Here is a 47,937-nt window from a genome sequence, read left to right as displayed (position 1 = left end):
CGCCGGCGCAGCCGCGCCGCGCCACCCGACACGGGCCCGCACCACGAGCGTCACGACGACGGCCGCAGCCGCCGCCACCACCGCCGCGACGGCGGTCGGCGTCGACACCAGCGGCCCGTCGAGCCGCGCCACCGCGACCCACGCCAGCCCCCACGCGAGCGACGCCGTCGGAGCCAGGCGCCCGCGACCCCACACGGCGAGGAGCACCCCGACCAGCCCGGCCACGAGTGCGACCACCACGCCCCACACGTCCTGCGACAGCCCGAAGCCCCGGAAGCCCGCGGCGGTCAGCACCGCGGCCGTGTTCGCCGCCGTGGCGACGCACACCCACCCGAGGTAGAGCCCGAACGTGCCGTCGGTGACGATCGCCTCGACGATGCCGGACGGCCGCGAGCGACGCAGCAGCACGAACGTCCAGACGAGCACGGCGAGCAGCGCGACGATGATCGGTTCGCTCAGCCACAGGAACCCGAACTGCACCGACAGGATCCACGCGGCGTTGAGCAGCAGTGACAGCACCGCCGGCACGGTCAGGCGGGCGTGACGCTCGTCGTCGGCGGTGCGGAAGCACTGCCGGACGGCGTAGGCGAGCAGCCCGACGTAGATGACGCTCCAGATCGAGAACGCCGGCCCGTCCGGCGCGATCGCCGTCGACGAGGCCGACAGTGCTCCGCCGGCAGCGTCCTGGATCGGCGTCCCGCCAGCGGCTCCCGAGCCGACGAACGCGCCGACCACCGCGACGACCGCGCTCACCGCGACCGCGATCCGCTTCCAGATCCTCTTCATGACAGTCCCTTTCGTCAGCATGCTGATGACCTGCACCGTAGGCGCGTGGCCGCGACCGGCGCGCAGCGCACGTCCAGCCGGCGGGGGACGGACCGGACTGGAGGCGCGGTGCGGGCCCGACCCGCGCCTCCAGGCCCGCACGTCGGTCGCGTCCGACCGCCGCACGCGCACCCTGCGTACGGTGGTGTCGTGTCTGTCGAGCTGAACACCGTCTACGTCGACCGGATCGCCCCGATCGCGAGTCCGTCGCTCGACGACACCTTCCGGATGCTCGAGGACCAGGGCGCCAGCGCGTGCATCGTGCTGCACCAGCCCGACGCCCAGGAGCTCGGCGACGTCGCCGTGGCCCTCGGCCTGCACGAACTCGCGGTCGAGGACTCCGCCGAGGGGCACCAACGGCCGAAGCTCGAGCGCTACGGCTCGACGCTGTTCGTCGTCCTGAAGCCCGCCCTGTACAACGACCAGCAGGAGGAGGTCGCGTTCGGCGAGGTGCACGCCTTCGTCGGCGAGGAGTTCTTCCTGGTGGTCGTGAAGGCCGATCCGCGCGGCAGGCAGACCGTCCCGCGGGCACTGCAGCGGATGAGTGGCAAGCCGGGCCTCGTGACCGTGGGGCCGCAGGCGCAGCTCTGGGCGCTGATGGACTCGATCGTCGACGGCTACCTGCCGGTGATCGACGGCCTCGAGGAGGACATCAACCAGATCGAGGACCAGCTGTTCGCGGGCGAGGCGGGGGTCTCGCGCCGCATCTACGAGCTGTTCGGCGAGGTGGTGGACTTCCAGCGCGCGGCCCGGCCGCTCATCCACATCATCGAGAACCTGCACCGCGGGGCCGAGAAGTACCACCTGCCGGTGGAGATGCAGCGCCGGTTCCGCGACGTCCTCGACCACGCCATCCGCACGGTCGAGCGGCTGGACACCTTCCGGCAGCTGCTGCAGAACGCGTTGACGGTCGACTCGACCCTCGCGGCGCAGAAGCAGAACGACGACACGAAGAAGATCTCGGGCTGGGCGGCGATCCTGTTCGCCCCGACGCTCATCGCGGCGATCTACGGCATGAACTTCACGCACATGCCCGAGCTGCAGTGGCGGTGGGGGTACCCGCTGGCGATCGTGGCGATGGTCGTGTTCGCGGCGGCCCTCTACGTCGCGTTCAAGGTGAAGCGCTGGTTCTGACGCGCCTCCGTGCGCGATCCCTGATCCAGTTCGTGTGCGACCCCGGGGCATCTGCGCGCGTCGTGTTGCTGGGAGCGCTCCCAGAGCGCGAGACTGCTGGAGCCGTCACCGTCGCCGACTGGAGCCCACATGCCGAACGACCTCGTCCACCTCTCTGCCGGGGGCGTCTCGCTCATCCTCGACTGCCGTGATCACGCGCTGCCGGCCGTCGTGCACTGGGGTGCCGCGCTCGGGCCGCTCGACGCCACCGAGCTCGCGGCCCTCGCGGACGCCGACGTCCTGCCGCTCGCGGGCAGCGAGCCGGACCACCCCGTCCGCGTGGCCGTCCTGCCGGAGCCGCACCGCGGCTGGACGGGCCGGCCCGGCCTCACCGGGCACCGGGACGGCCGGGACTGGTCACCGGCGTTCACCGTCACCGCGCTCGAGGTGACGGACACGACGTCGGACCCGGCCGGCCCCGCCGCCCGGGACACGACCGGCGCGTCGGACCCGGCCCGCCCCGCGGCCCGGGTCGGCGCGGACGCCGGGGCCCCGGCCGGCCCCGCCGCCAGCGTCGTCGCCGACGCCGAGGACACCACCGCCGGGCTCCGCCTGCGCCTGACGATCGAGCTGCTCGCATCCGGACTCGTCCGCACGCGTGCCGCCGTCACGAACACCGCGGACGGCGTGTACACGCTCGACGACCTCACCGTCGCGCTGCCGGTCCCGTCCCGTGCCCGCGAGGTCCTCGACTTCGCCGGACGCTGGGGCAAGGAGCGCACCCCGCAGCGCCGCGAACTCGTCGTGGGCACGCACGAGCGCGAGAGCCGCAAGGGGCGCACCGGCCACGACGCCGCGACCGTCCTGAGCGTCGGCGTCCCCGGGTTCGGCTTCGCCCGCGGCGAGGTCTGGGGCGTCCACACGGCCTGGAGCGGCAACCACCGGCACGCGGCCGAGCGCCTGGCCACCGGACGGCAGGTCCTCGGCGGCGGTGAGCTGCTGCTGCCCGGCGAGGTCCGGCTCGGGCGCGACGAGACGTACGAGGGCCCCTGGGTCTACGCCGCGTACGGGGACGGACTCGACGACCAGGCCGCCCGCTTCCACCGCTGGCTCCGGAGCCGTCCGCAGCACCCGACGACCCCGCGCCCGACGACCCTCAACGTCTGGGAGGCCGTCTACTTCGACCACGACCTCGCCCGCCTGACCGACCTCGCGGAACGTGCCGCCCGGATCGGGGTGGAGCGGTACGTGCTCGACGACGGCTGGTTCCGGGGCCGCCGTGACGACCACGCCGGCCTCGGCGACTGGTACGTCGACGACGCGGTGTGGCCGGACGGGCTCGGCCCGATCGTCGACCGCGTGCGGGCGCTCGGCATGCAGTTCGGCCTCTGGTTCGAACCCGAGATGGTCAACGAGGACAGCGACCTCGCCCGGGCGCACCCGGAGTGGATCCTGCAGGCCGACGGGCGGCTGCCCGTGCGTGCCCGCGACCAGCAGGTCCTCGACCTCGCGGTCCCCGAGGCCTTCGCGTACGTGCTCGAACGGATGACCGCGATCATCGGCGAGTACGGCATCGAGTACGTCAAGTGGGACCACAACCGGGACCTCGTCGAGGCCGGGCACGCGGGCGGGGGCGCGGCCGTGCACGAGCAGACGCTGGCCGCCTACCGGCTTATGGCGACGCTCAAGGAACGGTTCCCGACGCTCGAGATCGAGTCCTGCGCGTCGGGCGGCGGGCGCGTGGATCTCGGCGTGATCGAGCACACCGACCGGGTGTGGGTGTCCGACGACATCGACCCGCTCGAACGACAGCAGATGCACCGGTGGACCCAGCAGCTCCTGCCGCCGGAACTGCTCGGCGCGCACGTCGCCAGCGGGCGGAACCACTCCACCGGCCGCGTGCACGACCTGGCGTTCCGCGCCGGCACCGCGATCACGGGCCACTTCGGCATCGAGTGGGACCTCGTCGAGGCCACCCCGGAGGAGGAGTCGGCGCTCGCCGAGTGGATCGCCCTCCACCGCGAGTGGCGTCCGCTGCTGCACGGCGGGGACCTCGTGCGGATGGACGAGGTCGACGACTCCCGCCTCGTGTACGGCACCGTCGCCCCGGACCGGCAGCGCGCGGTCTTCTTCCTCGCGAGCGTCGGCCGGTCCGAGGTGTCCGGCTCCGGGCGCCTGACGTTCCGCGGGCTCGACCCGGACACCTCGTACCGGGTCGACCCGGTCGTGGTCGGCGCGGGGTTCGGCGTCGTCGCACCGCCGTGGTGGTCGGGGGACCGGGTCTTCCGCGGCCGCACGCTCGAGACGGTGGGCGTGCAGCCACCGCTGGTCCCGGCGGACTGCGTGGTGCCGTTCCGACTCACGGCCGTCTGAGCAGCGGCCAGGAGGCGCGGCGCGGCCGGGCTGTGCGGGTCGCCTCGGCCGCGTGGCGCGCCCGGTAGGCTTCCGGTCATGCCGCACCCCGGACACGCGACACGTGCCACGCCGGTCTGGGCCCTGAAGCTCGCGGTCGTCACGGGACTCGTCGGGGTGGCCGGCGGGATCGCCGGCGTCTCGGTGTGGCTCGCGCTGCAGCTCATCCAGTTCGTCGCGTTCGGCTACCCGTTCGGCGGCCACCTCGAGGCGGCGGACGCCCCGAGCGCGCTGAACCGCTTCCTGGCGCTCCTCGCCGCCGGCGTCCTGACCGGTGTCGCCTGGTGGGCACTCCGACGCTGGGGCCGTCCGGTGGTCTCGGTGCCCGCTGCCGTCGGCGGGAAGCGGATGCCCGCCCTCGCGACGGTGGCGAACGCGGGCGTCCAGATCCTCGCCGTGGGGCTCGGAGCGTCGATCGGAAAAGAGGTGGCGCCGCGCGAGATCGGGGCGTGGCTGTCCCAGCTCGTCACCGCGCGGGCCGGGCTGACCGCCCGCGAGACCAAGATCCTCGTCGCGTGCGGCGCCGCTGCCGGCCTGGCGGCGGTGTACGACGTCCCGCTCGGCGGTGCCCTGTTCGCGGTCGAGGTGCTGCTCGGCGAGCTCACGTTCGCGACCGCCCTGCCGGCCTTCGCGACGAGCGCGATCGCGGCCTTCGTGGCGCGCCTCGTGATCCCGGACGAGGTGCTCTACCACGTGCCCTCCATGCACCTCTCGTCGTCCCTGCTCGTCTGGGCCGTGCTCGTCGGACCGGTGCTCGGGTTCGCCGGCGTCGGCTTCGTGAAGCTCACGAACCGGTTGCAGGGGATCGCGCCGAAGGGGTGGCGGCTGCTCGTGGTGCTGCCGGTCGTGTTCGCGATGGTCGGCCTCATCGCCGTCCCCTTCCCGGAGATCCTCGGCAACGGCCGGGCGCTCGGCGTCCTCGCGATGAACACCTCGCTCGACGACGGATCGGTCGCGGGGCTGTCCCCGATCCTGTTCCTGCTCGCGCTCGGTGTCGTCCGGACCATCACGACCTCGGCGACCATCGGGGCGGGTGCGGTCGGCGGCACGCTCACCCCGTCCATCGCGATCGGTTCGGCCGTCGGCGGTGGCCTCGGCGGCCTGTGGCTCCTGCTCTGGCCGACCGACGGACCGAGCCTCACCGCGTTCGCGTTCATCGGTGCGGCGGCGTTCCTCGCAACCACCATGCGGGCGCCCTTCACCGCGCTCGTGCTCGTCGTCGAGTTCACCCAGCAGGGCACCGACATCCTCATCCCGTCGCTCCTGGCCGTCTCGGGCTCGGTCGCGGTCGGCTACGTGCTCGCCCGTCGTCGCAGCGCGCAGATGGTCTGAACAGTTCGTCACGATCCGGTGCGCGGCTCGCCCGGCGCGCCTACGATCGGCCGCACGACGGGGCGTCCGGTTCCGTCCCCGAGACGAGGAGTGACCGATGGCGGGGTTCGACGACATCACCAAGAAGGCCCAGGAGTTCCTGAAGGACGGCAAGGTCCAGGACGCCCTGAAGAGCGAGAAGGCCGAGGGGATCAGCGACAAGGTGCTCGACGGTGTCGCCGACGCCGTGAAGAAGGCGACCGGCGGCAAGTTCGACGACAAGATCGACGGCGCCCGCGATGCCGCGGACAAGCAGGTCGGCAACGAGTGACGCGCTTCCCGCGCGACGAGTGACGCGCTTCCCGCGCACCGTGCGAACGGCCCCGGACCACGTGTCCGGGGCCGTTCGCCGTCAGCGGTGTCCGTCCGACTGGACTCCTGGCCGCGGGCAGACCACGATTGACGGGTGACTGTCGTGGCGCCGAACCAACCGCTCACCGAGTCCGAGGTCGAGGCGATCAAACAGGACTTCCCGATCCTCCAGCAGGAGGTCAACGGGTTCCCGCTCGCCTACCTCGACTCCGGGGCCACCGCCGAACGACCCCGGCAGGTCCTCGACGCCGAACGCCGGTTCCTCGAGCACGACAACGCCGCCGTCCACCGCGGTGCGCACACCCTCGCCGCCCTGAGCACCGACGCGTACGAGGACGCCCGTGCCACGGTCGCCGGGTTCATCGGTGCCGCGACGCCGTCCGAGGTCGTCTGGACCGCGAACGCCACCGACGCCCTGAACCTGGTCGCCTACGGCATGGCGAACGCCAGCCGTGGTCGCGGCGGCGTCGACGCCGAGCGGTTCCGGCTGGCAGCCGGTGACGAGATCCTCGTCACCGAGGCCGAGCACCACGCGAACCTCGTGCCGTGGCAGGAACTCGCCGCGCTGACCGGCGCGACCCTGCGCTGGGTCCCGGTCGCCGACGACGGCACCTGGACGGCCGAGGCCGCAGCCGCACTGGTCTCCGACCGGACGAAGGTCGTCGCCTTCGCCCACGTGTCGAACGTGACGGGCATGATCGCCCCGGTGTCGGCGGTCGTCGCCGCCGCTCACGCACACGGTGCGCTCGTCGTGCTCGACGCGTGCCAGTCGGCCCCGCACCGACCGCTCGACGTGCAGGAGCTCGGCGTCGACTTCGCGGCGTTCTCCGGCCACAAGATGCTCGGGCCGAACGGCATCGGCGTGCTCTGGGGCCGCCACGAGCTGCTCGACGCCCTGCCGCCGTTCCGCACCGGTGGTTCGATGATCACCACGGTGACGATGGAGGGCTCCGAGTACATGCCGGCGCCCGAGCGGTTCGAGGCCGGCACGCAGCCCGTCTCGCAGGCCGTCGCCCTCGCCGAGGCCGTGCGGTACCTGCAGGGCATCGGCACGGAGCGGATCCGCGCGCACGAGGAACACCTCGCGGAACGCATGCTGACCGGACTCGCCGCCGTGCCGGGGATCCGCGTCGTCGGTCCGCCGGCCGGTGTGCCGCGCTCGGGACTCGTGTCGTTCGACGTCGACGGCGTGCACGCCCACGACGTCTCCCAGTACCTCGACGCCCAGGGAATCGCCGTGCGCTCCGGCCACCACTGCGCCCAGCCGCTGCACCGCCGCCTCGGCCTCGTCGCCACGAGCCGCGCGAGCACGTACGTCTACACGACCGAGCAGGACGTCGACCGGTTCCTCGCCGCCGTCGGCGAGGTCCGCCACTACTTCGGAGCCACCGCGTGAACGCCCTCGACTCGCTCTACCAGCAGGTCATCCTCGACCACGCGAAGGCCCGGCACGGCGACGGCGAGCTGCCCGACGCCGACGCCGAGCACTTCGAGCGCAACCCCACCTGCGGCGACGAGATCACCGTGCGCGTCCGGCTCGAGCCGGGGACCGAGCGCATCGCCGCACTCGCGTGGCAGGGGGACGGCTGCTCGATCTCGATGGCCTCGGCGTCGGTCCTCACGGACATGGCGGTCGGCCGCACGGTGCCCGAGCTCCTCGCCCTCACCGAGGAGTTCCGCGCGATGATGCGGTCCCGGGGTGCCGGCGAGCCGGACGAGGACGTGCTCGAGGACCTCATCGCCTTCCACGGCGTCTCGAAGTTCGTCATGCGGGTCAAGTGCGGGATGCTCGCGTGGGTGGCGGCCGAGGCCGCCGCGCGCGAGGCGACCACGCGCTCCTGACGCGACCGGTCTGCGGTCCGGGAGGCGCGGGTCGGGCCCGCACCGTCCCTCCTGGACCGCAGTCCGCACGTCACGGTTCGTCACCATGCGTGACGCACGGGGGAACGAGCCGTAGCGTCACGGCCGTGAGCACGAACAGCGAGCACCGCCAGATCCGGTTCAACGCCTTCGACATGAACTGCGTGGCGCACCAGTCCTCCGGGCTCTGGCGCCACCCGCGCGACCGGTCCCGTCACTACAACGACCTGTCCTACTGGACCGGCCTCGCGCAGCTCCTCGAACGCGGGAACTTCGACGGCATCTTCATCGCCGACGTCCTCGGCACCTACGACGTGTACGGCGACTCGAACGAGGCCGCGCTCCGCACCGGGTCGCAGGTCCCCGTGAACGACCCGATCCTGCTCGTCTCCGCGATGGCGTCGGTGACCGAGCACCTCGGCTTCGGGATCACCGCCGGGACCGCCTACGAACACCCGTACCCGTTCGCCCGGCGCATGTCGACGCTCGACCACCTCACGAAGGGCCGTGTCGGCTGGAACGTGGTGACGGGCTACCTGCCGAGCGCCGCGCGGAACATGGGCCAGACCGACCAGCTCTCGCACGACGACCGCTACGACGTCGCCGACGAGTACCTCGAGGTCCTCTACAAGCTGTGGGAGGGCTCGTGGGAGGACGACGCCGTGGTCGAGGACCGCGAGACCGGCGTCTTCACCGACCCCGCCAAGGTGCACCCGATCGAGCACCACGGCACGCACTTCGACGTCCCCGGGATCCACCTCTCCGAACCGTCCGTGCAGCGCTCGCCCGTGATCTACCAGGCCGGGGCCTCGCCGCGCGGCATCCGCTTCGCGGCCGAGAACGCCGAGGCGGTGTTCGTCGGCGCGCCGACCGTCGAGCAGCTCGCCGTGACGGTCGGGAAGGTCCGCGACGCCCTGGAGGCCGCCGGCCGCGACCGGTACGCCGCCCGCGTCTACACGCTGCTGACCGTGATCACCGACGCCACCGACGAGCTCGCCCAGGCGAAGTACGAGGACTACCTGTCGTACGCGTCGGAGCTCGGCGCGCTCGTGCTGAACTCCGGCTGGATGGGTGTCGACCTGTCGCAGTGGGACCTCGACGAGCCCCTCGGGGACGTCGAGTCGAACGCGATCCAGTCGGCGGCGGCCAACATCGCGGCGGCCACCGGGTCCGACGGGTCGAAGTGGACGATCCGGGACCTCGCCCGGCACACCGCGATCGGCGGCCTCGGCCCCGTCGCGGTCGGTGGCGGTGCGACCATCGCCGACCGGCTCGTCGAGATCCAGGAGCAGACCGACGTGGACGGCTTCAACCTCGCCTACGCGGTGACACCCGGCACGTGGGAGGACGTCATCGAGTTCGTCGTGCCGGAGCTCCGCGCCCGCGGCGTCTACCCCGACGGGTACGAGCCCGGCTCCCTGCGGCACAAGCTGCACGGCCGCGGCGACCGGCTGCCGGCGGAGCACCGCGGGGCGTCGTTCCGGGTCGGGGAGCAGGCGGTCGTACGCTGAACGGGTGACCGGGTCGTCGTTCGTCGTGCGGGCCGCCGCCCGGGACGAGGCCGCGGCCTGCATCGAGCTGTGGACGGCGGCGGTCGCGGCGCGGGACGGTGTGCCCCGGTCGGCGGCGGTCCGGGACCGTGCGCGGTCGAAGTTCGCGGCTGCCCGTGTCGCACTCGTCGTGGCGTCCTCGCCGTCGTCGGCCGCGCTCGCCGGCTCCGTGCCCGCGGGGTCTGCGCCCGCCGGCTCCGCGCCCGCCAGCCCCGCGCCCGCCGGCTCTGTGTCGGCGGCCTCCGCACTCGCCGGCTTCGCGCTCGTCACCGAGCCGGGGACGGGACTGCCGGGCGACCCGGACGATGCGGCGTACCTCTCGCTGCTCGCCGTCGATCCGCGCGCGCAGGGCCACGGACTCGGTCGGTCCCTGCTGCAGCGCGCCGTCGCCGAGGCCGGTGCCGCCGGGTACGCCCGGACCCTGCTGCACGCCCTCGACGACAACGCGCCGGCGCTCCGGCTGTACCGCGGCGCGGGGTTCGAACCCGTCGGCGAGCCCTTCCCGCACGCGCTGAGCGGCCGGCCCACCCGTGCGTGGGTCGCGGACGGCGCCCGGACGGCTCCGGCTACGCGGGTTCGGGCAGGGGCGACTGCAGCGCGTCCACCGCACTCGGCCACGGGGCCCACTTCGCCCGGGGCGCCACGAGCAGGTACGGCTGGGGCGTCGGGTAGCTGACGAGTTCGAGCGTCGATCCCCACGGGGTCCTCGTGTAGACGAACCGGTTCCCCTCGCCGGCCTCGAGCCCGCGCAGGTCTCGCGGGTCCGAGTTGCGGGTGCCCCCGGCGGCCTCGATGCGGGCGAGCGTGTCGTCGAGGTCGTCGGTGTGGATCGCGAGGTGCTGCCAACCGATGTCCGCGGGGTGCACCGCGCCGCGCTGGTCCGGTCCGAGGTACTCGAAGAGCTCCAGCCCCGGCCCCTCCGGGAGCGCGAGCATGCGCATCGCGCCCTGCGCCATCGTCGACGGGATCCCGAGGTAGCGGTGCGCCTCGGGGGTGCCGTTCGGCTCCTCCGAGCGGCACCGCATGTCGTACAGGACGACGGCGTCGAACGCCGCCTCGAAGAACGCCGTGGCTGCGTCGATGTCCGGCACCGTGACGCCCACGTGGTCGATCCTGATTCCCCTGCTCATACGACGATCGTGACAGCTCGGCGACCGGACGTTCCGGCCGGTGGCCGAGGGTGCGGTCCCGATGCGGCTTCCCGCACTCCGCACGAGGTGAGGTGAGGCTGTCCTCACCAGAAAACCCCTGATCAGGGTAGCCTCACCATGCTGGCGCCGCTCGCGACGGCGTGGCATCCTGACGTCCATGTCGACCGCAACCGACCTCGTCCTCCCCACCACCGACCACGACGCCGCCAGCGCCGCCAAGCTGAACTGGCTGCGCGCCGGCCTCCTCGGCGCCAACGACGGTATCGTCTCGGTCGCGGCGGTCCTCGTCGGGGTCGCCGGTGCCGGGGCCGGGACCGGACCGGTCGTCGCCGCCGGGACCGCTGCGCTCGTCGGCGGGGCCGTGTCGATGGCCCTCGGCGAGTACGTGTCGGTCAGCGGTGCCCGCGACGCGCAGCGCACCGGCCAGGCCGCGCAGCAGGCGCAGCTCGAGGCGGAGTCGGAGGACGCCGGCACGATCGCCGCGCACTACCGCGCGCTCGGGGTCGACCCCTCGGTGGCGAGCGCCGTCGCCGACGAGCTCGTGCGCCCCGAGGTCCGCAGCCGACGCGCCGCCGCAGCGCTCCGCGACGCCGAGGACGAGGTCGTCAGCCCGTGGCGTGCCGCCTGGGTGTCGGCGGCGACCTTCACGACCGGCGCCGCCCTGCCCTTCCTCGCGATGCTCCTCAGCCCGGAGTCCGCGCGCGTCGCCGTGACGGTGGTCGCGGTGCTCGTGGCGCTGGCCGCCACCGGGACAACCGGCGCGGCGCTCGGCGGTGCCCCGCGCACGCGGGCGACGATCCGCGTCGTCACCGGGGGCGCACTGGCACTCGCCGCGACGTACGCCGCCGGGGCGATCCTCGGGGCGCACGCGCTCTGAGGCGTCGACGGGCTCCGCCCCGCTACGGTGCGGCCGGACCCCCGGCCGCGAGCTCGGCCGCCAGCGAGGCGTTGCGGTCCCGGATGAGCCGCGGCAGGTAGCGGGCGAGTGCGAGGCGTTCCGCGGCGAGTCCGAGCACACCGAGCGGTGCGCGGAACGCGATCTCGTCGACCATGCGCGTCCCGTCGGCCGTCGCCTCGAACCGGTGCTCGTGCCGGAACCGGGCGAACGGTCCACGCACCTGTTCGTCGACGAACCGGTGCGGCGCCTCCAGTGCCGTGATCCGACTCGTCATCCGCCACACGATCCCGAAGTGCCGGGCGCGCCACGTGACGGACTCACCGAGCCCGATCGTCCCGGTGGTGGTGCCGTCGACCGCCCGCTCGCCGCTCGCGGCCATGGAGCGCTCGTGCGCGCCGATGTCGAGCGACAGCCGGAACACGCGCTCCGGCGGGGCGGAGAGGTCGGTGACGACCCGGAACGCGACGGTCACGGGACCGGCCAGGCGGTGCGGACCGACCGGTCGTCGTCACGCAGGACGGCGGCGAGCAGCTGGTCGTGCCGCACGCCGTGCTGCAGCACCGCGGACCGCTGTCGGCCCTCGTACCGCAGCCCCAGGCGCTGGGCGACCGCGATCGAGCCGCGGTTCTCCGCCATCGCGCGCCACTGGACGCGGACCAGTCCGAGCCCCTCGGGCGCCGGCGCGAACGCCCACCGGAGCACCCGGTCCGCCGCCTCGGTCACGAAGCCCTGCCCGCGGGCGTCGGGGTGGGTGGCGTACCCGATCTCGGCACCGCCGGCGGCGAAGCCGAACAGCCCGACCGTCCCGAGCAGCCGGGGGTCGTCGGACCGTCGGATGGCGAACTCGTAGCGGACGTCCGAGTCCCAGCCCTCCTGCACCACGGCCGTGAGCCAGTGGTGGGCCTCGGCGTGGCCGTACGGTTCCGGCATCGGGATGAACGCCACGACGTCGGGATCGGTCGCGTACGCGACGACGTCGTCGGCATCGGAGAGCTCGGGGACCGAGAGGACCAGCCGCTCGGTCCGGAGCGTGACGGGGTCCATGGGGCGAGCCTAGCGAGCGGCCGGGCCGCGGTAGCGTCGAGGGCATGACGTTCGACGCGCTCCCGTTCCCGGTCATCGACGGACACAACGACCTGCCGTGGGAACGGCGGGAGACCCACGACTCCGGCGTCGAGGGCATCGACTCCGAGCAGGGATCGCTGCACACCGACCTGCCGAAGCTCCGGGCCGGAGGCGTCGTCGGCCAGTTCTGGTCGGTCTTCGTCCCGACGGACGTCCCCGACCCCGTCCGGGCGACGCTGCAGCAGGTCGACCTCGCGCACCGGATCATCGAGCGCTGGCCGGACGCCCTCGCCCTCGCCCGCACCGCCGCCGAGGTCCGCGCCGCGATCGACTCCGGCCGCACCGCGTCGCTGCTCGGTGCCGAGGGCGGTCACTCGATCGGCGACGACCTGGCGGTGCTCCGCGACCTCGCCCGCCTCGGGGTGCGGTACATGACCCTCACGCACAACGACGACACGCCCTGGGCCGACTCGGCCACCGGCTCCCACCCGCACGGCGGCCTGACCGACCGTGGGCGCGAGGTGGTGGCCGAGATGGAGCGGATCGGGATGCTCGTCGACCTGTCGCACACGTCGCCGGAGACGATGCGCGACGCCCTCGACGTCGCCACGCAGCCCGTCGTGTTCAGCCACTCGTCGACGATCGCCGTGAACGACCACCCCCGGAACGTGCCGGACGACGTCCTCGCCCGCCTCGGGGACAACGGCGGCGTCGTGATGATCACCTTCGTGCCGAAGTTCGTGTCCCGCGCGTGGGCCGACTGGGAGGACGCCGGATCGGTCGGGGAGCCCCCGCTCGTGACGGTGTCGGACGTGGCGGACCACGTCGAGCACGCGCGGGACGTCGCCGGCGCGGCGCACATCGGGCTCGGTGGCGACTACGACGGCACGCCCGTGCTCCCGCCGGACCTCCGCGACGTGTCGCGCTACCCGGTGCTGGCGGCGGAACTGCAGCGGCGTGGGTGGGGTGCCGACGACCTCCGGGCGCTCGCCGGTGGCAACGTGATGCGGGTGCTCGAGGCGACGGACGAGCGGTTCGCGCGGACGGCGCACGTGCGCTGACGACGGGGGCGCGGGCGCGGTGCGCCGTGCGCGGGTCCAGCACGCAGGGTTTCGCGCGCAGCGACACATTTCGCGATCGGGGACGCGAGAAGTGTCGGTGAGCGCGAACGGTTGCGGGCGGACCAGGCCGTTGGACGGGAGGCGCGGTGCGCGCCGGGCGCGCAGCGCGCGTCACACAGGCAGCACCACCCGGGGTCCGATCGCTAGGATCGCAGCGCACGCCGTGCCTCCAGGGCGGAGGCACGCGACCTGACCCGATGAGGACGGTACCGATGAGCGGCACGATCCACGATGACATCTCGCAGGCGTTCGGGAACACGCCGCTGGTGCGGCTGAACCGCCTCCCGAAGGAGGGCGGCGCCGAGATCCTGGCGAAGCTCGAGTTCTACAACCCGGGTGCGAGCGTGAAGGACCGGCTCGGTGTCGCGATCGTCGACGCGGCGGAGGCGTCCGGCGAGCTGCAGGCGGGTGGGACCATCGTCGAGGGGTCGTCCGGCAACACCGGCATCGCGCTCGCCCTGGTCGGCGCCGCCCGCGGGTACCGGGTCGTCATCACGATGCCCGAGACCATGAGCGTCGAGCGCCGCGCGCTCATCCGCGCCTACGGTGCCGAGATCGTCCTCACCCCGGGGTCCGAGGGCATGAAGGGCGCCGTCTCGAAGGCGGAGCAGATCGTCGCCGAGACACCCGGTGCGATCCTCGCCCACCAGTTCGAGACGCCCGCGAACGCGGCGATCCACCGGAAGACCACGGCGGAGGAGATCCTCCGCGACACCGAGGGGCACGTCGACGTGTTCGTGGCGGGCGTCGGGACCGGTGGCACGATCACCGGCGTCGGACAGGTCCTCAAGGAGCGGGTTCCCGGCGTGCAGATCGTCGCGGTCGAGCCGAAGGACTCGCCGCTGCTGACCGAGGGCAAGGCCGGCCCGCACAAGATCCAGGGCATCGGCGCGAACTTCATCCCCGAGGTCCTCGACCAGAGCGTCATCGACGAGGTCTTCGACGTCGAGCTCGACGACGCGCTCCGGGTCGCCCGCGCCCTCGGCACCGAGGAGGGGATCCTCTCCGGCATCTCCTCCGGCGCGATCATCCACGCCGCCATCGAGATCGCCGCGCGTCCCGAGAACGTCGGCAAGCGCGTCGTCGCGATCGTCTGCGACACCGGTGAGCGCTACCTGTCGACGGTGCTCTTCGAGGGGCTCACTGCGTGACGTCAGCCCGACGTCGTGGCGTGCTGCGGACCGTCCGTGAGGACCTGGCCGCAGCACGCCGCGGTGATCCCGCAGCGCGCGGGGACCTCGAGAACGCCGTGGTGTACTCCGGCCTGCACGCGATCTGGACCTACCGGATCACGCACCGGCTCTGGCTCGCGACGGGCCTGCCGGGATCACGCTTCGCGGCCCGGGTCATCGCGCAGATCGCCCGGTCGGCGACGGGCATCGAGATCCATCCCGGTGCGCGCATCGGGCGACGGTTCTTCATCGACCACGGCATGGGTGTCGTCGTCGGGGAGACCGCGGTGATCGGCGACGACGTCGTGCTCTTCCACGGGGTGACCCTCGGCGGCCGCGGAGGCGAGCACGGACCGGGCGCCCGTCGGCACCCGGCGGTGGGGGACCGCGTGGTCCTCGGTGCCGGGTCGTCCCTGATCGGGGCGATCACGGTCGGTGCCGACTCCGTCGTCGGGGCCAACACCGTGGTGACGAAGGACGTCCCGCCGGGGTCGGTGGTCACCGGGGTCGCCGGGACCGCCCGCCCACGCTCCGGACACGAGGGCGTCCCGCCCCTCTGACCCGCGCCGCGCCCGCGCCCGCGCCGCGCCGGCGCGGGCCCGCGCCGAGCGCGAGACTCGCCGTGGCGGGCCCATTAGCGGGCCGGGGGCCGCCGAAGTGTGCGCGGGGCCGGGGGGGGGCGGCGGGGGGGGGGGCGGGGGGGGCGGCGGGGGCCGGCCGGGGGGGCGGGCGGGGGGGGGGGGGGGGCCCGGCGGCCCCCCGCCCCCCCGGCCCGCCCTCGTCCGCGTCAGCGGATGATCGAGATGTTGTCCGCCTGCGGGCCCCGTTTGCCTGGGCCGACGTCGTACTGCACGTGGTCGTTCTCCTCGAGCGACCGGTACCCGGTCGTCACGACGATGCTCGAGAAGTGCGCGAACAGGTCCTCGGACCCGTCGTCGGGCTGGATGAAGCCGTAGCCCTTGCTGTGGTCGAACCACTTCACGGTGCCGGTGGGCATCTGCGTCAACACGGCGTCAGTGGATGCGCAGCTGCGCGACCATGGGGCACGCGAACGGGTCGCGGGCGGCGAGCCCGACCCGGTTCAGGTACCGGACGACGATGCCGTAGGAGCGCAGCAGCGTGGTCTCGGTGTACGGCACGTCGAGCGTGTCGCAGTGGTCGCGGACGAGCAGGCGGGCCTGCTTCAGCGCCGGACGCGGCATCGACGGGAAGAGGTGGTGCTCGACCTGGTAGTTCAGGCCGCCCATGAGGAACGAGACCCACCAGCCGCCGCGGATGTTGCGGGAGGTGCGGACCTGGCGCGAGAAGAAGTCGACCTTGGCGTCGTGCGCGATGGTCGGCATGCCCTTGTGGTTCGGCGCGAACGAGGCGCCCATCATCACGCCGAAGACGGCGAGCTGGACCCCGAGGAACGCGCAGGCCATGCCGAACGGCAGGAACCAGAACACGATCGTCAGGTAGATGCCGAAGCGGGCGACGAGCAGCACGGCCTCGAGCCAGCGGTGCTTCACGTCGGCCTTGGTGCCGTTGCCGGTGACGATGCTCATCACGGCGTAGCGGTGCAGGTTCAGGCCCTCGAGCGTGAGCAGGGGGAAGAACAGCCAGCCCTGGAAGCGCATGAACGTCGTCATGAGCGGGCCCTTCACCGACGCTGCGTCCTCCGGCAGGAACCGGATGCCGTCCGGCGCGATGTCCGGGTCCTTTCCGACGGTGTTCGGGTTGCCGTGGTGGCGGGTGTGCTTGTTCATCCACCACGAGTAGCTGAGGCCGACCATGAACGTGCCGAGCCAGCGGCCAGCGTGGTCGTTCCACTTCTGCGAGGCGAAGACCTGGCGGTGCGCGGCCTCGTGGGAGAGGAACGCGAACTGCGTGAAGAGGACGCCGAGGGCTCCGGCGACGATGAGCTGGAACCACGAGTCGCCGAGGAACGCGAACGCGACCCAGGCGAGGGCCATGGTGCCGACGAGACTGCCGAACAGCGACCAGTAGAAACCGGTGCGGCGGCGGAGGAGGCCGTTGTCCTTCACCTGCGCCAGCAGCGCGGAGTAGGTCGAGGTGCCCTTGCGGGGACCAGTGGCGGGACGAGTGCGGGTGTAACCCGGCGCGAGCGGAGTGGTGGTCATGAGGACCGACCTTCCGTTACGGATCGGTCCTTCAACCAATGCGAGTGAGTTCACGCGTTTGCGCTTGGCGCGACACTAAGGGCAGAACATGCGTGTTCGCCTGGGAGTCCGGATTGCGTGGACGGACGGTCCCCGGCCCGGGCGCGGCGCGGGCTGAGCCAGCTCTCACGGTCCACGCCGGACGCCGGACTGGCCGCGTCGTAGCGTTCAGCGCACACGACCAGGAGGCACCGATGCCCGATCCGTTCCCTCGCCGAGGCCGCACCACCGCGTGGCTGGTCGCGAGCCTCGTCCTCGCCGTCGCGGGCGGCGCGCTCGCGGCTCCGGCATCCGCGGACGCGGCCGTCGACCCCGCCGGGCTGCAGATCGACGACGTCGTCACCACGCAAGTGGCGTTCCACGACACCGCGTCGTGGGCGTTCACCGTGCAGGACGTCGGAACCGCGGCCACAGCCGGCCCGGTCCACCTCGGATTCGCGTACGACACCGGTACCAACCCGGCGGACGCAGCATCGCTCCGTGCCTTCGACCACGTCACCGTCGCGAGCACCTCCGGGCGCTGCTCGCTCGACACGACCAGACGGAAGGCGTCCTGCACGCTGCCCGCGCTCCGACCCGGCGCCTCGGTCACGATGACGACGACGGCGCGGCAGGTCTCGGACATCAGGGACACCCGCTTGACGGGCTGGGAGTTCCAGGCCGTGGACGGCTCGTCCGATCCGGAGGTGCCGTACGACAGTCGGATCAGCGGCACCACGATCGTCCCGACCCACGGCGCGTTCGACGGTGCTGCCGCCACCGCCGGCGGAATCGCGGTGTCGGGGTGGGCCGTCGACGTCGAGCGCGCTGCTGACCCGATGGACGTGGCCGTGGACATCGACGGCACCCAGGCGGCGCTCCTCACCACCACGAGGCCGCGCGCCGACGTCGACCGGGCGCTGCACGTGTCCGGGGCGCACGGCTTCCGAGGGGTGGTCCGGGCAGGGTCGGGGGTGCACCGCGTGTGCATCACCGCGGCCGACCCGTACTGGGGCACGAGCGGCATCGACCTCGGGTGCCGGAGCGTGCGGGTCCCCTGACCCGCCCGGACGGACGAGGACGCGTTCGTCTGCCACGATCGACACATGCCTCTCGACGGACGTCCCCTCGAACGCCTCGGCTTCCTGACCATCGGGTCGTTCGACCCGGCACGCCCCGGACTCGGTCACGAGGAGACGCTCCGGGTCATCGAGCGCGCCGAGGCCCTCGGCTTCGACAGCGCGTGGCTGCGACACCGGCACGTGCAGCACGGCATCTCCTCCCCCGTCGCGGTCATGGCGGCGGCGTCGCAGCGGACCTCCCGGATCGCGCTCGGGACGGCCGTCACCCCGATCGGCGCGGAGAACCCGTTCCGTCTCGCCGAGGACCTGGCGACGGTCGACGTGCTGCTCGGCGGTCGCCTCAACCCCGGCTTCTCGTCGGGCACGCCCATGAACTACGACCTCTACCGGGAGGCGCTCTACCCGGACACCGCCGAGCACGAGGACTTCAGCGAGACCCGACTCCTGCGCTTCCGCGACCTGGTGCGGGGTGTTCCGATCGTCGACGTGGCCGAGCGTCGCGGCATCGAGGAGTTCGCCACGACCGTCCAGCCGCAGAGCCCCGGCCTCGCCGACCGGCTCTGGTACGGCACGGGCAGCACGCGGTCGGCGGTGTGGGCCGCGCAGAACGGCTTCCACCTGCTGACCTCGAGCGTCACTCGGAGCGAGAGCGGCACGGACTTCGCCACGAACCAGCGCGCCCAGGTCGAGGCCTACCTCGAGGCGCACCCGTCCCCGAGCACCGCCCGCGTCTCGCAGGGCCTCGTCGTGATCCCCACCGACACGGCGACGCCCGAGCAGGAGGCCCGCTACCGGGCCTACGTCGAGGGTCGGTCGGGCCGCGTCGGCGTGCCGATGGGACCCGGGAAGCTGCTGTTCGCGGCCGACCTGGTCGGGACGTCGGCCGAGATCGCGGACCGGCTCCGTGCGGACGCCGGCTACCAGGTGGCGACGGAGGTCGCGTTCGCACTGCCGTTCTCGTTCGAGGCGGAGGACTACGCGCAGATCGTCACGGACATGGCGGAGCGGCTCGGGCCGGCGCTCGGGTGGGAGCCGGAGCGCTCGGCGACCACCGGTCGCTGACGTGGTCGCCCGGAGGGATCGCGCGGGTCGCACCGTTCCGGGATGCATGCGGCGCCGGGAACGCAGAAGCCCCGACGGAACGGTGGTTCCGTCGGGGCTTGTCGGTCGGGCTGACAGGATTTGAACCTGCGACCCCTTGACCCCCAGTCAAGTGCGCTACCAAGCTGCGCCACAGCCCGCGAGCCCCGAGGGACCCACGTCGCCCGCGTCCGACCGGAGCGCGGAGCAACCCGACCAGCATAGCGGACGACGGACCCCTCCGACGCCACGCACTGTCGTCCCGCGCGCGTCGCCCCGCGGTTCGTCCCGGGACGTCGTCGAGCGCGCACGACACCCGTCGGATTCCCAGGGTCCCCGCCATCCGGCTCGTAGGGTGGCCCGATGCGTTCCGGCCCCACCTCCCGTGTCCTCCTCGCACTCGCAGCGACAGGTCTGCTGCTCGGAGCCGCCGGGTGCACCGGGGCCCAGTCCGGGCCGACCCGGGCGACCCTGGCGAAGGCGACGGCACAGACCGTGTCGGTCGCGGTAGCGTCCGACGCCGTCGACCGATCGGTCCGGACGAGCCGCGCGTTGTTCGCGTCCGCTCCCGGAGCCGTCGTCGCGCCGGCCGGTGACGCCGACGCCGTGCGGTCCGCGGCGAGCGCCGCCGAGGCGGCCCACGTCCCGGTCCTCCTCACCGACGGGGACGAGTCGGCCGCACCGGGCGAGTCCCAGGGGAAGGATGGATCGCCCGCCGCGCGCGAGCTGGCGCGCCTCGGCGCCCGGTGGTACCAGGCCGAGGGCGACGTCGCGATCGACACGGACGTCCCGGAGCGGGATGCGCCGGACGGCGGGGACGCGCCGGAGCCGAGCCGCGCCTCCAGGCAGGCCACCGTCGTCGTGGCGGACGCGACCGCTGACGCCGCAGCCGTGGCGACCGCGAAGGCGGCGGGTGCCCGCGTCGTGGCGATGCCGGACGGTGTGACGGACCCCGCGGCCGCGCCGGACGTCGTGACGGCGCTGCACGAGCGACGGGAGCATCCGACGGTGCTGGTGGGGGCCGCGTTCGCCGACCTGCCGGACCCGCAGTGGACCGTCCGCGCCGCCGAGAACGGGTGGCAGCTGCCCGACGGCGGGCAGCGGCCGTTCGACGGGCACCGCTACGTGGCGCTCTACGGCGCGCCGGGAGCCCCCGCGCTCGGTGTCCTCGGCGAGCAGGACCCGACGGCGACGGTGCGGCGCGCGAAGTCCGTCGCGGCGTCATACAAGGGGCTCGGCGACGTGCCGATCACGCCCGCGATGGAGGTCATCGCGACCGTCGCCGCCGGGGACGCCGGAGCGGACGGGGACTACTCCACCGAGCTGCCGGTGTCGACGCTCGAGCCCTACGTCGATGCCGCGCACGACGCCGGGATGCCCGTGATCCTCGACCTGCAGCCCGGGCGCGCGGACTTCCTGTCGCAGGCGAAGCGGTACGAGTCGCTGCTGTCGAAGCCGGGCGTGTGGCTGGCGCTCGACCCGGAGTGGCGGCTCGGGCACGACCAGGTCCCGCTCGAGCAGATCGGGAGCGTGAAGGCGTCCGAGGTGAACGAGGTGTCCTCGTGGCTCGCGGACCTGGTGAAGGAGAAGGGGCTCCCGCCGAAGGCGTTCGTGCTGCACCAGTTCCGACTGTCGATGATCCAGGACCGCGACACGCTCGAGCAGCACCCGGAGCTCGACGTGCTCGTGCACGTCGACGGGCAGGGGTCGCAGCCCGACAAGCAGGCGACGTGGAAGGCGCTGCACGTCGGAGCGCCCGAGGGCATCCACTGGGGCTGGAAGAACTTCTACGACGAGGACACACCGATGCTGACGCCGCAGCAGACGATGGCGGACGTGACGCCGACACCGTCGTTGATCACGTACCAGTAGCGGGTTGCGTGGGTGAGTTGTCCACAGCCGGGAGGCGCGACCCACGTTTCGTCGGTCCCTGCTGACAGCATGGGGTCATGTCTGTTGCTCCGCCGCCCGTCCAGCCGTCCGCCGCGATCGCTGCGGAGGCGCAGGAGGCGCTGCACGCCCTGACCGGGCGGCCGGACGCGGTGTTCCACCCCGGTCAGCTCGAGGCGATCTCGGCGCTCGTCGAGCACCGGCAGCGGGCCCTCGTGGTACAGCGCACCGGGTGGGGGAAGTCCGCCGTGTACTTCCTCGCGACCCTGCTGCTCCGGCGCCGCGGGGGCGGGCCGACGGTGCTCGTGTCGCCGCTGCTGGCGCTCATGCGCGACCAGGTCGCCGCGGCTGCCCGCGCCGGGGTGCGCGCGGTTTCGATCAACTCGGCGAACGCGCACGAGTGGGGTGAGACGCAGGCGGCGCTCGCCCGTGACGAGGTGGACGTCCTGCTCGTCTCCCCCGAACGGCTCAACAACCCGCGGTTCCGCGACGAACAGCTGCCGACGCTGATCGCCCGCATGGGCATGCTCGTCGTCGACGAGGCGCATTGCATCTCCGACTGGGGGCACGACTTCCGACCGGACTACCGGCGACTGGCCGAGCTCATCCGGTCGCTCCCCCACGGCGTGCCCGTGCTCGCCACCACCGCGACGGCGAACGAGCGCGTGGTCGAGGACGTCGCCGAGCAGCTCACCGCCGGCCCCGACGCCCCGGTCTTCACCATCCGCGGGTCCCTCGCACGGGCCTCGCTGCGGCTCGGCGTGCTGTCGCTCCCCGACGCCCGGCAGCGGCTCGGCTGGCTGCTGGCGCACCTCGGTGACCTGCCGGGCAGCGGGATCATCTACACGCTCACCGTCTCTGCAGCCGAGGACATCGCCCGGCTCCTGCGCGACAACGGGTACGCCGTCCGTGCGTACACCGGCCGGACCGACACCGACGAGCGCGAGCAGCTCGAGCAGCAGCTCAAGGGCAACGAACTCAAGGCCCTCGTGGCGACGAGTGCGCTCGGCATGGGGTTCGACAAGCCCGACCTGGGGTTCGTCGTCCACGTCGGCGCCCCGTCCTCGCCTGTCGCCTACTACCAGCAGATCGGCCGCGCCGGACGCGCCACCGACAACGCGGACGTCCTGCTGCTGCCCGGGCGCGAGGACCAGGAGATCTGGCAGTACTTCGCGAGCGCGTCCATGCCGACCGAGGCCCGCGCGTCCGCGGTGCTGGACGCGCTGTCCCGTGACGCCGCGATGTCCACCGTCGCGCTCGAGGGGCTGGTCGACATCAAGCGCTCCACCCTCGAGCTCCTGCTCAAGGTGCTCGACGTCGACGGCGCCGTGCAGCGGGTCGCCGGAGGGTGGGTCGCGACCGGGCAGCCGTGGGAGTACGACGCGCCCCGCTACGAGCGTGTCGCCGCGGCCCGCGCTGCCGAGGCCGCGTCGATGCTCACCTACGAGTCCACCTCGGCGTGCCGCATGCAGCTCCTGCAGCAGGACCTCGACGACCCGTCCGCCGAACCGTGCGGCCGGTGCGACAACTGCGCCGGGGCCTGGTACCCGTCGGACGTCTCGTCGTCCGACGCCTCCGGTGCCGCGGCGGCGCTCGACAAGGTCGGCGTGGAGATCGCCCCGCGCGCCCAGTGGCCATCGGGCATGTCGTCGCTCGGCGTCTCGGTGCGGGGCAAGATCGGCGCCGACGAGCTCGTGCAGCCCGGACGCGCCGTCGCCCGACTCACCGACCTCGGGTGGGGCGGACCGCTGCGCGCGCTGTTCTCGCCGTCCACCGCCGACGCCCCGATCTCCCGCGAACTCGTCGACGGGTGTGTCCGTGCGCTCAAGGACTGGCCGTGGGAGACCCGGCCGACCGGGGTCGTCGCGATGTCCTCGCGGTCGCGGCCCGAGCTCGTGGGCTCGCTCGCGCAGGCGCTGTCCTCGATCGGGCGGCTGCAGTTCCTCGGGACGCTCGGGCGGAACGGTGGGACGCCGCGCGGGGACGGTGCGACGAACAGCGCCTACCGGTTGTCCGGGGTGTGGGACACGTTCGTCGTCGACCCGGCGCTCGGGGCCGCGCTGCAGTCGCACGAGGGGCCGGTGCTGCTCGTCGACGACCTGGTGGACAGCCGGTGGACGATGACCGTCGCCGGGCGGGAACTGCGGCGGGCCGGGGCATCGGCGGTGCTGCCCTTCGCGTTGGCGACGGTGGCCTGAGGTCGCAGCGTCGCTGTCAGGCGGCGCCGAGCGCCTCCAGCTCGGCCACGGCGTCCGCGGGCAGGTCGAACCCCGCCGAGGCGATGTTCTCGTGCAGGTGCCCGACCGACGACGTCCCCGGGATGAGCAGGATGTTCGGCGACCGCTTCAGCAGCCACGAGAGCGCGACCGTCGTCCGTGACACGTGCAGCCGCTCGGCGACACGGTCGAGGGTGGCGTAGTCGATCGGCGAGAAGCCCCCGAGCGGGAAGTACGGCACGTAGGCGATGCCCTGTTCCGCCGTCGACTCCACCAGGGCCTCGTCCTCGCGGCGCGCCACGTTGAACATGTTCTGCACGCACACCACCGGCGCGATGCCCTGCGCCTCGGCGAGCTGCTCGGCCGTCACCGTCGAGACGCCGAGGTGCCGGATGAGCCCCTGCTGCCGGAGCGCCGCGAGCGCCTCGAACTGCGGCGCCAGGCTGCCCGGCTCCGGAGCGTCGAACCCGCCCACCCGGAGGTTGACCACTTCGAGCTGCTCGAGCCCGAGCGTCCGCAGGTTGTCGTGCACCTGCTCGACGAGCTGCTCCGGCTGCCGAGCCTGCGGCCACCGCCCCTTCTCGTCGCGGCGGGTGCCGACCTTCGTCACGATGTGGAGATCGTCCGGGTACGGGTGCAGCGCTTCGCGGATGAGCGCGTTCGTGACGTGCGGGCCGTAGAAGTCCGCGGTGTCGATGTGCGTGATGCCCGCCTCCACCACCGCGCGGAGGACCCGGACGGCCTCGTCGTGGTCCTTCGGCGGGCCGAACACGTTCGGTCCGGCGAGCTGCATGGCGCCGTACCCGAACCGCGTCAGTTCGAGGTCGTCGGCGAGGCGGTACGTCCCGCCGGGGAGCGTGGGGGTGGCGTCGTCGGTCATGGTCCGAGGATGCGCCGTGCTCCCGCGGGTCAGCCGTGGCCGGTGTCCCCCGCCGCGTCCGCTGACGACGCGCGGCGACACTTCCGGGCACCGGCGGGTCCGGGGGGGGGTGACCGGACCACGAGTCGGGGGGGGGGGGGGGGGGGGGGGGGGGGGCCCCCCCCCCGGGGGCCGGCCGGGGGGGGGGGGGCGGCCCCCCCCCCCGCCTCCTGGCCCGTACGCCCTCGCGTCGTCAGGCCGCGCCGATGCCGTCCAGCTCCGCCACCGCGTCCGCCGGCAGGGCGAAGCCCGCCGACGCGACGTTGTCGCGCAGGTGCGCGACCGACGAGGTCCCGGGGATGAGGAGCATGTTCGGCGAGCGCTGCAGCAGCCAGGACAGCGCGACGGTGAGGCGGGTGACCCCGAGTCGGTCGGCGACGGCGTCGAGCGCCCCGGACTGGATCGGCGAGAAGCCGCCGAGCGGGAAGTACGGCACGTAGGCGATGCCCTGTGCGGCGGTGGCGTCCACGAGCGCGTCGTCCTCGCGGCGGGCCACGTTGTACATGTTCTGGACGCAGACCACGGGCGCGATCGTCTGCGCCTCGGCGAGCTGCTCCGCGTCCACCGTGGAGAGCCCGAGGTGCCGGATGAGCCCCTGCTGCTGCAGCTCGGCGAGCGCCTCGAACTGCGGCGCGATGCTGCCCGGCTCAGGCGCGTCGAAGCCGCCCATCCGGAGGTTCACGACGTCGAGCTGCTCGAGGCCGAGGGTGCGGAGGTTGTCGTGCACCTGCTCGACGAGTTCGTGGGGCTCGCGCGCGTGCGGCCACCCACCCTGGTCGTCACGTCGGGCGCCGACCTTCGTCACGAGGTGGAGCCCCTCGGGGTAGGGGTGGAGCGCCTCGCGGATGATCTCGTTCGTGACGTGCGGACCGTAGAAGTCGGACGTGTCGATGTGCGTGATGCCGAGCTCGACGACCGTGCGGAGCACCCGGATCGCCTCGTCGCGGTCGGTCGGGGGGCCGAAGATCCCGGGTCCGGCGAGCTGCATCGCGCCGTACCCGACGCGGGTGAGCTCGAGGTCGTCGGCGAGGCGGTAGGTGCCGCCGGGGAGGTTCGTGTTCGTCATGTCCACCACGATGCGCCGGCAGGCGTCCCCACGGCAGGTCCCCGTGGACCCTGGGAGTGCGGGGACCAGGATCGGTGACCGCAGCCGTCGTAGCATCGGGCCCGTGGACGACAACACGCTCGGCGAGTACCTCCGCGCTCGGCGGGCGCTGGTGCGGCCGGAGGACGCCGGCATCCGGGTGACCGGGGTGCGCCGGACCCCGGGTCTCCGCCGCGAGGAGGTCGCGACCCTCGCGGGCATCAGCGCCGACTACTACCTGCGGCTCGAGCAGGGTCGGGACCGCAACCCCTCTGGGCAGGTCCTCGACGCGGTCGCACGGGTGTTCGGCCTGGACCAGGTGGCCCGCGACTACCTGCACGGGCTCGCCGGCGCCTCCCCCGCGCCGCGTCGGCGGACACCGCGGACCGAGCGGGTGCCGTCGGGCACGCTGCAACTCGTCGACGTGATCGGGCTGCCCGCGTTCGTCGAGGACCGGTCGTTCGACGTCCTCGCCGCGAACGCCCTCGCCACCGAGCTCGCGCCCGGTCTCCGCGCAGGCGAGAACCGCCTCCGGACGATGTTCCTCGACGACGCGGAGAGCGCCCGCTACCCGGACTGGCAGGACCAGATGGCCGGGATGGTCGCCGCGTTCCGGGCGTCGATCGGCACCGACGTGCAGGACCCGGCCGTCACGGCACTCGTGGGCGAGCTGTCCCTCGGCAGCGAGGACTTCCGGCGGCTGTGGGCGCGGCACGACGTCCGGCCGCTCGCGGGCGCGGCGGTCCGGATGTGGCACCCGGAGGTGGGCGACCTCGAGCTGCGGCGGGAGAAGCTCGGCGTCGGCGGCACGGACGGGCAGCTGCTCGTCGTGCACCACGCGGAGCCCGGTTCGGCGTCGGCGGAGCGGCTGGCCGTGCTCGCCTCGCTCGCGGCGTCGCGGGTGGCGGACCGGGTGGCGGACCGACCGGCCGGGACCACCGCCGACTGACGGCGGGGCGGGCTACCGCCGAGCGGGCTTCGGGAAGGTCGTCCGCATGTGGTCCGAGGTGAGGACGTCGCCGATCCCGATCATCAGCAGCGAGAACACGATCTGCTCGATCACCATCCAGAACGGGTAGAGGCCCGGGATCGCCGCGACGACGAGCGTCACGATCGGGAAGATCCGGCTGAACAACCGGAGCCGCTGGTACGCCCAGTAGTACCCGAGCTGCGCACGCCACGCGAAGACGTAGAGCGTCAGCGTGATGAGCAGCACGACGGTCGCCCGGAACCACACCGCCCACGGCACGGTCTCGCCCGCGCGGGTCAGCACCACGGCGACGACGATCGCGGTGAGGCCGACGATGGTCTCCGCGACGAGCAGCCAGCGGATCCACCGGAACGACCGCACGGTGTCGGGGTGTCCGAGCATGTCCTCGCGGATGACGTAGTCGGCCTGCCGTCCGCCCGCGAGGCGGTCCAGCCGCAGCCGGCACCACAGTCGGTCGGCGACGGCGCCGAGGTCGTTGCTGCGGAGGCTCACCAGACAATGGTGCCGCATCCGGCGGGCCGGTCGTGCACCGCGCCCGGCCTGCGGGTGGGTCAGACCGGCAGGAGCACCGCCGACGCGACGACCCGACCGCCCGGACCGCGGAGTTCGAGCGCGTGGACGGGGTCGGGGAGCCGCTCGGCCGAGGTCGCCCCCAGCACGAACGCGACGCCGCGCATGTCCGGGGTGACCGCACCGAGGTCCTCCTCGCGGCCGTCGGGGGACGTGAGGACGGCACGCGTCGCCCCGGCGGGGAGCGCGGGGTCGCCGGCGACCGTGATCGTGAGGGTGTCCCCGTCGGTCCCGAGGATCGTCACGGTGCCGATCGCCCGACCGTCCGCCGCCGTCAGTGTGCCGGCGACGGGCGGGACGCGGCGCCACCAGGCCGTGGTCGACGGGTCGCCGGGGCCGTCCGCCTGCCGGGCCGACGGTTCGGGTGCCACGACGGGTGCGCCGAGGGCGTTGGACGGCGTGAGCGGTCGCTCCGACCCGGCGGCGTCCACCGAGCCGGGCACCGGGGTGGACGTGCCGTCGACCGACCGTGCACCGCCGTCGCCGCGCTGCACGACCACGGCCGTGACGGCTCCGACGACGAGCAGCACGGCGACGCCCCCGGTGAGGAGCACCCGCCGTCCGCTCGCCATCGCACGCCTCAGCGCTTGCGGCGCTCGCGGACCCGCATGTTGACGTTGATCGGCGTCCCGGAGAAGCCCCAGACCTCGCGCAGACGACGCGTGATGAACCGTCGGTACTGCGGGTCGAGGAAGCCCGTGGTGAAGAGCACGAACGTCGGCGGCTGGCTCGAGGCCTGCGTGCCGAACAGGATGCGCGGCTGCTTGCCACCACGGACCGGGTGCGGGTGCTCCTGCACGAGTTCGGCGATGAAGGCGTTGACCTTGCCCGTCGGGATGCGGGTGTCCCACGACTCGAGGGCGGTCTCCAGCGCGGGGACGAGCTTCTCGAGGTGGCGTCCGGTGCGTGCGGAGATGTTCACCCGCGGCGCCCACGACACGTGCGCGAGGTCCTGTTCGATCTCGCGCTCGAGGTAGCGGCGTCGGTCGTCGTCGAGCAGGTCCCACTTGTTGTAGGCCAGCACCAGCGCGCGGCCGGACTCGAGGACGAGGTCGATGATGCGCAGGTCCTGCACGGAGATCGGCTCGGTGACGTCGAGGACGACGACGGCGACCTCGGCCTTCTCGAGCGCTGCGGTGGTGCGGAGCGAGGCGTAGAAGTCGGCGCCCTGCTGCAGGTGGACACGCTTGCGGATGCCGGCGGTGTCGACGAAGCGCCAGACGCGCCCGCCGAGCTCGATCTGCTCGTCCACCGGGTCGCGGGTCGTCCCCGAGAGCTCGTTGACGACGACGCGCTCCTCGCCGGCGGCCTTGTTGAGGAGCGAGCTCTTGCCGACGTTCGGTCGGCCGAGGATCGCGACACGGCGGGGCCCGCCGACCTCCTGCTTGGCGACGGCCGACGTGTCGGGGAGCGTCGCGATGATGAGGTCGAGGAGGTCCGCGACGCCCCGGCCGTGCAGGGCCGACACCGGGTGCGGCTCCCCCAGGCCGAGGTTCCAGAGCTCGTACGCGTCGAGGTCGCGGCGGTCGTCGTCCGACTTGTTCGCGACGACGATCACCGGGCGGTCCGTCCCGCGCAGCATCTTCACGACGTGCTCGTCGGTGGCGGTGATGCCGACCGTGACGTCCACGACGAAGAGGACGGCGTCGGCCAGGTCGATCGCGACCTCGGCCTGCGCCGCGACCGAGGCGTTGATGCCCTTGGCGTCGGGCTCCCACCCACCGGTGTCGACGAGCGTGAACCGCTTGTCGTTCCACTCCGCCTTGTACGAGACGCGGTCGCGCGTGACACCGGGGGTGTCCTGCACGACGGCCTCACGACGGCCGAGGATGCGGTTCACGAGCTGCGACTTGCCGACGTTCGGGCGGCCGACGATCGCGAGCACCGGGTAGGCCGGCAGGTACGTGATGCCGTCCTCGCCGAGCTGCCCGGCGTCGAGGAGGGCGACGTCCTCCTCGTCGAGCTCGTAGTCCTCGAGCCCGGCGCGGAGCGCGTTCGCCCGCTGCTCGGCCTCGGCGTCGTCGAGTCCGGCGAGCCGCTCGCCGAGGGCGTCGTCGTACTCGGGGAAGTCGTCGTGTTCGGGGGTGTCCAGCTGCGCCATGTGGGTGTCCTTGCCGGCGACCCTTCGGCCGCGTGTTGTCAGTGCGTGGCCGCGCGAGGCCCTGGTGGTCAGTGCCCGGCCGCGCGGGCCAGGTCGACGACCGCTTGCACGGTCTGGTCGAAGTCGAGGTCGGTGGAGTCGAGCGTCGTGACGCCGTCGGCGGCGTTCATGAAGTCGACGACCTTCGCGTCCGCCGCGTCGCGACGAGCGAGTGCGGCGGAGGTCTCGGCGGCCGACTGGGTCGTGACCTCAGCCGAACGCCGGGCCATTCTAACGGACTCGTCGGCGGTCAGCAGGATCCGGACCTCGGCGTCGGGGGCGACGACCGTGGTGATGTCCCGACCCTCGGTGATGATGCCCCGCCCCTCGGCCTTCCGCATCACGTTCCGGAAGAGCTGCACGAGCCGCTGGCGGACCTCGGGCAGCTTCGCGATGTGGGCCACCGCGCCCGTGACCTCGGGGGTGCGGATCGCGTCGGTCACGTCGGTGCCGTTCACCCGGACGAAGTAGTCGTCCGGGTCCGTCCCGATCTCGTAGTCGAACGAGTCCCAGCTGCCGAGGACCGCGGACGCGTCGTCGAGGTCGACCTGCTCGGCCAGCGCGTGCCAGGCGAGCGCGCGGTACGCGGCACCGGTGTCCTGGTAGCCGAAGCCGAGCGCCCGCGCCGCCGCACGGGACACGCTGGACTTGCCGCTGCCGGCGGGACCGTCCACCGCGATCACGAACTTGGCCACGAACGCACCGTCGGGCAGCCCGGCCGGGAGCGGGTCGCGCATCGAACCGGGTTCGCCGCCGCCCTGCCCGTCGAGCCCGCCGCCGGCCCCACCGGCGCCGCCGATCGGCCCGGGCTGGTCGCCGGGCGTGGGGAGCCCGGTGTCGGGTCCGTCGGGTCCACCGGTCACGCCGGAGTCGTCGTTGTTCACGCCCATGCTGCTGCGATCCTCCATCCGCGACCCTCGAGTTCGTCGACGAGTCGCTGTTCCTGCTCGGGCAGGACCGACACCTCGACGATGCCGATCTGCGCGCCCGGTGAGTGCTCGAGGCGCATGTCCTCGAGGTTGATGCCGATCTCCCCGATGAACGTGAGGAGCGCGGCGATCTGCCCGGGGGTGTCGTCGACGAGGACGACGACCTGGGCGAAGCGCTTGGTGGTGCCGTGCTTGCCCGGCAGCCGTTCGACACCGCGGTTGCCGGCGGCGATGGTCTCGGCGAGGGCGCGCGGCGAGCCCGGGGCCGCCGGGTCGTCGAGGGCCGCGAGCACCCGGTCGAGGTCGTCGCGGAGGTCGGCGAGCACCGGGCGGATCCGCTCGGCGTTCGCGCCGATGATCTGCACCCACAGCCCCGGGTCGCTCGCGGCGATGCGGGTGACGTCACGGACCCCGCCACCGGCGAGCCCGAGCGAGCCGTCCGGGGCGTCGCGCAGCCGCGAGGCCATCAGCGTCGACACGAGCTGCGGGGCGTGCGAGACGTAGGCGACCGCGAGGTCGTGCGACTCGGGTTCCATCGGGACGACGGTCGCGCCGAGGTCGAGCGCCAGGTCCTCCACCACGGCGGCGCGCCGGTAGGTGATGTCGTCGTGCCCGGCGATCACCCACGGCTGCCCGAGGAACAGGTCGGCGCGGGCGGCGGTCGGCCCGCTGCGCTCGCGTCCGGCCATCGGGTGCGAGCCGATGTAGCGGCTGACGTCGGCGCCGGCGGCCCGCAGGCTCGTCAGCGGCCCCGACTTCACGCTCGCGACGTCGGTCACCACGGCGTCCGGGAAGGCGCGGAGCTCACGCTCGACCACGGTCGCGACGACGTCCGGCGGCACGGCCACCACGACGAGTTCCGGGGCGTCGCCGGCGGCGGGGCGTCGCCCGGCACCGTAGTCCACGGCGAGCGCGAGGGCTGCGGGCGAGACGTCGTCGAGGACGACCTCGACGCCCTTCTCCCGCAGGGCGAGCCCGATCGAGGCCCCGAGGAGCCCGGCGCCGACGATCCGCACGGGTCCCCGCAGGCGCCGGTCGATCTCCGGTGCGTCGTGCTGGGCGGTGGCGTCGGTCACCGGGCAAGCCTACCGATCGCCGACGGCAGCGCCCCGCACGGGTTCCGTGCGGGGCGCAGCCGTCGAGGGGCGCGGATCGGTCAGCCGACCGGCCAGCGCGTGGTGAAGCGCAGCTCGACGGGGGCGTTCACCGTGTCGGTGACGCGCACGTGGCTGGCGCCCTCGCGGAGCGGCAGGGTCTGCTGCCACGCCCCGTAGGCGTCCACCTGGAACCCGCGCACCGTGCCGTCCCGGAGGTCCACGATGCCGCCGTACGCGCCGGGCGCCGCCGTCCCGCTGAACCGCACGCCCGGGTTCGTGAAGTCGGGGTCGGCGTCGACGGTGCTGCCCTCGGTCGGCGAGGTGATGCGGAGCTGGGAGCCGGTGTCGGACGCCACGGTGAAGGACACGTCGACGTCTCCGTACAGTCCGACGATCCGCGCGGTGTGCTGCCCCTGCGGGAACAGCACGTCCGGGATGGTCCAGGTGCCGTCGGCGCGGACGACCGTGCTGGCGACGCGGTCGCCGCCGGGAACGCGCACGGCGAGCTGGTCGCCGGGCGAGGCGGTCCCGCTGAACGTGACGTACCCGTGGTCGGGCGAGATCGTCGCCCCGGCTTCCGGCGAGGTCACGGTGATCGGGCGCAGGTCGCTCTCGAGCCGGACGCGTTCGGTGTGCTCGTCGGCGGAACCGGGTCGCTGCACGACCGCCGCGTCGTAGCGCTGCCCGACGGTCAGTCGCAGGTCGGCGCCCGCGATGCGCCAGGTGCCGTCGGGGCGCACGGTGGTGTCCGTGTGTCCGGTGTCGTCGCCGGCGGTGGGCTGGAAGCGGACGACGGCACCGGGGGTGCCGGTACCGGTGATCGCCGGCTTGCTGCGTTCGGTGAAGCGCAGGGCGTCCGGGATCGTCAGCGCGAAGGGACGGTCGCCGGCGTCGCCGAACCGTGCGCTCCACTCGCCGTCCGCGTCCACGATGGTGTGCACGGTCTTCCCGCCGAGCTCGAGCGCGACCTCGGCACCGGGCTCCCCGGTGCCGACGACCTCGGACCCCGGCGTGAGGGTCCCACCCGTCGACGGCGAGAGGATCCGCACGGGCGCGCCGTAGTCCGCCGTCACGTCGTCCTGCGCGACGACCTCGCCGTCCGAACGCTCGACGACCCGGAGGTCCTTCCGCCCGCTGGCGTCCGGCGCGCCGACCTCGACCTCGAAGTGACCGCGGGCGTCGGTCGTCGCCGTCCCGACGGCCGCACCGTCCGTCGCGCGGACCTCGATCGTCGATCCGGGCTCGGCGTCGCCCTCGACGTAGGCGGACTCGGCCGCGTCGGCCGGGAACACGACGTCGGCGTCGAGCGATGCGGCCCGGACGGCGACGGGCACGACGGTGCGCTGTCCGCCGACGCCGGCCATCTCGAGGACGACCGACGACGTCGCTGCCCGCTTCGCCCGGTCCACCGTGACGTCGATCGTCCACGTCCCGTCGCGCCCGACCACGACCGGGTCGGCCCGGCCACCCGTCACGACCCGGACTGCGGCACCGGGGTCGCCCGTCCCCGTGATGGCGGTGGTCCCGTCGACCCCGATCGGTGTGGTGTCCGACGCGGCGCTGATGCCGGCGCCGTAGGAGACGGTCCCCCAGCTCCGCTCGCGGACGGTCTGCCCGGTGGACACCGTCACGAGGACGTCGAGCTCGGTGACGCCCCGGGGCGGGGAGTCGATGTGCGCTTCCCACGCACCCGTGGCGTCGGTGAACACGGTGCCCCGGACCAGGCTGGCGCCCCTGCGGTCGGTGACGAGGACGGTGCTCGACGGCGCGGTCCGGCCCCGGAGGACCGCACGGTCGTTCGGGTCGTTCGTCGTCGGGGACGTCACGTCGAACGTCGTCGGCGGGACGGCGTCCGCGAAGCCGGTCTCGATGCCGAAGTCCGCGCCGGTGGCCGAGGCGGTCGCGGCGAGTCCGGCCGTGCCGTCGACACGGGCGGTCTCGTTGCCGAGGGCGTACCCGTACGGCGAGGTGATCCGGCCGTCGGTGACCGTCCAGTTCGACGCGGCGACACCGCAGCGGTCCTTGCTGATGCTGGCGCCGACCGTGCCGGCAGTGGTCTGGCCGAGGTACAGGCAGTACCCGAACGACGCACCACCCGCGACGATCTTGGCGAAGCCGTTGTCGTCCGGGATGAGGGAGAACGGCGTGAGTCCCGCGTCGGCTGCGGCGGCGGGACTGGCGTACTCCCGCAGCTCGGAGCGGTCGGGCGCGCCGGTCCAGGCGAGGGTGGTGCCGTCGTCACTCGGGACGGCGAGCGTGAACTCGGTCGGCAGGGGCTGGCGGGGGACGTCCGTCTGCGCGGCAGCGGCCGGCGAGGACGTGAAGGCGATCCCCGTCGCAGCAGCGGCGAGCGCGAAGGCTCCCGCTGCCGCGACGGATCGTCGGGTGAGCGTGTTCATGTGCACTTTCTGGAGTCGGACGAGGCGGCACGACTCTAGATTGTGAATATGAAATACTTCCGACTGTGATGTGCTCCTAGTCGGTGGAGTCCTCCGCGCCGTCGGCCGGCACGCCCTTGGCGTCGCGAGCGATGCGGAGGAGCTTCCCGAGCTCGACCGTCGACAGCTCCCGGGTCTTGCCGATGGGCAGCGATCCGAGGTGCAGCGGTCCGAACGAGCGCCGGACGAGCTCGAGCACCGGGTGGTCGACCTCGTCGAGCATGCGGCGCACGATCCGGTTCCGACCCGAGTGCAGCGTGATCTCGACGAGCGACTCCCCGCGGGAGGACTCCAGCAGCCGCACCTTGTCGGCCGCGATGGGCCCGTCCTCGAGGTCGACCCCGTCGAGCAGACGCTGCACGGTGCCCGGGTTCACGTTGCCCCGGACCTTCGCGATGTACGTCTTCATCACGCCGAACGAGGGGTGCGCGAGCACGTGCGCGAGGTCGCCGTCGTTCGTCAGGACGAGCAGCCCGGACGTCTCGGTGTCGAGTCGCCCGACGTTGAAGAGCCGTTCCTCGTAGCGGTCCACGAACTCCGAGAGGTCGCGTCGACCGCGCTCGTCCTGCAGGCTCGACACGATGCCGGTCGGCTTGTTGAGGACGACGTAGCGGCGCGACGTGTCGATCTGCACGGGGACGCCGTCCACCGCGATCTCGTCGGTCTCCGGGTCGACGCGGCGGCCGAGCGCGTCGACGACCTCGCCGTTCACGGTCACGCGGCCCTCGACGATCAGGTTCTCCGCGACGCGTCGGGACGCCACGCCCGCAGCGGCGATCACCTTCTGCAGGCGCTCACCCTCTGCCTGGAGGGACGGTGCGGCCCCGCCACCCGCCGTCGCGTCCGCCGCGTCCCAGTCCGGGATGATCGGGCGCTCGGGCGTGCCCTCGAGCGGCTGGCCCTGCTGGTCACGCGTGCCCTCGGGGCGCGGTGTGGTGCGCCGGTCGGTGCCGCGCGGCCCGCCGCCCCGGGGACGGTCGCCGTTGCGCGCCGTCGTGGTGCCGCCGACGTACCGGCGGCCGTTGTGCCAGACGGTGCTCGGGCGGCCGTCGGGTGCCCGACGGTCCTCGCGGGCGGGGTCGCGGCGGCGGTCGTCGTCGCGACGGGGGGCATCGCGACGGTCGTCACGGCCGCGGTACCCACCGCGGTCGTCGCCCGTCCGGCCGGAACCCGCACGGTCGTCACGGCCGCGGTACCCACCACGGTCGTCGTCACGGCGCGGCGCATCACGACGATCGTCACGGCCCCGGTAGCCGCCACGGTCGTCGTCCCGGCGCGGAGCATCACGACGGTCGTCGCGGCCGCGGTACCCACCACGGTCGTCGTCACGGCGCGGCGCATCACGACGGTCATCACGGCCCCGGTACCCACCACGGTCGTCGTCACGGCGGACGAAGCCCCCGCGGTCACCGCCGCGGCGGTCGTCCTCGCGGCCGACGAACCGACCGCGTTCGGCTCCGCGGTCGTCGCGGCGCGGAGCATCACGACGGTCGTCCCGGCCGCGGTACCCACCACGGTCGTCGTCGCGGCGGCCCGATCCTGCACGGTCGTCGCGACCCCGGTACCCACCGGACGCCGGACGCTCGTCACGATCCCGGTAGCCCCCACCGGACGCCGGACGGTCATCGCGGCCCCGGTACCCGCCGCCGGACGCCGGACGCTCGACACGACCCCGGTACCCGCCGCCGGACGCCGGACGCTCGTCACGACCCCGGTAGCCCCCACCGGACGCCGGACGCTCGTCACGACCCCGGTACCCGCCGCCGGCACCCCGGTCGTCACGCCCACGGGAGCCGCCACGGTCGTCGTCCCGTCGGCCGGAGGCCGGGCGCTCGTCGCGCCCGCGGTACCCACCGCGCTCGTCGCGACCCGCGCCCTCGGACCGGCCACCCGCACGGCCGGAGCCGGCGATGCGGTCGCGTGACGCGCCTCCAGGCCGACCCGAACCGGCGCGGCCACCCGCACCGCCCCGTGGGCCGCCTCGTCGTTCTTCCTCATACGCGGCCATCGGGGATCCCTTCGTTCTGCTCGAAGCCGTCGGCACCGTCGTCCAGGAGGGGCGAGATGAGCGGCAGCTCGTCGAGCGAGTTGATGCCGAGCTGCTGCAGGAGCAGGTCGGACGTGACGTAGTTGATGGCGCCGGTCTCGGCGTCGGTGAACGACTCCTCGATGAGCCCGCGCGCGACGAGCGTGCGGACGACGCCGTCGACGTTGACGGCGCGGATCGCGGCGATCTGCGACCGGGTGATCGGCTGCTTGTACGCGACGACCGCGAGGGTCTCGAGCGCGGCCTGCGACAGGCGGGAGGGGCGCTCGGCCTCGACGAACTGCTCGACGACGTCGTCGAGGTCCTGCCGGACGTAGAAGCGCCAGCCGCCGCCGACCTCGCGGAGTTCGAACCCGCGACGGATCGTGCCGTCGACGCCGTCGAAGTCCGCCACGAGGCGCTCGATGGCCTGTCGGACGGCGGGGACGGGCGCACCGACGGCGGCGCCGAGGGACACGAGCGACTGGGGTTCGTCGGCGATCATGAGGATCGCCTCGAGCTGTCGGTCGACGGGGATCTCCGGCCGGGCGGCACGCTCGTGCGCCTCGTGGATCTCGCGCTCGATCGCTCGGGCGTCGGCCATCTCGTCGGCGCCGCCGGGTTCGGCACTGGAGCCGTCGTGCACGTCATCCGTCATAGTCGGCTCCCAGGTCGGCGAGGCTCTCGTCGGACCAGTCGTCGGCGGTCCACCGCAGCGTCAGCTCCCCGAGCGGTTCGAGCTGTTCGAACGAGATGGACGCGTTCCGGTACAGCTCCAGGATCGCGAGGAAGCGAGCCACCACGATACCCGTCTCCGCGACGCCGGCGACCAGCTCGCGGAACGAGACGTCCTCGTCGGCACGCGTGCGGAGGATCGAGACGACGATCGCCGCCTGCTCGCGGATGCTCACGAGCGGGGCGTGCAGGTGGTCGAGCCCGACCGTCGGGAGCTCGCGCGGCGCGAACGCCAGGGTGGCGAGTGCGGCGAAGTCCTGCACCGACAGGGTCCAGACGAGCTCGGGCGTCCGGGCGCGGAACCGTTCCTCGAGCCGGACGCTCCGGACGTGGCGTCGGGACTCGGTCAACCACCGCGACCCGAACCAGTCGGCGGCCTGCTTGAACGCCCGGTACTGCAGCAGTCGGGCGAAGAGCAGGTCGCGGGCCTCGAGCAGGGCCACGTCCTCGGCGTCGACGAGCTCGCCCTGCGGCAGCAGCCCCGCGATCTTCAGGTCGAGCAGGGTCGCGGCGACGACGAGGAACTCGCTCGCCTCGTCGAGTTCGTCCTGGGACTCGGCCTGTCGCACGTACGCGATGAACTCCCCCGTCACCGCGCCGAGCGACACCTCGGTGATGTCGAGTTCGTGCTTCGTGATGAGCGAGAGGAGCAGGTCGAACGGGCCGTCGAACCCGGCGAGTCGGACCCGGAAGCCGGGCGCGGTCTGCGTGCCGGCCGGAGCGGACTGCGTGTCGGCGACGCGGTCCGGCCGCGCCGCCGATTCGGCAGGGTCGGCGACGCGGTCCGGCCGCGCCGACGCCTCGGCAGGGTCGGCGTCAGGCGACGGCGCCACGCTCGACGAGCTCCCTGGCGAGCTGGCGGTACGCGTGCGCGGCCTGGTGGTCCGGCGCGGTCTGCGTGATCGGCCGTGCCGAGACGGTGGCGTCGGGGAACTTCACGGTGCGACCGATGACGGTGTCGAGCACGCGGTCGTCGAAGGTGTCGACGACGCGCTCCATGACCTCGCGCGAGTGCAGCGTGCGCGAGTCGTACATCGTGGCGAGGATCCCGTCGAGCTGCAGCGCCGGGTTGAGGCGGTCGCGCACCTTGTCGATCGTCTCGATGAGCAGCGCCACACCACGCAGCGCGAAGAACTCGCACTCGAGCGGGATGAGGACCCCGTGCGCCGCGGTGAGGGCGTTCACGGTCAGCAGACCGAGCGACGGCTGGCAGTCGACGAGGATCACGTCGTAGTCGTTCTGGACCTTGCGCAGCACGCTCGCGAGGATCTGCTCGCGGGCGACCTCGTTCACCAGGTGGACCTCGGCCGCGGACAGGTCGATGTTCGCCGGGATGACGTCGAGGTACGGGGTGTTCGTCGGCTGGATGACCTGGTTCGGGTCCTTGATCGAGCCCATCAGCAGGTCGTAGACGGTGGGGATGTCGTGGGTCCGCACGCCGAGACCCGCCGACAGCGCGCCCTGCGGGTCGAAGTCCACCGCGAGGACCTTGCGGCCGTACTCGGCCAGCGCCGCGCCGAGGTTGATCGACGTCGTCGTCTTGCCGACGCCGCCCTTCTGGTTGCACAGCGCGATGATGCGAGCGGGACCGTGGCCGTCGAGCTCCTCGGGCACCGCGAACTGCCGGACGGGCCGTCCGGTCGGACCGTAGGTGGTCTCGCCGGTTCCGGGGCTGGTCGTCGGGTTCGTGCTCACCCCGTCATCGTACCGGCGACCGGCCGCCGGGCCTGGCCGCACCGCCGCAGGACGGGGCCAGGAGGCGCGACTCACGCTGGGCGCAGCGCCACCCGCATGCTGTCCACGCGGTCCGCGATGACGGCGTCCGCCGTCCAGCGCTGCTGCAGGCGTCCGACGAGCTCCTGCACCTGGGACTGGTCGAGACCCGGGTGCAGCGCCAGGCCCACCGTCAGCTCCGCACCGGCGAAGCGTCCGAGCGGGTCCCCCGGGGCGAGCTCGACCCGCGCCACGGCACGCTCCCCCGCGACGGAGTCGGCGAAGGCCTGGGCGACCTCTGGGTCCTCGAAGCAGGGCGTCCACGGCAGGTCCTGCCCGATCGCCCACACGGCGGGACGGCGGAGCACGAACTCGGTCGGTGCCGTCGGGTCGAGGACCACGAGCTGGGTCTCCTCGCTCGCGGCGGCCATCGCGACCCGACGCGAATCGGCGGGGACCGGCCGGGCGTCGGCGTCCCAGGTCCGCATCGTCTCGACCGAGGTGAACGCGGGCATCACGCTCCGGCCGTCCGGGCCGGCGACCGTGACGATCGAGAGCTCCTGCGTCTTGTCGACCAGCTTGCCGGTGTCGGTGTGGCCGACGTCGCCGGCCTCGGCGATGAGCGGGATGAGCAGCCGCGCGGTGCGGAGCGCGTCGACCACCGCCCGCTGGGAGCCGCCGTCGGGCAGCGCCCTGATCGCGTCGACGACCGCCGGGTCGGCGAGTCCGTCGTCGTCGTCGAAGGTCGTGTCGTGCTGGTCGAACGTACGCCCGGCCCACGCGGTGCCGGCCGAGTCGGCGGCGCCGCCGGGGGTGTGGGCGTCGTCCGGGTGCCCGGTGCCGTCCGGGACCTCGGGACCGGCCCCGCGACCGTTCGAGATGCCCGACACGCCGCTACTCCGACGCGACGTCGAGGGCGGCGGGGAGCGTGAACGCCCCCGAGTAGAGCGCCTTGCCGATGATCGCGCCCTCGAGACCGTGCGGCACGAGCGCGCGCAGGGCACGCAGGTCGTCGAGCGTCGAGATCCCGCCGGACGCCACCACGGGCTGGTCGGTGCGGTCGCAGACGGCCCGGAGCAGGTCGACGTTCGGCCCCTGCAGCGTGCCGTCCTTGGTGACGTCGGTGACGACGTAGCGGGCGCAGCCGGCGTCCTCGAGGCGGTCCAGGACCTCCCACAGGTCGCCGGCGTCCTCGGTCCACCCGCGGCTGGCGAGGGTCGTCCCGCGCACGTCGAGTCCGACGGCGATCTGCTCGCCGTACTGCCGGATGACGCGCGCCGCCCACTCCGGGTCCTCGAGCGCCGCGGTACCGAGGTTCACGCGTGCCGCGCCGGTCGCGAGGGCCGCCTCGAGCGACGCGTCGTCGCGGATGCCGCCGGACAGCTCGACCGCCACGCCCTCGACCTCGCGGACGGCGTGCGCGATCACCCTGCGGTTGTCGCCGCGGCCGAACGCCGCGTCGAGGTCGACGAGGTGGATCCACTCCGCGCCCTGGTCGCGCCATGTCCGGGCCGCCGTCACCGGGTCGCCGTAGGAGGTCTCGCTGCCGGCCTCGCCCTGCGTGAGACGCACCGCCTGGCCGTCGACGACGTCCACGGCGGGCAGCAGGACGAGGGGCGTGGTGGAGGAGAGCTCGGTCATGGTCCTGTCTTCGTTGCGGGAGCGGGCGCGGTGCGCTGGTCGGGAGGAGCGGTGCGGGTCCGTCACGCACCGCGCCGCCGGACCCGTGGCCGGGTTCAGAGCGACTGCACCCAGTTGCGGAGCAGTCGGATGCCCGGCTCGCCGGACTTCTCGGGGTGGAACTGGGTGGCGGTGAGCGGGCCGTTCTCGACGGCGGCGACGAACCGCTGCCCGTGCTCGGCCCAGGTCAACCGGGGCGCGCGGAACGGGCCGTACGCCTCGAGCGGGAAGTCGGTCACGCCGTAGGAGTGCACGAAGTAGAAGCGCTCGTCGTGCAGGCCGTCGAACAGCACCGAGTCGGCGGGCGCGTCCACGGTGTTCCAGCCCATGTGGGGCAGGACGTCCGCCTGGATCTGCTCGACCGTGCCCGGCCACTGGCCGAGTCCCTCGACGTCGGCACCGCGCTCGATGCCGCGGGAGAACAGCACCTGCATGCCGACGCAGATGCCGAGGACCGGACGTCCGCCGGCCAGGCGGTGGTCGACGATCTCGCCGCCCTGCACGCTCTCGAGCTGCTCCACGACGGCACCGAACGCCCCGACGCCCGGGACGAGCAGGCCGTCGGCGCGGAGCGCGGCCTGCTTGTCGGCGGTCAGGGTGACGTCGGCGCCGGCGCGCTCGAGCGCCTTGGCGGCCGAGTGGACGTTGCCGGACCCGTAGTCGAGGACGACGACGTTCGGCTTCGCGCCCGCCGTCACAGCGAGCCCTTGGTGGACGGGATGCCGTCCACGCGGGGGTCGAGCTCCACCGCGGTGCGCATCGCCCGCGCGAACGCCTTGAACTCGGCTTCGGCGATGTGGTGCGGGTCGCGGCCCGCGAGCACGCGGACGTGCACCGTGATGCCGGCGTTGAACGTGATCGCTTCGAACACGTGGCGGACCATCGAGCCGGTGAAGTGCCCGCCGATGCGGTGGAACTCGAAGCCGGCGGGCTCGCCGGAGTGCACGAGGAACGGACGGCCGGACACGTCGACGACCGCCTGCGCGAGGGCTTCGTCGAGCGGCACCAGCGCGTCGCCGTAGCGACCGATGCCGGCACGGTTGCCCAGGGCCTGCCTGAGCGCCTGGCCGAGCACGATGCCGGTGTCCTCGACGGTGTGGTGCACGTCGATGTGGGTGTCGCCCGTCGACCGCACGCGGAGGTCGATGAGCGAGTGCTTGCTGAACGCGGTCAGCATGTGGTCGAAGAACGGCACGCTCGTCGAGATGTCGGACGTGCCGGTGCCGTCGAGGTCGAGTTCGAGTTCGATGCTCGACTCGCTCGTGCTCCGGCTGATCGTGGCGGTGCGCGCGGTCATGCTGCAACCCTAACCGGCGGCTGATCGGCGGCGACGCGGCGCATGGCGTCGAGGAACACCGTGGTCTCCTCCTCGGTGCCGGCGCTCACGCGCAGGTGGTTCGGGATGCCGAGGTCACGGACGATGACGTCCTGCTCGAGGAGCGCCTCGAACGCGGCGTGCGGGTCTGCAACGCCCCCGAACAGGACGAAGTTCGACCAGGTCTCGTAGGTGCGGTACCCCATCGCGTCGAGCTCGGTCACCATGCGGTCGCGCTGCCGGGTGATGTCGTCCACCATCGCCAGCATCGCGGGCGCGTGCCGGAGCGCTGCGACCGCGGCCGCCTGCGTCAGGGCGGACAGGTGGTAGGGCAGCCGGACGAGCCGGATCGCGTCGATGACGGCCGGGTGAGCGGCCATGTAGCCCACGCGGGCACCGGCGAACGCGAAGGCCTTGCTCATGGTGCGCGACACGACGAGGCGCTCGCGGCCGGGCAGCAGCGTCAGCGCGCTCGGGGCGTCGGCCGGCATGAACTCGGCGTAGGCCTCGTCCACCATCACGATGCCGTCGGTCGCGGCGTACGCGGCCTCGATCGTCTCGATCGGGAGCGGGGTCCCGGTCGGGTTGTTCGGCCCGCAGAGGAACACGATGTCCGGCTGGTGCTCGCGGATGGCCGCCACGACCGTCTCGGGTGAGATCCGGAACTCGTCGTCGCGCTGGGCGGGGATCCACGTCGTGCCGGTGCCCGAGGCCAGGATCGAGTGCATCGAGTAGGTCGGAGGGAACCCGAGCACACTGCGCCCCGGCCCGCCGAACGCCTGCAGGAGCTGCTGGAGGACCTCGTTCGAGCCGTTGGCCGCCCAGATCTGCTCCGGGCCGAGCGACTGCCCCGGCGCGGTGTCGCGCTGCAGGTAGTCCGCAAGGGACTGGCGCAGCTCGGAGAACTCGCGGTCCGGGTAGCGGTTCACGGTGGTCAGCGCCTGCCGGATCGACGACACGATGTCCTCGGCGACGTCAGCCGGCACCGGATGCGTGTTCTCGTTGACGTTGAGCTGCACGCGCACGTGCTTCTGCGGTGCGCCGTACGGGCTCTGCCCGCGCAGGTCGTCTCGGATCGGGAGGTCTTCGAGCGTGAATGCCACCGATCCATCGTAGGCCGCATGGGCGGTCGGACGACCGGCCGTCCGGACGGTGGGCCGTCGCGACACTTCTGCGGCGCTCCGTGGCGGCCGGCGTCGCGTCAGTGCGCGGCGGTGTACTGCGCCGGGATCGCGATCTCCTGCCCGGCCTGCAGACCGGAGCCGTCGAGGGCGTTGAGGCTCACGACGTCCTGCACGAAGTCACGCGGGTCGGCGTTCGGCGCGGTCTCTTCGGCGAGCTGCCAGAGCGTCTCGCCCGGCTGGATCGTCACGGTCTCGAAGTGGGCGTGCGACTCGGTGTTGCCGGCGGACGCCTGCCCGCCGTTCAGTACGGCGAGTGCCACACCGATCAGCAGCGGGATCGCGGCGAGCGTCGTCAGGACGACCCGACCGCGACGCGTGAGGCGCAGGCGCGTACGCACGGCGGGCGCGGTGCGCTGGATGTCAGCGATGGCGATGGTGCTCATGTCGTTCTTGCCTTCCCGTTCGGGTGAACCGAAGTCCTGTACCGAACATAGTTTCGAATGACGAGCCGCACAAGTCCTGTGCGGAGATTTCTGGTGGGTTTTCTGCCGACACGCTCGAACAGGTGTTTGTCCGGCGGTGACCGGTCGGATACTGTTTCGATCGACTGGGACAAGTCAAGCGGGGACCACCGACATTCCCGCGGGCAGGGCCCGGCACCGACGAAGGGCGAGACGACGTGGCGGACGAACTGCGGGGCCAGAAGCCGCTGACGGCGAAGCAGCAGGCGATCCTCGACGCGATCCGTGCGTCGATCGCGAGCCGGGGCTACCCGCCGAGCATGCGCGAGATCGGGGACGCCGCCGGCCTCTCCTCACTGTCGAGCGTCTCCCACCAGCTCGGGCAGCTCGAGCTCGGTGGGTGGATCCGTCGTGACCCGAACCGTCCGCGGGCGCTCGAGGTGCTCGTGGACGAACCGACGCCCGACACCGAGGGCCCCGACGTCGACGCGACGACCCTCGTCCCGCTGGTCGGTCGCATCGCCGCGGGTGTGCCGATCACCGCCGAGCAGCACGTCGACGAGATCGTCCCGCTCCCCCGACAGCTCGTCGGCACGGGCGATCTGTTCATGCTCAAGGTCGTGGGCGAGTCGATGATCGACGCCGCCATCTGCGACGGGGACTGGGTGGTCGTGCGGTCGCAGCAGACGGCCGAGAACGGTGACATCGTCGCCGCCATGCTCGACGAGGAAGCCACCGTCAAGGTCTTCCGGCAGCGGGACGGCCACACGTGGCTGCTCCCCCGCAACACCGCGTTCGAGCCGATCCTCGGCGATGCCGCGACCGTGCTCGGCAAGGTCGTCGCGGTCCTCCGCTCCATCTGACGTCGACCGCGTCGGGCTCCGGGCACCCGGGTCGGGCAGGGTCGGCCGTGCGAGCTCAGGAACAACCGAAGCCGGTCCGAACCACGTGATGACGTGGTTCGGACCGGCTTTCGTCGTGCGGCGCCGGGCGGAACCGCTCAGCCTGCGTGGGGCGGGAGGCGGGCTTGCGCCGCGCCTCCTGGACCGCGTCAGCGCGCCGGACGGCTCAGGACGCGACGGGCGCGACCACGAAGGGGTCGAGCTCTGCGACCTGACGCTGGAACACGCGGACCTGCAGCCGGGTGCCGTCCTCGACGTAGTCGACGTGCTCGACCGCACCCGCGTCGTGCAGCGACGACACGAGGTCCCCTCGGTCGTACGGCACCACGACGGTCAGCTCGACGTCCGGCTCGGGCAGCCGTGACTCGATCGCCTCGAGCAGGTCCTGGATGCCCTCGCCCGTGCGCGCCGAGACGAACACGGCGTCCGGGACGAGGCCGACCAGGACGAGCCGCTGCGACTCGTCGATGAGGTCCGACTTGTTGAACGCGACGATCTCGGGGATGTCCCGGGCGCCCACGTCACCGATGACGTCCCGCACGGTCGCGAGCTGCGCTGCGGGGTCCGGGTGGGAGCCGTCCACGACGTGCACGATGACGTCGGCGTCGCCGACCTCCTCGAGGGTGGAGCGGAAGGCCTCGACGAGCTGGTGCGGCAGGTTGCGCACGAACCCGACCGTGTCGGCGAACGTGTACTCGCGACCCTTCGCCGAGTTGGTGCGGCGGACGGTCGAGTCCAGCGTCGCGAACAGCTGGTTCTGCACGAGGACGCCCGCGCTCGTCAGCCGGTTGAGCAGCGAGGACTTGCCGGCGTTGGTGTAGCCGGCGATCGCGACGCTCGGGACCTCGTTGCGGTTGCGCTCGGCGCGCTTGGCCTCGCGCGCGGGTCGGAACGAGGCGATCTGACGACGGAGCTTCGACATGCGCGTGTGGATGCGACGACGGTCGAGCTCGATCTTCGTCTCACCGGGACCACGCGAGCCCATGCCCGCACCGCCGGAGACCTGGCCGCCGGCCTGGCGGGACATCGACTCACCCCACCCGCGCAGACGCGGCAGGAGGTACTCGAGCTGGGCGAGCTCGACCTGCGCCTTGCCCTCGCGGCTCTTGGCGTGCTGGCTGAAGATGTCGAGGATCACGGCCGTCCGGTCGATCACCTTGACCTTCACCACGTCCTCGAGCGCACGACGCTGGGACGGTGCGAGTTCGGTGTCCGCGATGACCGTGTCCGCGCCGGTCGCCTTGACGACCATCGCGAGCTCCTCTGCCTTGCCCTTGCCGAGGTAGGTGGAGGGGTCGGGGTTCGGGCGCCGCTGCAGCAGGCCGTCGAGCACCACGGCACCCGCGGTCTCGGCGAGGGCGGCGAGTTCGCGGAGCGAGTTCTCGGCGTCGGCGGCGTCCCCGTGCGGGTACACACCGATCAGGACGACCTGCTCGAGCCGGAGCTGCCGGTACTCGACCTCGGTGACGTCCTCGAGTTCGGTGGAGAGCCCGGCGACGCGGCGGAGCGCCGCACGGTCTTCGCGGTCGTACTGGTCGCCGTCGCCCGTCCAGGCGTGGTCGTCGACCGATCGGGTCTGGATCGCCTGCGCGGGGGCGAAGATCGAGGAACTCGCGCGGGAGTCGGCGTTGCGCAGGACCCGCTCGACGACACCAGCAGCGCTGTCGTCGGTGGTCTCTGCGTCTCGGTTCGTGGTGTCCGTCATCTTCTCCACAGGGTACCGCTCGGGGCCTCGGGACACACGGGGTTCCCGGTACGGTTCATCCATGGCGAACGACCACTACTTCTCCGCGAACCCGTCGTCGGACACCCGCGAACGCCAGATCCACGTCACCCTCGCCGGTCGGCCGCTCACGCTGACCACCGCTGCGGGGGTCTTCAGCCCCGACGGCCTCGACCGCGGGACCCGCGTGCTGCTCGGCTCCGTGCCGCCCCCGGCGCACGACGGCGCCCTGCTCGACGTCGGGTGCGGGTGGGGCCCGATCGCGATCACGATGGCGCTCGACTCCCCCGGTGCCGAGGTGTGGGGCGTCGACGTCAACGAGCGTGTGCTGGGGCTCGCCCGGGCGAACGCCGCGACCGCGGGGGTCGACAACGTCACCGTCGCCCTGCCGGACGAGGTGCCCGCCGACCTGCGGTTCCGGACGATCTGGTCGAACCCGCCCATCCGGGTCGGCAAGGACGAGCTGCACCAGATCCTGTTGACGTGGTTGCCCCGGCTCGAGGTCGGGGGCGACGCCTGGCTGGTCGTGTCGAAGGACCTCGGCGGCGACTCGCTGCAGCGGTGGTTGCACGACACGCTCGACGGTGGGTTCCACGTGTCGCGGGCGTCGACGGACAAGGGGTTCCGGGTGCTGCGGGTGCACCGCGCGGCCGAGTAGGCCGGGGGCGGTCCACGGCACCCGGGGCACTCGGGCGCTCCGGGCACTCCGGGCGCTCCGGGCGCGCCGGGCGATCGGTCCGGATGGAACCACGGTTCCGACATCGAACCAGCGCGAGCGGGTGGCGCGATGTCGGGAACGTGGTTCGATGCGCCCGCGGCCGGGCAGCGCGACCCGCGGGCCGCGGCCGGGCAGCGCGACCGGGCAGCGCGGCCCGCGCGCCGCAGTCGGCCAGCGCGACCGGCGTCGCCGAGCCGAGCCGCGCCTCCTGGCCGGAGCCCAGCCGGGGTCAGACCGTCAGGTCACCCGAGAAGACGAGTTCCGCCGGACCGGAGAGCGCGACGTGCTCGCCGTCCTCCGCCGCGAAGATGCGCACCGTCACGACGCCGCCGGGAACGCGCACGCGCCAGGTGTCCGGCGCCCCGTTGCCCGCCCAGTACCGCGTCGCCAGGGCCGCAGCCACCGCACCGGTGCCGCACGACAGGGTCTCGCCGCTGCCGCGCTCGTGGACGCGCATCGTGATCTGTCCCACCCCGTCCTGCACGAGCGGGTCGCCGGGCAGCACGAACTCGACGTTCGCGCCGGCCGCGGGGACCGGATCGAGCACCGGCACGTACGTGAGGTCGACCTCGGCGAGTTCGTCCTCGGTCGCGACGGCGACCACCACGTGGGGGTTGCCGACGTCGATGCCGAGCCCGGGGCGTGCTCCGTCGAGGTTCTTCGCCCGCACGACCACGTCGTCCGAGCCGCCGCCCTCGATGCCGAGGCCCCATCGCCCGAGGTCGGCGGAGAAGCCGTTGGTCGTCCGCTGGATGTCGACGAGTCCCTTGCGGCTGCCGACTGTCAGCGTCTCGCCGGGGGCGAGGTCGACGAGCCCGGACTCGGTGAGGTACCGCGCGAACACGCGGATGCCGTTGCCGCACATCTCGGCGACCGTGCCGTCGGCGTTGTGGTAGTCCATGAACCACGTCGCCGCGGGGTCCTCGGCGACGAGCGCGCGCCCCTCGGGCAGTGACTCGGACCGGACGGCGCGGATGACTCCGTCGCCACCCACACCGAACCGGCGGTCCGCGATGGCGCGGATCCGCTCGGGGGTCAGGTCGACCGACGCGTCGGGGTCGGCGAACAGGACGAAGTCGTTGCCGGTCCCCTGGCCCTTGGTGAAGTGCAGCTCGGTCACGGGACGATCCTACGGGCAGCCGCCGTCAGCGCAGCCCGGTCGGCGCCGGTGACGTCGAGGACCTCGGCGTCCGTGTACCGCCGGAACCACGACACCTGCCGTCGGGCGTACTTCCGGGTCGCGACGCCGGTCGCCTCGATCGCCTGATCGACGGACGCGTCGCCGCGCAGCACCTCGAGCGCCTGCGAGTACCCGATCGCCGCCCGCGCGGTCCGGCCCGACTCGAGTCCGTGCGCGCGGAGGCCCTCGACCTCGTCGACCAGCCCCGCGGCGAACATGCGCGCCGCGCGCTCGTGGAGCGCGTCGACGAGCTCGGCGCGTTCACGGTGCAGGCGCAGGATGCGCGCGGGTCGCCAGGCGCGGGGCGCGGACGGGAGGCTCGGGGTCACGACCTCGGACCGGCTCGCGATCTCGAGAGCGCGGATCAACCGCCGCGGGTTGCGCGCGTCGATGGTCGCCGCCGCCGACGGGTCGAGGCCGCGGAGCCGCTCCAGCAGGATGCCCGGGCCGCGTTCCTCGTGCTCGCGCTCGAGCCGTGCCCGCAACTCGGGGTCGGTCCCCGGGAAGGCCAGGTCGAACAGCACCGCGGACACGTAGAGCCCGCTCCCGCCGACGAGCAGGGCGACGGCCCCGCGGCGGTGGATCGCCTCGATCTCGGCCCGGGCGTCGCGCTGGTACGCGGCCACACTGGCCTCGTCGATGACGTCCAGGACGTCGAGCTGGTGGTGCGGGATGCCCCGGCGCTCTTCGACCCCGAGTTTCGCGGTGCCGATGTCCATGCCCCGGTAGAGCTGCATGGCGTCGGCGTTGACGATCTCGGCCGGTCGGCCTGCGGCGAGGAGGCGTTCGGCGATGGCGATGCCGAGGTCGGACTTGCCGGTGCCGGTCGCCCCGACGACCGCGATCAGATCGGCGTCGGCTGCGCGCGCGGCGTCGGCAGCGCTCACGGCGTCGGCAGCGCGCGCGGGGTCGGCGGGTCGCGCGGGGTCGGCG

Annotated in this window: 47 protein-coding genes and 1 tRNA gene; 20 read left to right on the top strand and 28 right to left on the bottom strand. The window is 73.1% G+C overall.

Annotated features, from left to right (window positions below):
• A partial coding sequence (locus ACNQOV_RS13350) for a tryptophan-rich sensory protein (RefSeq protein ID WP_416395017.1) occupies positions 1-786 on the bottom strand: 786 nt, incomplete at its 3' end.
• A 189-nt stretch (positions 787-975) separates the two neighbouring features.
• Here ACNQOV_RS13350 and ACNQOV_RS13345 point away from each other — a divergent pair.
• From ACNQOV_RS13345 to ACNQOV_RS13310, 8 genes are all read left to right on the top strand, one after another.
• Positions 976-1,959 (top strand): magnesium and cobalt transport protein CorA, encoded by a 984-nt coding sequence (locus ACNQOV_RS13345; RefSeq protein WP_416395015.1) that lies wholly within the window; start codon positions 976-978, stop codon positions 1,957-1,959.
• A 129-nt stretch (positions 1,960-2,088) separates the two neighbouring features.
• The gene (locus tag ACNQOV_RS13340; protein WP_416395013.1) at positions 2,089-4,311 is read left to right on the top strand and encodes an alpha-galactosidase; all 2,223 of its coding nucleotides are present in this window, start codon (positions 2,089-2,091) and stop codon (positions 4,309-4,311) included.
• A 78-nt stretch (positions 4,312-4,389) separates the two neighbouring features.
• A complete protein-coding gene (locus ACNQOV_RS13335; RefSeq protein ID WP_402269117.1) occupies positions 4,390-5,682 on the top strand; it encodes a chloride channel protein in 1,293 nt (430 codons plus the stop codon).
• A 97-nt stretch (positions 5,683-5,779) separates the two neighbouring features.
• Positions 5,780-5,992, top strand: coding sequence for an antitoxin (locus ACNQOV_RS13330; RefSeq protein ID WP_402269119.1), 213 nt, complete (start codon positions 5,780-5,782; stop codon positions 5,990-5,992).
• A 144-nt stretch (positions 5,993-6,136) separates the two neighbouring features.
• Positions 6,137-7,429 (top strand): SufS family cysteine desulfurase, encoded by a 1,293-nt coding sequence (locus ACNQOV_RS13325; RefSeq protein WP_416395022.1) that lies wholly within the window; start codon positions 6,137-6,139, stop codon positions 7,427-7,429.
• Positions 7,426-7,875, top strand: coding sequence for a Fe-S cluster assembly sulfur transfer protein SufU (sufU, locus tag ACNQOV_RS13320; RefSeq protein WP_416395010.1), 450 nt, complete (start codon positions 7,426-7,428; stop codon positions 7,873-7,875). Before ACNQOV_RS13325 ends, sufU begins: the two co-directional genes overlap by 4 nt.
• Positions 7,876-8,000: 125 nt before the next feature.
• Positions 8,001-9,404 carry an LLM class flavin-dependent oxidoreductase gene (locus ACNQOV_RS13315; RefSeq protein ID WP_402269123.1) on the top strand — a complete coding sequence of 468 codons (1,404 nt, stop codon included), beginning with the start codon at positions 8,001-8,003 and terminating at the stop codon, positions 9,402-9,404.
• 4 nt (positions 9,405-9,408) lie between these two features.
• A complete protein-coding gene (locus tag ACNQOV_RS13310) occupies positions 9,409-10,119 on the top strand; it encodes a GNAT family N-acetyltransferase (RefSeq protein ID WP_416395007.1) in 711 nt (236 codons plus the stop codon).
• Here the strand turns inward: ACNQOV_RS13310 and ACNQOV_RS13305 are convergent.
• Positions 10,010-10,573: a VOC family protein gene (locus ACNQOV_RS13305; protein ID WP_022907123.1), complete on the bottom strand. Its 564-nt coding sequence runs from the start codon at positions 10,571-10,573 to the stop codon at positions 10,010-10,012. The genes ACNQOV_RS13310 and ACNQOV_RS13305 overlap by 110 nt on opposite strands.
• Positions 10,574-10,751: 178 nt before the next feature.
• On the opposite strand from ACNQOV_RS13305, the gene ACNQOV_RS13300 reads away from it, so the two are divergent.
• Positions 10,752-11,471, top strand: a complete 720-nt coding sequence (locus ACNQOV_RS13300) for a VIT1/CCC1 transporter family protein (protein WP_416395005.1) — start codon at positions 10,752-10,754, stop codon at positions 11,469-11,471.
• A 22-nt stretch (positions 11,472-11,493) separates the two neighbouring features.
• Here ACNQOV_RS13300 and ACNQOV_RS13295 read toward each other — a convergent pair whose 3' ends face one another.
• Complete coding sequence (locus ACNQOV_RS13295) at positions 11,494-11,964, bottom strand: SRPBCC family protein (protein ID WP_416395003.1); 471 nt, start codon at positions 11,962-11,964, stop codon at positions 11,494-11,496.
• A complete protein-coding gene (locus ACNQOV_RS13290) occupies positions 11,961-12,536 on the bottom strand; it encodes a GNAT family N-acetyltransferase (protein ID WP_416395001.1) in 576 nt (191 codons plus the stop codon). Before ACNQOV_RS13290 ends, ACNQOV_RS13295 begins: the two co-directional genes overlap by 4 nt.
• 44 nt (positions 12,537-12,580) lie before the next feature.
• On the opposite strand from ACNQOV_RS13290, the gene ACNQOV_RS13285 reads away from it, so the two are divergent.
• From ACNQOV_RS13285 to epsC, 3 genes are all read left to right on the top strand, one after another.
• Complete coding sequence (locus tag ACNQOV_RS13285; protein ID WP_416394998.1) at positions 12,581-13,618, top strand: dipeptidase; 1,038 nt, start codon at positions 12,581-12,583, stop codon at positions 13,616-13,618.
• Positions 13,619-13,890: 272 nt separating this feature from the next.
• A complete protein-coding gene (gene cysK, locus ACNQOV_RS13280; RefSeq protein ID WP_022907128.1) occupies positions 13,891-14,829 on the top strand; it encodes a cysteine synthase A in 939 nt (312 codons plus the stop codon).
• Positions 14,826-15,410: a serine O-acetyltransferase EpsC gene (gene epsC / locus ACNQOV_RS13275; protein ID WP_416394996.1), complete on the top strand. Its 585-nt coding sequence runs from the start codon at positions 14,826-14,828 to the stop codon at positions 15,408-15,410. Before cysK ends, epsC begins: the two co-directional genes overlap by 4 nt.
• Before the next feature lie 227 nt (positions 15,411-15,637).
• Here epsC and ACNQOV_RS13270 read toward each other — a convergent pair whose 3' ends face one another.
• Both ACNQOV_RS13270 and ACNQOV_RS13265 read right to left on the bottom strand, forming a co-directional pair.
• Positions 15,638-15,847 carry a cold-shock protein gene (locus ACNQOV_RS13270; RefSeq protein WP_031261585.1) on the bottom strand — a complete coding sequence of 70 codons (210 nt, stop codon included), beginning with the start codon at positions 15,845-15,847 and terminating at the stop codon, positions 15,638-15,640.
• A 16-nt stretch (positions 15,848-15,863) separates the two neighbouring features.
• Complete coding sequence (locus ACNQOV_RS13265) at positions 15,864-16,973, bottom strand: fatty acid desaturase family protein (protein ID WP_402269445.1); 1,110 nt, start codon at positions 16,971-16,973, stop codon at positions 15,864-15,866.
• A 233-nt stretch (positions 16,974-17,206) separates the two neighbouring features.
• Between ACNQOV_RS13265 and ACNQOV_RS13260 the strand changes: the two genes are divergently transcribed.
• Positions 17,207-18,052 (top strand): hypothetical protein, encoded by an 846-nt coding sequence (locus ACNQOV_RS13260; protein WP_416394993.1) that lies wholly within the window; start codon positions 17,207-17,209, stop codon positions 18,050-18,052.
• A 45-nt stretch (positions 18,053-18,097) separates the two neighbouring features.
• Positions 18,098-19,135, top strand: a complete 1,038-nt coding sequence (locus ACNQOV_RS13255; protein WP_416394991.1) for an LLM class flavin-dependent oxidoreductase — start codon at positions 18,098-18,100, stop codon at positions 19,133-19,135.
• Between the two features lie 105 nt (positions 19,136-19,240).
• On the opposite strand, the gene ACNQOV_RS13250 is transcribed toward ACNQOV_RS13255, so the two are convergent.
• A tRNA-Pro gene (locus tag ACNQOV_RS13250) sits at positions 19,241-19,314 on the bottom strand.
• 202 nt (positions 19,315-19,516) lie between these two features.
• On the opposite strand from ACNQOV_RS13250, the gene ACNQOV_RS13245 reads away from it, so the two are divergent.
• Both ACNQOV_RS13245 and ACNQOV_RS13240 read left to right on the top strand, forming a co-directional pair.
• Complete coding sequence (locus ACNQOV_RS13245; protein WP_416394989.1) at positions 19,517-21,025, top strand: hypothetical protein; 1,509 nt, start codon at positions 19,517-19,519, stop codon at positions 21,023-21,025.
• Positions 21,026-21,102: 77 nt separating this feature from the next.
• Positions 21,103-23,241 (top strand): RecQ family ATP-dependent DNA helicase, encoded by a 2,139-nt coding sequence (locus ACNQOV_RS13240; protein WP_416394987.1) that lies wholly within the window; start codon positions 21,103-21,105, stop codon positions 23,239-23,241.
• Positions 23,242-23,257: 16 nt separating this feature from the next.
• Here ACNQOV_RS13240 and ACNQOV_RS13235 read toward each other — a convergent pair whose 3' ends face one another.
• Positions 23,258-24,139 carry an oxidoreductase gene (locus tag ACNQOV_RS13235; protein WP_416394985.1) on the bottom strand — a complete coding sequence of 294 codons (882 nt, stop codon included), beginning with the start codon at positions 24,137-24,139 and terminating at the stop codon, positions 23,258-23,260.
• A 232-nt stretch (positions 24,140-24,371) separates the two neighbouring features.
• Positions 24,372-25,244, bottom strand: coding sequence for an oxidoreductase (locus ACNQOV_RS13230; protein ID WP_416394983.1), 873 nt, complete (start codon positions 25,242-25,244; stop codon positions 24,372-24,374).
• Positions 25,245-25,347: 103 nt separating this feature from the next.
• Between ACNQOV_RS13230 and ACNQOV_RS13225 the strand changes: the two genes are divergently transcribed.
• Complete coding sequence (locus tag ACNQOV_RS13225; protein WP_416394981.1) at positions 25,348-26,211, top strand: helix-turn-helix domain-containing protein; 864 nt, start codon at positions 25,348-25,350, stop codon at positions 26,209-26,211.
• Between the two features lie 12 nt (positions 26,212-26,223).
• Here ACNQOV_RS13225 and ACNQOV_RS13220 read toward each other — a convergent pair whose 3' ends face one another.
• The 7 genes from ACNQOV_RS13220 to ACNQOV_RS13190 all read right to left on the bottom strand — a co-directional run bounded on the left by ACNQOV_RS13220 (position 26,224) and on the right by ACNQOV_RS13190 (position 34,217).
• Positions 26,224-26,745: a hypothetical protein gene (locus ACNQOV_RS13220; RefSeq protein ID WP_416394979.1), complete on the bottom strand. Its 522-nt coding sequence runs from the start codon at positions 26,743-26,745 to the stop codon at positions 26,224-26,226.
• 59 nt (positions 26,746-26,804) lie between these two features.
• Positions 26,805-27,395, bottom strand: a complete 591-nt coding sequence (locus tag ACNQOV_RS13215; RefSeq protein WP_416394977.1) for a hypothetical protein — start codon at positions 27,393-27,395, stop codon at positions 26,805-26,807.
• Positions 27,396-27,403: 8 nt separating this feature from the next.
• On the bottom strand, positions 27,404-28,924 hold the full coding sequence (gene der, locus ACNQOV_RS13210; protein WP_402263876.1) for a ribosome biogenesis GTPase Der: 1,521 nt from the start codon (positions 28,922-28,924) through the stop codon (positions 27,404-27,406).
• 68 nt (positions 28,925-28,992) lie between these two features.
• Complete coding sequence (gene cmk / locus ACNQOV_RS13205; protein WP_042724030.1) at positions 28,993-29,700, bottom strand: (d)CMP kinase; 708 nt, start codon at positions 29,698-29,700, stop codon at positions 28,993-28,995.
• Positions 29,701-29,843: 143 nt separating this feature from the next.
• The gene (locus ACNQOV_RS13200) at positions 29,844-30,968 is read right to left on the bottom strand and encodes a prephenate dehydrogenase (protein WP_022908212.1); all 1,125 of its coding nucleotides are present in this window, start codon (positions 30,966-30,968) and stop codon (positions 29,844-29,846) included.
• A gap of 80 nt (positions 30,969-31,048) precedes the next feature.
• The gene (locus ACNQOV_RS13195; protein ID WP_416394974.1) at positions 31,049-33,388 is read right to left on the bottom strand and encodes an Ig-like domain-containing protein; all 2,340 of its coding nucleotides are present in this window, start codon (positions 33,386-33,388) and stop codon (positions 31,049-31,051) included.
• 76 nt (positions 33,389-33,464) lie between these two features.
• Positions 33,465-34,217, bottom strand: a complete 753-nt coding sequence (locus ACNQOV_RS13190) for a pseudouridine synthase (RefSeq protein WP_042724031.1) — start codon at positions 34,215-34,217, stop codon at positions 33,465-33,467.
• A 234-nt stretch (positions 34,218-34,451) separates the two neighbouring features.
• Here ACNQOV_RS13190 and ACNQOV_RS13185 point away from each other — a divergent pair, with 234 nt between their 5' ends.
• Positions 34,452-35,351 (top strand): hypothetical protein, encoded by a 900-nt coding sequence (locus ACNQOV_RS13185; RefSeq protein WP_416395024.1) that lies wholly within the window; start codon positions 34,452-34,454, stop codon positions 35,349-35,351.
• Positions 35,352-35,421: 70 nt separating this feature from the next.
• On the opposite strand, the gene scpB is transcribed toward ACNQOV_RS13185, so the two are convergent.
• The 9 genes from scpB to ACNQOV_RS13140 form a co-directional block, all read right to left on the bottom strand.
• Positions 35,422-36,111: an SMC-Scp complex subunit ScpB gene (gene scpB / locus ACNQOV_RS13180; protein WP_416394972.1), complete on the bottom strand. Its 690-nt coding sequence runs from the start codon at positions 36,109-36,111 to the stop codon at positions 35,422-35,424.
• Positions 36,101-37,021 carry a segregation and condensation protein A gene (locus ACNQOV_RS13175; protein ID WP_416394970.1) on the bottom strand — a complete coding sequence of 307 codons (921 nt, stop codon included), beginning with the start codon at positions 37,019-37,021 and terminating at the stop codon, positions 36,101-36,103. Before ACNQOV_RS13175 ends, scpB begins: the two co-directional genes overlap by 11 nt.
• Positions 37,005-37,883, bottom strand: coding sequence for a ParA family protein (locus tag ACNQOV_RS13170; RefSeq protein ID WP_402263890.1), 879 nt, complete (start codon positions 37,881-37,883; stop codon positions 37,005-37,007). Before ACNQOV_RS13170 ends, ACNQOV_RS13175 begins: the two co-directional genes overlap by 17 nt.
• 71 nt (positions 37,884-37,954) lie before the next feature.
• Positions 37,955-38,791, bottom strand: a complete 837-nt coding sequence (locus ACNQOV_RS13165; protein ID WP_416394967.1) for an SseB family protein — start codon at positions 38,789-38,791, stop codon at positions 37,955-37,957.
• 4 nt (positions 38,792-38,795) lie between these two features.
• Positions 38,796-39,542, bottom strand: a complete 747-nt coding sequence (gene priA, locus ACNQOV_RS13160) for a bifunctional 1-(5-phosphoribosyl)-5-((5-phosphoribosylamino)methylideneamino)imidazole-4-carboxamide isomerase/phosphoribosylanthranilate isomerase PriA (protein WP_402263895.1) — start codon at positions 39,540-39,542, stop codon at positions 38,796-38,798.
• Between the two features lie 95 nt (positions 39,543-39,637).
• Positions 39,638-40,279: an imidazole glycerol phosphate synthase subunit HisH gene (hisH, locus tag ACNQOV_RS13155; RefSeq protein WP_416394965.1), complete on the bottom strand. Its 642-nt coding sequence runs from the start codon at positions 40,277-40,279 to the stop codon at positions 39,638-39,640.
• Entirely contained in the window at positions 40,276-40,878 is a 603-nt protein-coding gene (gene hisB, locus ACNQOV_RS13150; RefSeq protein WP_416394963.1) for an imidazoleglycerol-phosphate dehydratase HisB, read from the bottom strand. The genes hisH and hisB overlap by 4 nt, the downstream gene beginning before the upstream one ends.
• Entirely contained in the window at positions 40,875-41,999 is a 1,125-nt protein-coding gene (locus ACNQOV_RS13145) for a histidinol-phosphate transaminase (protein WP_416394961.1), read from the bottom strand. The genes hisB and ACNQOV_RS13145 overlap by 4 nt, the downstream gene beginning before the upstream one ends.
• Positions 42,000-42,097: 98 nt before the next feature.
• Positions 42,098-42,463: a LysM peptidoglycan-binding domain-containing protein gene (locus ACNQOV_RS13140; RefSeq protein ID WP_022907346.1), complete on the bottom strand. Its 366-nt coding sequence runs from the start codon at positions 42,461-42,463 to the stop codon at positions 42,098-42,100.
• Between the two features lie 236 nt (positions 42,464-42,699).
• On the opposite strand from ACNQOV_RS13140, the gene lexA reads away from it, so the two are divergent.
• Positions 42,700-43,344 (top strand): transcriptional repressor LexA, encoded by a 645-nt coding sequence (gene lexA / locus ACNQOV_RS13135; RefSeq protein WP_022907347.1) that lies wholly within the window; start codon positions 42,700-42,702, stop codon positions 43,342-43,344.
• Positions 43,345-43,549: 205 nt separating this feature from the next.
• Here the strand turns inward: lexA and hflX are convergent, their stop codons facing one another.
• Positions 43,550-45,088: a GTPase HflX gene (gene hflX, locus ACNQOV_RS13130; protein WP_416394958.1), complete on the bottom strand. Its 1,539-nt coding sequence runs from the start codon at positions 45,086-45,088 to the stop codon at positions 43,550-43,552.
• 61 nt (positions 45,089-45,149) lie between these two features.
• Between hflX and ACNQOV_RS13125 the strand changes: the two genes are divergently transcribed.
• On the top strand, positions 45,150-45,764 hold the full coding sequence (locus ACNQOV_RS13125; protein ID WP_416394956.1) for a class I SAM-dependent methyltransferase: 615 nt from the start codon (positions 45,150-45,152) through the stop codon (positions 45,762-45,764).
• A 289-nt stretch (positions 45,765-46,053) separates the two neighbouring features.
• On the opposite strand, the gene dapF is transcribed toward ACNQOV_RS13125, so the two are convergent.
• Both dapF and miaA read right to left on the bottom strand, forming a co-directional pair.
• Positions 46,054-46,944: a diaminopimelate epimerase gene (gene dapF, locus ACNQOV_RS13120; protein ID WP_416394954.1), complete on the bottom strand. Its 891-nt coding sequence runs from the start codon at positions 46,942-46,944 to the stop codon at positions 46,054-46,056.
• Positions 46,941-47,891: a tRNA (adenosine(37)-N6)-dimethylallyltransferase MiaA gene (miaA, locus tag ACNQOV_RS13115; protein WP_416395019.1), complete on the bottom strand. Its 951-nt coding sequence runs from the start codon at positions 47,889-47,891 to the stop codon at positions 46,941-46,943. The genes dapF and miaA overlap by 4 nt, the downstream gene beginning before the upstream one ends.
• Between the last annotated feature and the right edge of the window lie 46 nt (positions 47,892-47,937).

It is taken from the genome of Curtobacterium sp. LFS084 (genome assembly GCF_047977705.1).
In the GTDB taxonomy this organism is placed as follows: Bacteria; Actinomycetota; Actinomycetes; order Actinomycetales; family Microbacteriaceae; genus Curtobacterium.
This window is presented reverse-complemented; position numbering and strand designations above follow the sequence as displayed.

What these genes read in the sequence shown, in the direction of transcription:
- ACNQOV_RS13255 (WP_416394991.1), top strand. Translation starts at nt 18,098, where the DNA reads ATGCCTCTCGACGGACGTCCCCTCGAACGCCTCGGCTTCCTGACCATC.
- ACNQOV_RS13240 (WP_416394987.1), top strand. Translation starts at nt 21,103, where the DNA reads ATGTCTGTTGCTCCGCCGCCCGTCCAGCCGTCCGCCGCGATCGCTGCG.
- ACNQOV_RS13305 (WP_022907123.1), bottom strand. Translation starts at nt 10,573, where the DNA reads ATGAGCAGGGGAATCAGGATCGACCACGTGGGCGTCACGGTGCCGGAC.
- ACNQOV_RS13330 (WP_402269119.1), top strand. Translation starts at nt 5,780, where the DNA reads ATGGCGGGGTTCGACGACATCACCAAGAAGGCCCAGGAGTTCCTGAAG.
- cmk (WP_042724030.1), bottom strand. Translation starts at nt 29,700, where the DNA reads ATGCGCGACCCGCTCCCGGCCGGGCTGCCCGACGGTGCGTTCGTGGCC.
- ACNQOV_RS13140 (WP_022907346.1), bottom strand. Translation starts at nt 42,463, where the DNA reads ATGAGCACCATCGCCATCGCTGACATCCAGCGCACCGCGCCCGCCGTG.
- ACNQOV_RS13125 (WP_416394956.1), top strand. Translation starts at nt 45,150, where the DNA reads ATGGCGAACGACCACTACTTCTCCGCGAACCCGTCGTCGGACACCCGC.
- ACNQOV_RS13335 (WP_402269117.1), top strand. Translation starts at nt 4,390, where the DNA reads ATGCCGCACCCCGGACACGCGACACGTGCCACGCCGGTCTGGGCCCTG.
- priA (WP_402263895.1), bottom strand. Translation starts at nt 39,542, where the DNA reads ATGACCGAGCTCTCCTCCACCACGCCCCTCGTCCTGCTGCCCGCCGTG.
- ACNQOV_RS13215 (WP_416394977.1), bottom strand. Translation starts at nt 27,395, where the DNA reads ATGGCGAGCGGACGGCGGGTGCTCCTCACCGGGGGCGTCGCCGTGCTG.
- ACNQOV_RS13245 (WP_416394989.1), top strand. Translation starts at nt 19,517, where the DNA reads ATGCGTTCCGGCCCCACCTCCCGTGTCCTCCTCGCACTCGCAGCGACA.
- ACNQOV_RS13285 (WP_416394998.1), top strand. Translation starts at nt 12,581, where the DNA reads ATGACGTTCGACGCGCTCCCGTTCCCGGTCATCGACGGACACAACGAC.
- cysK (WP_022907128.1), top strand. Translation starts at nt 13,891, where the DNA reads ATGAGCGGCACGATCCACGATGACATCTCGCAGGCGTTCGGGAACACG.
- ACNQOV_RS13195 (WP_416394974.1), bottom strand. Translation starts at nt 33,388, where the DNA reads ATGAACACGCTCACCCGACGATCCGTCGCGGCAGCGGGAGCCTTCGCG.
- ACNQOV_RS13340 (WP_416395013.1), top strand. Translation starts at nt 2,089, where the DNA reads ATGCCGAACGACCTCGTCCACCTCTCTGCCGGGGGCGTCTCGCTCATC.
- hflX (WP_416394958.1), bottom strand. Translation starts at nt 45,088, where the DNA reads ATGACGGACACCACGAACCGAGACGCAGAGACCACCGACGACAGCGCT.
- ACNQOV_RS13300 (WP_416395005.1), top strand. Translation starts at nt 10,752, where the DNA reads ATGTCGACCGCAACCGACCTCGTCCTCCCCACCACCGACCACGACGCC.
- ACNQOV_RS13265 (WP_402269445.1), bottom strand. Translation starts at nt 16,973, where the DNA reads ATGACCACCACTCCGCTCGCGCCGGGTTACACCCGCACTCGTCCCGCC.
- der (WP_402263876.1), bottom strand. Translation starts at nt 28,924, where the DNA reads ATGGCGCAGCTGGACACCCCCGAACACGACGACTTCCCCGAGTACGAC.
- ACNQOV_RS13290 (WP_416395001.1), bottom strand. Translation starts at nt 12,536, where the DNA reads ATGGACCCCGTCACGCTCCGGACCGAGCGGCTGGTCCTCTCGGTCCCC.
- ACNQOV_RS13260 (WP_416394993.1), top strand. Translation starts at nt 17,207, where the DNA reads ATGCCCGATCCGTTCCCTCGCCGAGGCCGCACCACCGCGTGGCTGGTC.
- ACNQOV_RS13270 (WP_031261585.1), bottom strand. Translation starts at nt 15,847, where the DNA reads ATGCCCACCGGCACCGTGAAGTGGTTCGACCACAGCAAGGGCTACGGC.
- ACNQOV_RS13235 (WP_416394985.1), bottom strand. Translation starts at nt 24,139, where the DNA reads ATGACCGACGACGCCACCCCCACGCTCCCCGGCGGGACGTACCGCCTC.
- hisB (WP_416394963.1), bottom strand. Translation starts at nt 40,878, where the DNA reads ATGACCGCGCGCACCGCCACGATCAGCCGGAGCACGAGCGAGTCGAGC.
- ACNQOV_RS13230 (WP_416394983.1), bottom strand. Translation starts at nt 25,244, where the DNA reads ATGACGAACACGAACCTCCCCGGCGGCACCTACCGCCTCGCCGACGAC.
- scpB (WP_416394972.1), bottom strand. Translation starts at nt 36,111, where the DNA reads ATGACGGATGACGTGCACGACGGCTCCAGTGCCGAACCCGGCGGCGCC.